Genomic DNA, 56755 nt, shown 5'->3' with positions numbered 1-56755 from the left:
AGCTGGTTGTGGAGTCGAAGAAGCGGCCCGGCGAGCTGACGTTCAGTTCCGGAGGCCACGGGTCGGCGGGCCACTTCGCATTCGAACTGCTCAGGCAGCAATCCGGCATCGACGCTCGCCACATCCCCTATCGCGGCGCTGCGCCGGCGCTGAATGCGGTGCTGGGAGGCGAGGTCCAGCTAGCGTTCCTCGTGCCGCCCTTGGCGCAGCAGTACATCAAGTCGGGCAAGCTCCGCGCCCTGGCGGTTTCCTCGCTGGAACGTTCGTCCGTGCTCCCCGACGTGCCGAGCCTGCATGAACTCGGCTACGCGAACTACGAGGCGCTGCAATGGCAAGGGTTTTTCGTTCCGGCGAAAACGCCTCCCGCCATCGTCGAGCGCCTGCATGGGGCGATAACCGACGCATTGGCGCAGCCGCAGGTGCGCGCGCTCCTCGCCAACGAAGGCGCGGAGATCGTCGGCTCCACGCCGCAAGCCTTTGCCGCGGCCTTCAAGGACGAGACGGCGAAGTGGACCGAGGTCGCCAAGCGCACCGGGATGAAGTTCGAATGAGTTTCAAGAACGTACTGATATTGATGTCGGACGAGCATGCCGGCCGCGTGCTCGGCTGCGCCGGGCATCCGCTGGTCAGGACGCCGAATATCGACCGGCTGGCGGCATCGGGCACGCGTTTCAGCGCGGCCTATACCAACTCGCCCATCTGCATTCCCGCACGCGCCGCGTTCGCCACCGGCCGCTACCCCTCGGACATCGATTGCTGGGACAACGCCACGCCGTATGGCGGGCACCCGCCGTCGTGGGGCCATGCGCTGCGCGAAGCCGGCATTCCTTCCTTCTCGATCGGCAAGCTCCACTACCGCAATGCCGAGGACGACACGGGATTCACCGAACAGATACTGCCCATGCACGTGGTCGACGGCGTCGGCGATGTCCTCGGGTCGGTGCGGGACCCCTTGCCCGTGCGCACCAAGAGCAAGGCGGTCGCGACCGAGATCGGTCCGGGAGAAAGCAGCTATACCGAATACGACCGGCGGGTCACCGACGCGGCGTGCGGCTGGCTGAAAAACCGGGGCCGGGGCGGCCCGTGGACGCTCTTCGTGGGGTGGGTCGCTCCGCATTTCCCGCTGATTGCGCCGCGCGCCTTCTACGACCTCTACGATCCCGCCTCGATCCCGCTGCCCAAGGCCAGCGCTCCGGAAGCGTGGCCGGCCCATCCTTGGCTCGATGCCCTGCGCGAGTGCTTCATTACGGATCGCTTCCACACCGACGAGACGCGGCGCATCGCGCTGGCCTCGTACCTGGGCCTGGTGTCGTTCATGGACGATCACGTGGGCAGGGTGCTTGCCGCGCTCGACCATAGCGGCGCAGCGGCCGATACCCTGGTGATCTATGCGAGCGACCATGGCGACAACATGGGCGCGCGGGGATTGTGGGGCAAATCGACGATGTACGAGGAGTCGGCCGGCATCCCCATGATCCTGAGCGGTGGCGGCATTCCGTCGGCAACCGCGACGACGCCGGTGTCGCTGGTCGATGTCTATCCGACTCTCCTGCATGCGTACGGGCTTGCGTCCAGGCCGGGCTTGCGCGGCGCATCGCTGATCGGGACGGCCCGCGACGCGCCTCGCGATACACGGCGCGCGGCGTTCGCCGAGTATCACGCGGCGGGAGCGGCCAGCGCTGCGTTCATGATTCGCCAGGACCGCTACAAGTACGTGCACTACGTCGGCATGCCGCCGCAGTTGTTCGATCTCGCCGCCGATCCCGAGGAGCTCGACGACCTTGCCGGCCGTCCCGAGCATGCCTCCGTCCTGCAAGCCTTGCATGGCGAACTGCTGCGGCAGGTCGATCCGGTCGAAGTGGACCGGCGCGCTCGTGCGCAACAGCAGGCGCTGGTGGCTCGCCATGGCGGACGCGACGCGGTCGTTGGCCGCGGCGGCTTCGGCGCGACCCCGCCTCCCGGCCATGCGCCGAAATATGCCTGATCCGCACCCCTGCAAGGAGATCCGGAATTGAATTCCCTCGGCGACCCCGGCGATGCATTGGCCATACGCGATTTCGAGATCCTGCTCTTCAGGGCGCCTGCCGTGCCGCCGGTGCAGACCTCTTTCGGCATCATGAACGATCGTCCCGCCGTGCTGGTCAAGCTGACCGACGCCGACGGCATCACCGGCTGGGGCGAGATCTGGTGCAACTTTCCGAGCGTGGGAGCGGAGCACCGCGCCCGCCTGGCGCTGGCCTACCTGAAGCCCCTGGTGCTTGCCGAGGCATGGCCCGACCCCGCGGCCTGCTGGCGGCAGCTGGCCGATCGCATGGCGGTGCTGGTCCTCCAGACCGGCGAGCCTGGCCCGATCCACAATGCGATCGCCGGCGTGGAGCAGGCCCTCTGGGACATCGCGGCCAAGCGCGCCGGAATGCCGCTGTGGCGCATGCTGGGCGGCCTGACGTCCGGGCCGGTGCCGGTATACGCCTCGGGAATCAATCCGACCGCGCCGGAAAAAATCGCACGCGCACGCTACGAAGAAGGCTACCGGGCCTTCAAGCTCAAGGTGGGTTTCGGCGCGGAACGGGACGACGCCAATCTGCGCGCCATGCGCGACGCGATCGGCCCGGCGTCCGCGCTGATGGTCGATGCCAACCAGGGGTGGGATTTCGATGAGGCGTGCAGGGCCGGCGAGCGCATGGCGCGGTACGACCTGCTCTGGCTGGAAGAGCCGTTGCGCGCGGATGCGCCGATCGAACGATGGACCGAGCTCGCTGCCCGCCAACCGCTGCGGCTCGCCGCCGGCGAAAACCTGGCCGGGCTGGAGGCCTTCGCCTCGCATGCGCAGTCCGGCGCCCTGGCGATTCTCCAGCCCGACATCGGCAAGTGGGGCGGACTGTCCGGCAGCCTGGCCGTGGCGCGCATCGCGGCCGAACACGGTCTGTGGTTCTGCCCTCATTGGCTGGGCGGGGGCATCGGCCTGTTGGCGGCATTGCACCTGAAGGCCGCCGTAGGCGGACCCGGCTATGTGGAGGTCGACGCGAATCCCAACCCCCTGCGCGACGGGCTGGCGCAGCCTGCGTTCGTGGTGGAGGAAGGCGCCGTGCGGCTATCCGACCGTCCCGGACTGGGAGCCGAGCCCGACCTGGCCGGATGCGCCGGATTTCTTACGGAGATTCCCTCGGCAGGAATGTGATCGGGGTTGCCGGCATGCCTCAGAGGCTTTTTGCGCGCGTGCGCGGCCGTACCGCCGGGGCCGCCGCGCCGCCCGCCTGCATCAGCGAACGATAGGCTTCCTGCAGTTCCTGCTTCTTGACCTTTCCCATCGGCGTGCGCGGCAGGCCGTCCACGAACATGAACTGGCGGGGCACCAGGCCGGGGGCCAGGTGGCTTTCGCAGAATCCGACGATGGCGCCTGGCGCGGGGGGAACGGCGCCGTCGGCCACCACGACCGCCAGCAGCGCCTCGCCGTCGTCGGCATCGGGCACGCCGATGACGGCGGCCTCGGCGACGCCGGGGCAGTGGTGCAGCACGTCTTCGACTGCCCGCGTGTAGACGCAGGCGCCACGGGCGGCGATCACCTCTTGCTTGCGGTCCAGGATGTAGAGGTAGCCGTCTTCGTCGAGGCGGCCCGCATCGCCGGTGTGGAAGACGCCGTCGCGGAACGCGCGCGCGTCCTCGCCAGGCAGGCCCAGGTAGCCCAGGCCCACCTGCGGCCCGGATACGACGATCTCTCCCGTGGCGCCCGGCGGCACTTCCCTGCCTTCGTCGTCGAGCAGGGCCAGGCGCGTCCCGGGCAGGACGCGGCCGGCCGCCTTGAACAGTTCCGGCCGGTCGGTCGCGGCGAGACGATGCGCGGTTTCGTCGAGGATGGCGATGAAGGGCGACGTCTCGGTCAGGCCGTAGCACTGGTGGAAGCCGACGTGGGAGAACGCCTTCATCGCCGCCCGCAGGCAGTCTTCGTCCAGCGGCGAGGTGCCGTAGCTGATCAGGCGCAGGCTGCGCAGGTCGTAGCGCTCGACCCGGGTTTCCGCGAGGATGCGCGCGATCAGGCTGGGCAGCAGGCTGGCGATGGTGACGCGGTGGCGTTCGATGGTTTCCAGCACTTCTTCGGGCGAGGCCTCTTTCATGTATACGTGCCCGCCGCCGAACATGCTGACCACCGTGGCTTTCAGGTCGGTGGAGTGGAACATCGGCGACACGTGGAGGTAGATGTCGTCGGCGCAGGGCGCCATGACCCGCGCCAGCTGGAGCGCGTTGGCGACGATGTTGCGATGGCTGAGCCGCACGCCCTTGCCGCGCCCGGTAGTGCCGCCGGTATAGAGGCACAGCGCGAGGTCGTCTTCGGCGGACGGATGCGGCGCGGCCGGCGGCGCGCCGTCCAGCAGGGCATCCGTGGCGGGAAGGCCGCAGGCGTCCGGCGCCGCGCCGACGCATACCGCGCGGCCGTGCCATGGCGCAAGATGCGCCTGGTCCAGCAGGTAGAGGAGGTCCGCATCGACGAACAGCGCGCGGCATGCCGCGTTGTCCAGCATCCACGCGATGTCGGCGCCGGTCAGGCGGAAGTTCATCGGAATCGGCACGATGCCGGCCCAATAGCCGCCTTGCAGCAACTGGGCATGGCGCACGGAGTTGCGGCACAGCGTGGCGAAGCGGTCGCCCGCGCGCAGCCCCAGCGCCTGCAGCATGTGCGCCGTGCGGGCCACGCTGTCGGCATATTGCGCCCAGTTCAGGCCGCTGCCGTCGCCGACGATGGCCGGACGGCGGCCGTGAGCCTGGACGGTGCTGCGCAGCAGGTCGGGAAGAGTCAGCAAGCGTGGGCTCCCGAGAAATGATGCAAACGGGCCGGGCTAGTCCCGGCACGTCTCGCGCCATGCACTGGGCGCGAGTGTCGATCTTACCGCTTCGAGGTCGAGCGTATTCCTGCCCGGCACGCCGATGCGCAGGAACTGCTCGGGCGGGGCATTGACGGGCTTGGTGGCGTCCATCCCCAGCTTCGACCCCACCCCGCCGCGCGAGGTGGGGTCCAGCCGCGAAGCCCGGCAGTTGTCCACCAGGACGAGGTCGCGGTCCGCCTGGAAGCGCGTGGCCACGGCCCATTCGACTTCCTGCGGGTTGTACAGGTCGATGTCCTCGTCCACCACGATGACCTGCTTGACGTCGTGATGCATGGCAAAGGCGCTGAAGATCACGTTCTTGGCGCTGCCTTCGTGCACCTTCTTCATCTGCACGTACAGGTGGTAGCGTCCGACGCCGCCGGGGGCCAGGTGCACGTTCGTCACGTTGGGGAAGGTGCGCTGCATGGTGGTGAGGAAACTGGCCTCGCGCGCGACGGCGCCCAGCAGGATGTGCTCGGTGCCGCCGCCGATGATGGTATGGAAGATGGGCGAGCGCCGGTGCGTGATGGCGTCGATCTCGATGACGAAGCGGTCGCCGCGCGGGCCGTAGTACTGGGTGAATTCGCCGAAGGGGCCTTCGGGTTCGCGCACGTTGGGCAGGATGCGGCCTTCCAGCACGATTTCGGCGTCGGCCGGCACGCGCAGGTCGTTGGTCAGGCATTTGACGACCCGCACCGCCTCGCCGCGCAGCGCGCCGGCCACCTCCAGCTCGTCCTGGTCCATGGCTACCAGGGCTTGCGAAGCCATCAGCGTCAAGGGGTCGACGCCGATGGCGATGGCGATCGGCAAGGGCTTGCCGGCCTTCTCGCACTGGTTGAGGAAGGTCCCGGTGTCGCGCGACGATACCGATACGCCCATGCGGTTGCCGCCCTTCAGGTGGCAGCGGTTGATCGATACGTTCTGCCGGCCGGTCTCCGGATTGGCGCTGACGAGCAGGCCGGCCGTCAGGTACGCGCCGCCGTCGTGTTCGTTGTGGACGGGCGCCGGCAGCAGCGCGCCGATGTCGATGGCGTCGCGGTGCACGACCTCTTGCACCGGCGCCTCGGCCACTTCCCGGCATGGCACGGGATTGCCGACCGCCTGTTGATAGCGGCCGAGCAGCTCGGCCTGCGGCACGCCCATGGCTTCGGCGATCCATTCTCGGCGCGACACGATGCCGGACAGGACGGGGATGCCGTGTCCTTCCGGCATGGGGAAGAAGGTGGCCTGCTGCCCGTCCAGCCGCGAGGCGATGGCCGCGATCTCGAAGCGCAGCGATTTGCGCGGCTCGATCAGTGCGAGGCGGCCGTCGCCGGCCAGGCGGTCCAGCCAGTCGCGAAGGGTGGTGATGGGTGCGGCGTGTGCCATGGAGACTCCTGACGGATGGATCAGAACTGCGAGGTCTGTACGACCAGGCGGGTGGTTTGATAGGCTTCGAGCCCTTCGGTGGCGCCTTCGCTGCCGTAGCCGCTTTCTTTCACCCCGCCCCACGGCGTCTCGGGGCCGTTGATGAAGAAGGTGTTGAGGCCCAGCATGCCGGTGTCCAGTTTTTCGGAAAGCCGCAACTGGCGTCCGGCGTCGCGGGTGAAGGCATAGGCGGCCAGTCCGTAGGGCAGGGCGTTGGCCTGCTCGATGACGGCCTCTTCGTCGCGAAAGGGTAGCAGCAGCGCGATCGGGCCGAAAGGTTCTTCGCGCATGGCGCGGGCCGTCGGCGGCACGTCGGCGAACACGGTGGGACTGAAGAAATTGCCGGCGCGGTCCAGGCGTTCGCCGCCCACGACCAGCCGCGCGCCGGCGTAGCGCAGGTCGGCCACGGTGTTCTCCACCGCGGCAAGCCTGCGCGTATTGGCGAGCGGGCCCATCTGCGTGCCGTCGTCCAGCCCGTTGCCGAGCTTCAGGCCGGATACGGCCTGGGCGAATGCCGAGACGAACCGGTCGTAGATGCGCTCGTGCACGTAGAAGCGGGTCGGCGAGACGCAGACCTGGCCGGCGTTGCGATACTTGCTGGCGATGCACAGCCGCACGACCTGCTCGACGTCGACGTCGTCGAACACCAGGACGGGCGCGTGCCCGCCCAGTTCCATGGTGATGGGCTTGACGGCTGCGGCAGCCAGCGCCGCCAGCTGCCGGCCGACCGCGGTCGAACCGGTGAACGACACCTTGCGCACCACCGGAGAGGCGATCAGGTGCGTGGAGATGTCGGCGGGCACGCCCCACACCAGGTTGATTACGCCCCGTGGCACGCCAGCCTCGACAAAGGAGCGGACCATTTCCATGGCGGTGAGCGGTGTTTCTTCGGGGGCTTTCAAGATGCAGCAGCATCCGGCCGCCAGCGAGGCGCTGAGCTTGCGGGCCGGCGTGGTTGCGGGGAAATTCCACGGCGCGAACGCCGCCGCCACGCCGAACGGCCGCTTCAGCACGGTCTGGCGGATACCCGCGGGGCCCGCGACGACGCGGCCGTAGCCGCGCCGGCCTTCTTCGGCCATCCACTCGATGTGGCCGGCGGCGCCATCGACCTCGACCAGCGCTTCGGACAACGGCTTGCCTTCCTCCTGCGTCAGCATCCGGGCAATGGATTCGCGGCGCGACCGGAAGTTCTCGGCGGCGCGGCGCAGCAGGCGGCCCCGTTCCACCGCGGGCGTGGCGCTCCACGTCGGCCAGGCCGAGGCCGCCGACTGCAATGCGCGATCCAGGTCCGCGGCCGTCGCGACGGGCAGGTCGCCGATGGCTTCGCCCGTGGCGGGGTCGATGACGGGAATGGTATCGCGGCCGTTGCCGCCTATCCATTGGCCGTCGATATAGAGTTTGGGATCGGTTCGTTCGGCAGGCATGCGTGCTCCGTGGAGGTTGCCGGATGCCTCAGAGCTTGCGCTCTTTGGCGTTCCAGTTTTTCTCGAGGTTGTTGATGAGGTCGTCGCTCAGGTGGCAGAAGGCCTGCTCCCGCGCGTAGGTGACCATGTACTGGCGCAGCGCTTCCATCGGTTCTGCCTGGGCGCGCAGCGCCTTGCGGTTGGCGCTGATGCTGACCATGCCGGCGCCCAGCGCATTGACCGCGCAGCGCTCCACGGCGGCGTCGATGTCGGCGCGGTCGGCCACTTCGCTGACGAGCGTGCGGCCTTCGGGGGATTCGACCTTGAACAGCTTGTCGAACATGATGGCCTGGCGGGCCAGCGCCTCGCCCGTGAAGCGCGGCAGCCGCAGGTTGGCCAGGCCCGGAATGATGCCTTCCTTGCGCGCCGGCAGGCTGAAGAACGAGCCGGCCTCCGCGATGACGTAGTCGGCCACCAGCAGCAGCTGGCACCCGCCGCCGATGGCGAAGGTCTCGATCACCGCCACCCAGGGTTTCTCGATGGTGGACTCGGGTTCGTCCAGCGGAACGTCCAGGCTGTCGGGCCCGGGTGGCTGGATGCCCCGGTGCACCTTGTTGAAGAAGCCCAGGTTCTTGGTCAGGAAGCCCAGGTAGGATTTCTTGCCGTGGTAGATGTGGGTCAGGTTGATGCCGGCCGAGAACACGCGTCGGCCCGCGTACTTGGGATGGTCGACCACGCCGCCGCGCATGACGCCCAGCCGCAGGTCGGGGTGCAGCAGAATGAGGTCGGTGGCCACTTCGAACGGCACCATGGTGGTGTCGTCCTCGGCGTTCAGGTAGCGTAGGTTCTGGAAGGTCAGGAAACCGGCCTGGCCGCGGGCCTCGAGCAGCGCCTTGTCGAGCTGCACGCGTCCGGTCTTGCGGAACTCGTCCAGGTATTCATACGACTGCGGGAGCGGCCGCAGCATCGTGCGCAGCAGGTGCGAGCCGATGGCGCGGTCGGTGAACAGGTGGCTGAAGAACAATCCCTGATTGATCTCCAGGCCGTCCTTGTCTCTTTGCAGCAGCTCGGCTTCCTCGCGCAGTTCCGCTTCGGTGGGCAGCACGCCGGGTACGCGCTCGGCCGCGCGCCACGCGAGCTCGTCCGCGCGCAGCGGCCGCCTGCCGTGGTCCGTCAAGTCCCGGTACAGGGCGTGGGCGTGGTAGCGGAAGAAGCGCCACGAGGCCTCGGCCATCAGATGGAACACCACATGGCCGGCATCTTTCTGGACGGCGTCGCGGGCGGATTTCAAGGGCAGCGCCGCCAGCAGCTGGCGGCCTTGCCGGCAGATGGCGCCGACCGCCTGCAGGTCGCTGTCCAGTCCGGAAGCCGCCGCGTGCTTTTCCCAGCCCGCGACGGCTTCCAGGAAGGCGGCGGTTTTCTCGCGCGGCAGCGCCGCGGCGTCCAGGCGGGGTTGCCGGTCGTTGGGTGGGATGTGCTCGATCATGATGGGGCTCCGTACAAGGAATGGGGGGATGGGCCTTACCGGCCCTGTTCGCTCTTGCGGCGCAGTGCCGACAGCGTGGTGCGCGGCGTGATGGCCTCGGGGTCGATGCGCAGTTCGATCAGCGCGCCGTGCGGCGCGGCCAGCGCGCGCTCGAAGCACGCCGCGAAATCGGCGGTGCGTTCGACGAGGTGGCCCTCGATGCCATAGGCGGCAGCCAGTGCCGGGAAGTCGGGGTTCTCCAGCGAGGTGCCGAACACCCGGCCGGGATAGTGGATCTCCTGGTGCATGCGGATGCTGCCGTACATGCCGTTGTTGACGACGATGAACACCACGCGCAGCCCGTACTGCCGCGCGGTGGCCAGCTCCTGACTGTTCATCAGGAAGCATCCGTCGCCGGCGAAGCAGACCACTGTCCGGTCCGGATGCAGCAGCGCCGCCGCGCACGCGGCCGGCGTTCCATAGCCCATGACGCCGCTGGCCGGCGCAAGCTGGGTGCGGAAACCCGGGTATTGGAAGAAGCGGTGGATCCAGCCCGTGTAGTTGCCGGCGCCGTTGGTGACGATGGCGTCGGCCGGCAGGCGCTCGCGCAGGTGCCGGACGACTTCGCCCAGGTTCAGCGTGCCCGGCATGGCGGGCGGCGCCAGGGTGGCGAGGTAGTCGGCGTTGGCCGACCGGGTCCAGTCGCTCCATACGGGATCGGCGGGCGGCGCCAGCCGGCTGGCGGCCGCAGCGAACGCCGCCATGCCGGCGTTGATGGCCAGGTCGGGCCGATAGACCTTGCCCAGCTCGTCGATGGCCGGGTGGACGTGCACGAAGCGCGCTTCCATGTCGGGTACGCCGAGCAGGGTGTAGCCGGCCGTGGTGGTCTCGCCCAGGCGGGCGCCGACGGCGATCACCAGGTCGGCCTGGCGGACCCGCTGCGCCAGGGTGTCTGCCACGCCGACGCCGATGTCTCCCGCATAGTTGGGATGGGTGTTGTCGAACAGGTCCTGGCGGCGGAAGGCGGTCCCCACGGGCAGCTGGAAGGCTTGGGCGAAGGCGCGCATGTCGTCGCAGGCGTCGGCGGACCAGCCGCCGCCCCCGAGCACCAGCAGCGGGCGGCGCGATCGTTCGATCAGGCCGCGCAATCGCTCCATGTCTTCCGTGCCGGGCTGCGGCTGCACCGGCACGAATGGCCGCGTATCGGCCACGTCCAGGTGCTGGTAGAGCACATCCTCGGGCAGCCCCACCACGACCGGCCCGGGCCGGCCCGATACGGCGGTCTGGAAGGCGCGGTTCATCATTTCGGGCAGGCGCTCCAGGTGATCGACCTGGGTGGCCCACTTGGCCAGCGAGCCGAACATGGCGCGTACGTCGATCTCCTGCCAGGCCTGCCGTTCGAGCAGGCCCGTGCCGACTTGTCCCACCAGCAGCACCATGGGCGTGGAGTCCTGGCTGGCGGTATGCACGCCTATGCTGGCGTTGGTGGCGCCCGGCCCGCGCGTGACCAGGCATACGCCGGGTTTGCCGGTCAGCTTGCCGTAGGCTTCCGCCATATGCGCCGCCGCGCCTTCCTGGCGGCAGACGACGGTGCGGATGCTGTCGCGGGCGGCATGCAGCGCGTCGAGCGCCGGCAGGAAACTTTCGCCGGGCACGCAGAACGCGTGATCGACGCCGTGGATTTTCAGCGCATCGACCAGGATCTGTCCGCCTGTGCGCAGGGAAGGGGTGGGAATCATCTGCTGGCTCCTAGTCGGCGGTGGCGCCGGATTCCTTGATGACCTTGGCCCACCGCTGCGCCTCGGCGCGGACGTGGGCGGCCATCTCCTCGGGCGTGCTGGGCGTGGCTTCCAGGCTGACTTCCTTGAGCTTCTCGACGAAGGCCGGATCGGTCAGCACGGTATTGAGCGCCTGGTTCATGCGCGCCACCACCGGCTTGGGCAGGCTGGCCTGCCCGACCATGCCGAACCACACGCTGGTGGCCAGGCTCGGGTAGCCGGCCTCGGCCACGGTGGGCACGTCGGGAAGCTGGAACCAGCGTTCGCGCGTGGTGACGGCGATGGGCCGCACCTTGCCGGCCTGGATCTGCGGCAGCAGCTGGGGCAGGTTGTCGGTGTTGAACTGGACTTCGCCGGCCAGCAGCGCCTGCATGGCCGGGCCGTTGCCGCGATAGGGAACGTGCAGGATGTCGATCTTGGTCAGGGTCTTGATCAGCTCGTTGAGCAGGTGGCCGGTGCTGCCGATGCCGGCGCTGGAGTAGGCCACCTTGCGCGGGTTGGCGCGTGCGTATTCGACCAGTTCGCCCAGCGACTTCACGTTGAGCGAGGGCGATACCACGATGGCGTTCGGGGTCTGGGTGGCCAGGCCGATCGCCACGAAGTCCTTGTCGGCGTCGTAGCCGAGGTCGGTCTTGTACAGGTAGGGGTTGATCGACAATTGCGACGGCGTGATCATCATGAAGAAGTGGTCGTCGGGCGATGCCTTGGCGAAATAGGCCGCGCCCACCGATCCGGCCGCGCCGGCGCGGTTCTCGACCACGACCGGCTGGCCCAGCGTCTGCGCCAGCCGCTGGGCGATCAACCGGCTGGCGATGTCGGTCGAGCCGCCGGCCGCGTAGGGCACCAGCAGGCGCACGGGGCGCTGCGGCCAGGCGGGCTCCGCGGCTTGCGCGAGCGGGGCCGATGCGGCGAGCGTGAGCAGGAGGGCGGCGAGGCGCCGGCCATGGCGGAATGCATGCATGATGGTCTCCTCGTTGTCTTGTCTCGTCTTGTGTGCGTGGGGGGCGGTCATGCCGGCCCGGAGGCCAGGTAGATGTCGCGCAGTTCGTGCTTGCGGATCTTGCCCAGCGGCGAGCGCGGGAACGCCTCCACGAACATGAACCGGCGCGGGATCTTGTATCCGCCCAGGTGGTCGCGGCAGAAGCGGATGATGTCTTCCGGCGCGGGCGGCGCGCCGGCGGGCACGATCGCGGCCAGCAGCGCCTCGCCGTATTTCGCGTCGGGCACGCCCAGCACCGCCGCGTCGGCGATGCCGGGAAAACGCTGCAGCACGGCTTCCACTTCGCGCGTGTAGACGTTCTCGCCGCCGGTGATGACCATGTCCTTCTTGCGGTCGAGAATGTGCAGGTAGCCGTCCTGGTCCAGGCGGCCGACGTCGCCGGTGTGCAGCCACCCGTCGCGGAAGGCCGTCGCGTTTTCCTGCGGGCGGTTGTGATAGCCGTCGGCCACCTGCGGGCCGCCGACGAGAATCTCGCCGGGCTCGCCAGGGGCGGCGTCGCGGCCTTCGTCGTCGACGAAGCGGACCATGGTGCCCGGCAGCAGCCTGCCGGCCGACCGCAGCAGATCGGGGCGCGCGTCCAGGCCGAGCCGGTGCCCGGCCTCGTCCAGGATGGCCAGATAGGGAGAGGTCTCGGTCAGTCCGTAGCATTGGTGGAAGCCGACGTGCCCGAAGCTGGCCATGGCCTTGCGCAGCCATTGCTCGTCCATGGGAGCCGTGCCATAGCTGATCAGCCGCAGCCGGGACAGGTCGTGGCTGCGCGGGTCGGCCTCTTTCAGGATGCCGACGATCATGGTGGGAACCAGGCTGGCGATCGTCACGCCGTTGCGCTCGATCGCTTCGAGCACGCTGCGCGGCGAGAATTCGTTCAGATAGACGTGGCCGCCGCCGAACATGGTCACCACCGTGGCCTTCAGGTCGGTGGAGTGGAACATGGGCGATACGTGCAGGTAGACGTCGTCCGGTCCGGGCGCCATGACCCGCGCCAGCTGCAGCGCATTGGCCACGATGTTGCGGTGGGTGAGCCGTACGCCCTTGCCGCGGCCGGTGGTTCCCCCGGTGTACAGCAGCAGCGCCACGTCGTTCTCGCGGCTTTCATGCGCCGCCAGGCGCGGACTCGCCTCCAGCAGGGCATCCATGGCGGGCAAGGCGCCCGAAGCGGGGGCAGCCGCGACCAGCACCACGCGATCGCGCCAGCGCGACAAGGGCGCGCGCTCGAACAGCGGCGCGAATTCCTCGTCGGCCATGATGGCGCCGCAGCCGGCGTCTTCGAGCATGGCGTCGAGTTCGGCCGGGGCCAGCCGGAAGTTCAGCGGGGCGGGAACGACGCCGGCCCAGAACCCCGCCAGCAGCAGCTGCGCATGGCGCACCGAGTTCCGGCACAGGGTGGCGAAACGGTGGCCGGGCGCGAGGCCCAGGCCGCGCAGCAGGCCGGCGGTGCGCGCGACGCGTTCGAGGTATTCGTTCCAGGACAGCTCGCCCGCCGGGTCGATGATCGCCCGGCGCCTGCCGTAGGCCTGGACTGTGTTCTGCAAGAGGTGGGGAAGGGTCAGCACGCCGCTATCTATGGTGTCGGAATCGATAGCGAAAATGATAGGGATGCATCCCCGCCGACACCCTACCGTCCAGTCCTGCGACCTACCCCAGAGTCGGATTTTTGTCCTAGAGCGCCAGGTTCAGCGACTTGATCAGTTGTCCGAACTTGCTTTGCTCCTGCTGGAGGAAGGCGGCCGGCGCGTCCGTGTCGGGAATGTCGATGCCTTCTTTCTCCATGGCGGCGCGGAACGCGGGTTCCTGCATCGTTTCGCGCACGGCCCGCGTCAGGCGGTCGAGCACCGCGGGCGGCGTGCCGCGCGGCGCGAACAGGCCGCTCCAGTTCGCCATGACGAAGTCGTCCAGGCCGGCCTCCTTGAAAGTGGGCACGGCCGCCAGCACGGGCGACCGCTTCTCGCTGGTCACCGCGTAGGCCTTGATCTCGCCGGCGTCGATCAGGGCCTTGGACGGCAGGATGCCCGAGAAGTACAGGTCCAGGTGTCCGCCCGCCACGTCGTTGGCCGCCTGGGCCCCGCCTTTGTACGGGACGTGCCGGATGTCCAGGGAGGTGGACCGCTTGAGCCATTCCCCGGCCAGGTGCGCGGGACTGCCGACCGCGCCGCCGAAGCTGTAGTTGCCCGGCTGCAGGGCGATCTCCCGGCGCAGGCCGGCGAAATCGTTGGACTTGAAGTTCTTGCGGCCGATCAGGACCAGCGCGGTGGAACCCACCATCGCGATGGGCTCGAAATCATCCAGCGTGTACGAGACCTTGCGTATCTGCGGGATGATGACCATCTCGGTATTCAGGCCCAGCAGCAGGGTATGGCCGTCGGCTTCGGCGCGCGCTACCGACATGACGCCTATGGTGCCGCTGGCGCCGGGGCGGTTGACCACCACCACCGTCTGGCCCAGCCTGCGCTCCAGCCCCACCGCGAGATTGCGGGCGGCGAAATCGGTCGAACCGCCGGGCGCATAGGGCACGACGATCTGGATCGGCTTGGAAGGATAGGCCGCGGCCGGCCAGGCCGGCGAAGCCCATGCGGCCAGGATGCCCAGCGTGGCCAGGATGGTCGTCTTGCGCCGATTCTGCGTATGCATGGTGGTCTCCTCGTTTTGTCGTTTCAGATTCTGGTGACGTTGACGTGCAGGACGGCCGAGCGTCCCGCCTCGACCTGCTCGATGCAGCGGTCGAGCGCCGCGCCGACCTGGCTGGGGTCGTCGAGGCGTTCTCCATAGGCGCCGAACGCCTCGCCCAGCTTGGCGAAGTCGGCCTGCGCCGGCAGTTCGGCCTCGTAGGCGTCGAGCCGCCTGGCGCTGCCGTCCGGGTAGACCCGCAAGGTCGATTCCTTCACCGCCGACCAGCCGCCGTTGTCGACCACGACGACCAGTATCGGCAGCCCCTGGCTGGCCGACACCGCGAGCACCGAACTGGGGTTGTTGAAGTACATGCTGCCGTCGCCGACCACCTGCACGGCCATGATGTGGGGAGCGGCCAGGCGCGCGCCCAGCGCCATGCCGCCCGATGCCCCCAGGCCGCCGCCGCCGACCCGCACCAGCGTGCCGGGCAGCGGACGGCGCAACTGCATATTCAGGGCCGGCGAGTTGCGGATGGCCTCGTTGAAGACGATGTCTTCGGGCGCGAGCCTGCGGCCGAGCTCGGCGAACAGGAAGTGCGGATTGATTCGGCCGGCGCTGCCGGGGTCGGCCGCCAGGCCGAGCGCCTTGTCGCGCCGGCGTTCGATTTCTTCGGCGATCTTCGCGTTGCGCGATGCCACGCGCGCCGAGAACGACGGATCCGCGCGTGCTTCGACGGCGTCGGCAAGCTGTTCGAGGATGCGGGCGCTGTCGCCCGGGAAGCGGGCGTTGGCGGGAAAGCTCCACATCGGCGAGGCGGACTTGAGCACGTCCACGTCGATCTGCGCCCAGAAGGTCTCGGGGTCGGGGCGGACATCGCGCGAGAACCAGGGCACGTCGGTATCGACCAGCAGGCCGACGTCTGCCGATTCGACCGCGCCGCCGGGCTGGAAACCGCAGAAGTTCGGCCCTTCGTGCGAAATGTTGTTGACCGGATTCGACTCGAAGACGCGAATGCCGGCCAGCCGGGCGAGCCGTTCGATGGCGGCCGAGGTGGCGCGGTTGCGCCCGCCGAACGAGGTGACCAGCACCGGCCGTTCCGCGGCCAGCAGGCGCGTTGCCGTTTTCTCCAGCTGCACGGGGTCCGCGCCCGTGGATGCCAGCGGACCGTACTGGGATTCCGGATAGGAGCGGGCGCTGTCCGCCGGCCAGGACTCGGCCAGCGTTTCGCGCGGCAGCATCAGGTAGACCGGCCCCTGCGGCTCGCTGTGCATGAAGGTGTGCGCGCGCCGCAGCGCTTCTTTCGCCACTACGCCGGACGGCAGCGTCCACTCCCACTTCACGAAGGGGCGCACCAGGCTGCCCTGGTCGAACGGTTCCTGGATGTAGTGCACGTAGTTGTCGCGCGAGCCCGGCAATTCGCCGGCCGCGGTGAACGGCGCCTTGCCTGCCATCAGCAGCACGGGCAGCCGGCTGCGGAACAGGTTGTGCATCGCCATCGCGCAGTTGGCCGTGCCCACGTCGACGTGCACCAGCACGCCCTGGCCGCGCCCGGTTACCAGCGCATAGCCGGCCGCCATGTGCGCCGCCGTATTCTCGTGGGGACAGCGTATGACGGCGGGCGACTTCGAGCCGCGTTCCCGCCGGCGCGCCAGCTCTTCGATGATGGGGGCATGGTCGGTGCCCATGTTGCAGAACAGGTAGTCGACGCCGATCTCGGCCAGGCCTTCCAGCAGGAAGCCGGCCGTTATCTGGGTCTGGTCGCTGGGGGAGTGTTGCATGGATGTCTTCGCCGCCTCGCTGATGAGTTCGCCGCGGAACCGGGCTGGCGCGATGATAGGAATCCATTGCGCGTTCTCGCCATACCCTCCAGTCTGAATCTCGCGGATGGCGCGAACAGGGGCGGGATACTCCCAGTGCGACCGGGCGCCGGCGCTGCCCGGCGATAAGAAAAATCACCGGCTGCCCCCTCCTCGTGAAAAAAACTGACGCGGGCCGGCCGGGCTCGCGGACGTGGCTGGATCGGGGCCGCGTTTATGGATATTCTCGAAACCCTCACGCATGACGCCGGCCTTTCCGCGGCGGAAAAGAATTCGCGAAAACGCATCTCGAACAGCGGAGACAGGAATGACCAAGGCCGTGAGGCTTTATCAGGGTGCGTTCGGACGGGCATCCCTGCTCGATTCCGATCATGACCTGGTAACCCATGCTCATCCGCAGTGCCACGTGCTGGTCAAGGCCGGCGGCGCCGACGCGTCGTATACGGTACGTGGCCGCACCGTGCGGCTGACGTCGGATTCCCTGGTGCTCGTCAATGCCTGGGAGCCGCATGCCAAGCTGCAGCCGCTGCCCGGCGAGCGTACGGTGGTGCTCGTGCTCTGTATGGAGCCGGCCTGGCTGGCCGAGCACGATCCGCTGCTGTCGGGCAGCGGCATGCCCGATTTCTTTCCGGCAGCGCAGGTCGCCCAGCCGCTTTCCCTGCGCAGGCTGGTGGACCGGCTCATCATGGAAGTGCTGGGCGCGGCGCCCACCGGCCTGCCGAACCGCGCAGTGGAGGCCGCGCTGTCCGATTTCATGCTCGCCGTCACCCACTTGTTCGCGCTGCGACGCAACTGGATCGATACCTACCGCATCAAGATGGGCAACCGGCCGGACGCGCGCATCGCACGGGCGATCCGCTATATCGGCGACCACCTGGACCAGGCGATCACCTGTGAGGAACTGGCGAGCATGCACAGCCTGTCGCGGCAGCATTTCTTTTCGCTGTTCCGCCAATGCACCAGCATGTCGCCCATTCTCTATATGAATACGCTGCGCATGGAAAGCGCGTTCAAGTCGCTGGTCGAATGCTCGACCTCGGTGAACGCGCTGGCCGACAACCTGGGCTTTTCCGAGCCCCATCACTTCACGCGCTTCTTCCGCCGCAACCTGGGCATTCCTCCCAGCCAGTACCGGCGCGGCGTGTCCCTGCTCGCCTGAAAATAAACCGACGCCGGGGTAGGTTTCCGCACTGGGGGGTAGGGCGCCGCCGGGCGCGGCTGCCTATATTTCGTCGAGGCCAAAGAGCCGAGACGGCCGCGCATCGGCGCCGGCCGGCACATACCCTATATGGAGACGACGGAAATGCATGCGATACGTACGTTCATGATGGCGGCGCTGCTGGCGGCGCTTGGCGCCCCGGCCGCCGCGGCCGATTTTCCGAGCAGGCCGATACGGCTGGTCGTGCCTTTCGAGGCGGGCGGCACCATCGACACGCTTGGCCGCGTGGTGGCGGCCCAGATCGACAGGCAGTCGGAATGGGGCATCGTGGTCGACAACAAGGCCGGCGCCAATGCGCTGATCGGCACTGCCGACGCGGCCAAGGCGGCGCCCGACGGACACACCATTCTTCATACGTCGCCGTCCTTCGTCATCAATTCCTTCATCCACAAGAAGATTCCGTACGACCTGGAAAAAACCTTCGTGCCGATTACCAACCTCGCGGTCGGCACGGGCTACCTGCTGGTGGTGCGCCAGGGCCTGCCGGTGCGCAACGTTTCCGAGCTGCTCGCGCTGGCAAGGACCAAGGAGCTGACCTATGGCTCGCCGGGCATCGGCAATGCCCTGCACCTGGCGGCGGCCGGCTTCGCCAAGAAGGCCAAGATCGACATGCTGCACATCCCGTTCAAGGGCAGCGCCAGTTCCCTCAATGCCATCGCCGCGGGGCAAGTCGACGTGATGATGCTGTCGCCGCCCACGGTCACGCCCTATGTGCAGTCCGGCAAGATCCGGCCGATCGCCTTTACCGGCGAGGGCCGCTCCAAGGAGTTCCCCGACGTGCCCACGATGAAGGAAGCGGGTATCGACGACTTCGTCGTGATGGGCACCTGGGCGGGCTGGTTCGCGCCGGCCGGCACGCCGCCCCAGGTGGTGGACCGCATCGCGGCGGAAGTGGCGAAGGCGCTCAAGGCGCCGGAAGTGGTGGACGTGCTCGTGAAGGGCGGCTTCGAGCCGGACGGACGTCCGCCCGCCGAGTTCGCCGAATTCGTGCGGCAAGAGGTGCGGCGCTATGGCCAGATCGTCAAGGACGCCGGCGTCGAGCCGCAGTAGCCGGCGTTTGCCGTCGCTATAGCGTCCAGCCTTCGCTTGCCGCCCAGGCCGTGATCGATTGTTCGGTATCGCGGCCCTCCCGCTGCAGCCAGTCGCAGAAGTCGCTGGTCAGCGTATGGGCCTTGGAGGTGGGCGCGCTGTTGGCGTAATACGTGCGGCGCTGGACGCCCAGCGGGCCGAAGGGCACGCACAGGCGTCCCGCCAGGATTTCGTCGATGGCCAGGAACAGCGGCACCATCGCCAGGCCCAGCCCTTCGGAGGCCGCCTGGAAGGCGAAGTACATCTGTTCGAAGCTCAGCGTGTTGGCCGGTTTCAGGCCGGGCACGCCGACCGCCTCCAGCCACGCGCTCCATTCGTAGGGCTCGGTGGCATAGCTGATGAGCGTATGCGCCTCGAGGTCTTGCGGCCGGTCGAGCCGCAGCGTCTCGCGCAGGTCGACGTGGCAGACCGGCGCGATGATCTCGGTCATGAAGGGAATCGAACGACAGTCGTCCAGCGGGCCGTATTGTCCGCGTATGGCCATGTCGTAGGAGTTCTCCTGGAAATTGGGCGGCGTCAGCGAGGTCGTGAGCCGCACCTCGACGTCCGGCCGCTTGCGCTGGAACACCGACAGGCGGGCGATCAGCCAGCGCATCGTGAAGGTGGGCGGCGCGTTGACGCGCAGCACGATCGGGGCCGCCTGCTGCATTACGTACATCGAAGCCGTGACCAGGCGGTCGAACACCGCCGATACCTCGTTCAGGTAGCCGCGTCCCGCTTCGGTCAGCGTGAGCTGGGATGGTGCTCGGTGGAACAGCGACACGCCCAGCCATTCCTCCAGCAGAGCGACCTGGCGGCTGACCGCGCCATGGGTGACGTTCAACTCCGCCGCCGCCTTGGTGAAGCTGACGTGACGCGCGGCCACCTCGAACGCGCGCACCGCGTTGAGGGGGGGCAGCTTTCTCATGTCGTCTCCTGTTGCTGCTCGGGCGAGCGTGACTATAACTCACGCCACGTGAAGATTATTGCTTTGCCGCGCATATCCGGCGCGCTCACACTGCAAGCCCATGCGGAAGAGCTTCCGCAACGCAGGCGCGGCGCGCTTGCGCCAACCTCGCCGGGCGCCAGCTTTTCTCTCGCTCGGCCACATTCTGCATACTATCGTGAAAGCCGCTCCATTCGATTATGTGCGTGCCGAGGGCCTGGACCACGCGCTGGAATTGCTCCACCAGCACGGCTACGACGCCAAGCTGCTGGCCGGCGGGCAAAGCCTGGTGCCGATGATGGCCATGCGCCTGGCGCGTCCCGCCCTGCTGGTGGACATCCACCGCGTCTCCGCGCTGCAGTCGCTGTCCGTCATGGACGACCGGGTCGAGACCGGCGCGGCCGTGCGCCAGCGCACCCTGGAATACGACCTCGCCCTGCACGAGAAACTGCCGCTGGTGGCCAAGGCCTTGCGCTGGGTCGGCCATGACCAGACGCGCAATCGCGGCACGGTGGGGGGCAGCCTGGTGCATGCCGATCCCTCGGCGGAATTGCCGCTGGCGGCGCTGGTGCTGCAGGCGCGGCTGCACCTGTGCAGCCGCGACGAGGGACGCCGCAGCGTCGAGGCGGCCGATTTCTTCCTCGGGCCCATGTTCACCGAAACGCGCGACACCGAATGCCTGGCTGCGATCGAGTGGCCGGTCTGGGGCGCCCGCGGCACCGGCTGTGCCTTCGACGAAATCGCGATCCGCCATGGCGACTTCGCGATGGCGTCCGCCGCCGCGCAATTGACCGTCGATGCGGCCGGCGTCTGTCGCCGCGCCGCATTCGGCCTGGGAGGCGTGGACGGCGTGCCGCGCAGTTTCCCCGAACTGGCGCGCCGGCTGGAAGGCCAGCGGCTGGACGATGCGCTGCTGCGCGACGTGGCCTCCGAGGCCGCGGCGGACTGCGATCCCGGCAGCGACCTGCACGCCAGCGCCGAATACCGGCGCGACCTCGCGCGCGTGCTGGCGGCGCGCGTACTGCGCCAGGCCGCGGATGCCGCGCAATCATCGATATCGAGGAACTGATCCATGGCCAATCCCGAACCCATGAACGTCGCCATTACCGTCAACGGCGTGGTGCGGCAGGCGCGCGTCGAGCCGCGCACGACACTGGTGGATTTCCTGCGCGACACGCTGAAGCTGACCGGCACCCACATCGGGTGCGAGCACGGCGTGTGCGGCGCGTGTTCCGTGCTGCTCGACGGCCTGCCGGTGCGGTCCTGCTGCATGTTCGCCGTACAGGCCGACGGGCTGTCGGTTACCACGGTCGAAGGGCTGGCTCCGGAGCGCGGCCAATTGTCCGCCATCCAGGACGCTTTCTGCGAGAAGCATGCGATGCAGTGCGGCTACTGTACCCCCGGCATGCTGGTCGCCTGCCATGCGCTGGTCGAGCGCCATCCCCACCCCGACGAGAAGCAGATACGCGTGGCCATCAGCGGCAACCTGTGCCGCTGCACCGGCTACCAGCAGATCGTCGATGCCGTCCTGCACGCGACGGCGCAGGAGACCTCCCATGGCTGAAGCAGGCAAGTTCCGCTATATCGGCAAGCACCGGCGCGCGGTCGAGCATCGCCGCTTCGTGTCGGGCCGGGGCCGCTACGCGGCCGACATCCAACTGCCCGACGTGCTGCACGTGGCCATCGTCGCCAGCCCCCATGCGCATGCCAGGATCCGCGCCATCGACGCATCGGAGGCCCTGGCGATGCCGGGCGTGCATGCGGTGTTGACCGGCGAGGAGCTGTGCGCCAATACCGATGCGATGCTACCGGGCGTGGACGCTCCCGAGGTCAAGCGCTATGCGCTGGCCGACGGCGTGGCGCGCTATTCCGGCGAATGGGTGGCCGCCGTGGTGGCCGAGTCGCGCGCGCTGGCCGAGGATGCGGCCGAAGCGGTAGCGGTCGATTACGAGCCCATGCCCCACGTGGTGGACCCGCTCGCCGCCATGGAGGACAGCGCGCCGCAGGTGCATCCCCGCCACGGCTCGAACGTGATCTTCCGGCGCGTCTTCGATTGGGGCGAGGTCGACGACCATTTCGCGCAGGCGCCGCACAAACTCTCGTACCGCGTGCGCTGGGCGCGCAGCTCGACCGTGCCGATCGAGACCTTCGCAGTCAGCTGCTGGTGGAACGACGCCACCGGCATCCTCGACGTCTGGGCCTCGATCCAGATGCCCAAGTATCCCGACCAGCTCGCCAAGGCGCTGAGGCTGCCCGGCAACGCGGTGCGCGTGCACTACGACGTGGACGTGGGCGGCAGCTACGGCGTCAAGCGCGGTATCAAGCACACCGTGCTGGTGGGCTACCTGGCCAGGAAGCTCGGCCGCCCGGTGCGCTTCATCGAAGACCGCCTCGAGAACATGCGCGGCGGCGACATGCAGGGGCCGGACCGCATCTTCGACGTCACGCTGGCCTTCGATGCCGAGGGCATCATCAAGTCGATGCGCATGCGCGCGGTGGACGACATCGGCGCCTACTCGGGCCGTTCGCCCCTGCAGCTGGGCAAGCCGGTCGGCGCCATCGTCGGTCCTTACCGCATCGCGAGCGTGCAGTACGACGCGGTGTCGGTCATGACCAACAAGACGCCCCAGGAAGCCGTGCGCGGCTTCGGCCAGGCGCCCACCAACTACGCCATCGAGACGGGCATCGACAAGGTGGCGCGCTTCCTGAAGATGGACCGGGTCGAACTGCGCCTGCGCAACCTGATCGGCAAGGACGAGTTCCCGTATCTCATACCCAGCGGCACCCACTACGATTCCGGCGACTACGCCGCCGTGCTCGGCAAGGCGATGGATGCCGCGCCCTTCGACGATCTGCTGCGCCAGCGCGAGGAACTGCGGCGGCGCGGGCTGCTGGCGGGCATCGGTATATCGACCTGCCTGGAGCCTTCGGGCGGCAACTCGGCGTTCGAGCCTTTGTTCAACGCCAAGAATCCCACGACGACGTGGATGGATTCCTGCCTGGTGCGCATCGACTTGTCGGGATCGATCACCGCGCTGATGGGCACGTCGACCTCGGGCCAGGCGCACGAGACCCTGGTGTCGACCGTGGTGGGCGAGATCCTGCACCGCGAACCGGACGGCATCCGCGTGCTGCACGCCGATTCGCTCAACGCCCTGCCGTCGAACAGCCCGGTCGGCAGCCGCATGGCCATCATGCTGGGCGGCGCGGCCGCGGGCGCGGCCAAGAAGCTGCGCGCCAAGCTGTTGCGCATCGCGGCCCACAACCTCGGCGTGGCCGAAGACCAACTGGCCTACGAGGGCGGGAACGTCGCGGTCGCGGCCGAACCCGGGCGCAGCATGTCCTGGGACAGCCTGGTCGAGATCGCGCATCGCATGTACCACAAGCTGCCCGAGGGCATGGAGCCCGGCCTGCAGGAAAAATTCGTCTGGGAGGTGCCGACCGGCGGCAAGCTGCCTACCGAAGACGGCAGGGTGCAGATGTACCCCTGCCATTCCTTCGAGTCCCACGTGGTGCTGGTCAGCATCGACCCCGAGACGGGCAAGACGGCTTTCCACCGCTACGTGTGCGGCCACGACTGCGGCGTGATGATCAGTCCCGACGTGGTGCACGGCATGACCTACGGCGGCATCGCGCACGGGCTGGGCGCCTCGATGATGGAGAAGTTCGCGTTCTCGGAAGAAGGGCAGCTGCTGGCCGGCACCTTCATGGACTACCTGCTGCCCAGCGCGCTGGAAGTCCCATCGGTAACCATCGTCGACCACTGCACGCCGTCTCCGCTGACCGAGTTCGGCCAGAAAGGATCGGGCGAGGCGGGCTATCTCGGCAGCCCGGCCGCGATCGCGAGCGCGATCAACGATGCGCTCGCCCCGGCCGGCGCGAGCATCGACGAACTGCCGATGACGCCGCAGGCGATCTGGAGCGCGCTGCGCAAGGCCAGGCAGGAGGCGCGCACGCAGTCTTTCAGCCGGACGCAGGAAGTGGAGCCGGTCTAATTTTCCCCAGGAGGCAATTCATGAGTGAACAGCTGTCTATCGAACAAGACGGGCGCGTCCTGCGCATCACCTTCAACCGTCCGCAGGACAACGGCGTGACCGATGCGATGGCGGAGGCGTTCTCCGACGCGATCCTGAACGCGCACAAGACCTCGGACTGCGTCGTGCTGCGCAGCACCGGGCCCGACTTCTGCACCGGCCGGGCGCGCGATCCCGGCTCGCCCGCGCCCAACCCCGAGGCCTATGCCCGGCGGCCCGAGTACGACGCCATCTTCAACAGCTACAAGGCCATCCGCAATGCCCAGGTGCCGGTCATCGCCGCCATCGAAGGGCGGGCCATGGGCTTCGGCACGGCCATCGCCGCGCTGTGCGACGTCTCGTTCGCCAGCGACGCCGCGACCTTCAACATTCCCGAGATCGCGCACAACGTCATGCCCACCATGGTCATGTCGGCCTTGTACGACCGCGTCAACCGCAATGCCATCCTGTGGATGGCCTACTCGACCGATTTCATCGACGCCGAGCGCGCCATGGCCTACGGACTGGTCAGTCACGTGGTGCCGGCGGACAAGCTGGATGCCGAGCTGGAGCGTTTCTGCGAACTGCTGCTGAGCCGGCCGCGTCCCGCCATCCTCGGCCTGAAGGAGTATCTGCACGTCGCGCCGCGCATGGACGAACTGGGCGCGATCGACTACGCGCGCGCCCTGCACTCCATGGTCAATACCGCCGCGGCCATGAAGCGCAAGCACTGAGTTCGGGGCCGTCATGGAAATCACTGGCACTCAGCTCATCGCCGCGCCGCGCGCGGACGTCTGGAAGGCGTTGAACGACCCCGATACGCTCAAGCGCTGCCTGCCCGGCTGCGAGTCGGTCGAACAGGACGGCCCCGACGCGTTCAAGATCATCATCACGGCGGCGGTAGGGCCTTTGCGCCCGCGTTTCAACGGATCGCTGCGCCTGACCGAAGCGGTGCCGCCGGCGTCTTGCGTGATGGTGTTCGAAGGCCAGGGCGGTGCCCTGGGCTTCGGCAAGGGTTCGGCCTCGGTCGAACTGAAGGATGCCGACGGCGGCACCGAGCTGAGCTACGCGGCGCAGGCGCAGGTGGGCGGCAAGCTGGCGCAGGTGGGGGCGCGCCTGATCGACAGCGTGGCCAAGAAAATATCCGACGATTTCTTCAAGGCCTTCCGCAAGCAGTTCGCGCCGGAAGCGGAAAAGCCGGCTCCGCCCGCGCTGTCCAAGGCGCCGGCACCATCTGAGGCGTCGGCACCATCTGAGGCGTCGGCACCATCTGCGCCGCCTGAAGCTCCGCCGGTGGCGAGCCAGACGCGGACGGCGCCGGTTGTCGTCCCGTCCGCTCCGGTTGCTGGTCCGCCCGCGTCGCCGTTGACCGGGACTGCGCCGCCGGAAGCCACCGCCCGGGTGCCGGCCTGGTGGCTGCTCGTGGCGTTCGCGCTGGGCGCGGCGGCCACGGTGGCCGGCGTGGTGGCGGGAGGGTAGAGTCCCGCGCCGCCCGCCAGCGGCGCGGCGCCCAGCGGATCAGACAAGCGACGTGCGTATCCAGTCCAACACGGATCCATGGCGCGGCGACCAACCCAGTTCCCGCGTCCGCTTGCTTCTGACCCGGCTATTGGACCCGAGTGCGAAGACGGCCATTTCGCGTCCCCATCTCGCCTCGGCCTCCTCGCTGGACAAGCTCTTGGCCTCGCCCAACTTGAGAGCATCCGCGATCGCCTGCGCCATATCCCCGAAACTGGCCTCGCCGCTTTCGACGAAGGCGAACAGTTTTTCCGGCGCCTTCTGCAGCGCCAAAAGATAGAGTTCGGCGACATCGGCGATGTGAACCGTTGACCAGCGGTTCGATCCGCGCCCGATGTAGCGCGCCGTTCCGCTTTCCCGGGCCAGGTCGATCAGTCGGGGAAGCTGGACGCTGCGGGCGTCGGGCCCCAGCGCGTCGCCATAGATGAGGGAATTGCAGAGCACGATCGAACGCACGCCCGGAGCATCGAGGACGGCGCGATCCAGTGCGACCCGGGCTGCCTTGTCCGGCTCCGGCGCGGGTAGCGTGTCTTCGTCGTAGACCGCATCGGAAGGGTCGCCCCGCGCCTCGTCCGCGACGATGCTCGAACCGCTGGTATGGATAAAGGTCTTGCCGCTGCCGGCCAGTGCGGCGATCAACGCATCGACGGCGGGCCGATTATCGCTGCTCGCCGCGTTGACCACGGCATCCGCGCGGCGCGCTTCTGTCGTCAGCAACGCCAGATCCGCCAATGTTCCCACCACTGGCTCGATGCCGAAGGCGCGTAGCGCATCGGCCTTGTCGGCATTGCGGATGAGCCCGCGCACCCGATGCCCCGCAGTGACGAATTTCTGGGCTACTGCCCCGCCGATGAAACCGCTCGCGCCAGTAATAAAGACGTTCATTTCAAACTCCTTGCATTTCGTGCAACGATAGCGGCTATCTGGCGGGGAATCAGCCCCCTTTTCGGCAAGGTATGTTGCACAGGAGGCAACGATGAACGATCTTGGCGGCCGGAGCGGTGAGCTGCTCGTATTCGTCTCCATTGTTGAAGCAGGCGGCGTCTCGGCCGGAGCACGCGCGCTCGGACTCGTCCCTTCGACGGCATCCCGGATGCTCAAGCGCTTCGAAGAGCGCGTAGGCGCAAGGCTGATCGTGCGCGAAGGGCGCGTGTTCCGGCTGACTCGGGAGGGACAGTCCTGTTACAGCGGCGCCAGGCGCATCCTGGTTGCCGCGCCGGCCTATCTCAAGCGGCCGGGCGCGCCGAAGCATCCGAGCGAGCTGGAAGCGCATTCGTGCCTGCGGCTACGCACGTCCGACAGGAATGCGCCGTGGTTGTTTCTCGACGGCCATGCGCCGCTGGAGATTTCCCCGCACGGCTCGATCGTCGTGGATAACGGCGAGGCTCTCGTGCAGCTGGCGATCGCGGGGTTCGGCATCGCTCAGGTCGGCCGGTTCCATGTCGCGGACCAGCTCGCGTCCGGTGCGCTGGTTTCCGTTCTCGACGACTACCGATCATCCGAAAGCGAAATCATCCAGGCCGTGTTCGCCGGCCGCCCCTCGGTCCCCGGCAGGGTGCGGGCCTTTATCGACTTCTTCACAGAGAACATCGGCGCAAGGCGCCGGTAGCTCGACGAGAACCGGCGGCGGGATCGGGGCGCTGGTGCCGCATCCTCGAACAGCCCCAGCCCGGTACCGCCGTCCTCGAACAACTCCGCCCGGCGCTACCCCTGGCTGGCGCTCGCTGCCGCATCCGGCCAGCTTCCAGTCGTAGTCCAAACCCATCCGCGGCGGCAATCCCAACACTTCTCGTCCTTCCATGGCAGCCGCACGGCTGCTCGGAGTCCTATCGGTGTTTTCGCAGTTCTCGGTCCTGAAGAACTCAGGGGCCGGTTGAAGCCGATTCCCATGTCGGAATTCACGCGGTTGCGGGGTCAAGAGAGATTCTTGCAGCAACCGCTTGCTCTGGACCGCACGGTCTATGTCGGCGAGCCAATTGCGATCGTGCTCGCAGAGTCGAGATACCTGGCCGAGGATGCGGCCGGTCTCGTGGAGGTCGACTACGAGTATCAGGATCCGGTCGTGGACGCAGCCACGGCTCTGAAGGGAGAGCGCTTGGTCCATCCGGGCGTCGGAACGAACGTGGCCAGCCAGGACGTTGTACGGAAGGGTGACGTCGAGGCTGCGTTCGCTCGCGCGGCCTACACGCGCAGGGAGACCTTCTACGTGCATCGTCACACGGCGGCGCCGATGGAAACCCGGGGGCTGGTCGCGGAGTGGGAAGAGCAGTCCGGCCGGATGCGGGTCTGGGGGGCCACCAAGCTGACCTTCAGAAATCGCGAGGTTCTCGCCGGAATGCTCGACATGCCGGAAACCGACGTCGAAATGATCGAAGTCGATGTCGGCGGCGGGTTCGGCGTCCGGGGGGAGTTTTACCCGGAAGACTTCCTGGTCCCGTTCGCCGCGAGATGGTGCGGCCGTCCGGTGAAGTGGATCGAAGATCGCGCCGAACATCTGGTCGCGACCAATCATTCCCGGGAGATGCAATGCAGCCTGGAGATCGCGGTCGACAAGGACGGCTTCATTCTTGCGTTGCGCGGTGACGTAATGGTGGATCTTGGCGCATATGCCCGGCCCAATGGAGGCGTTGCGCCAGGCAAGGGCCTGCAGTTCATGTGCGGTCCCTATCAAATCGAGAACGCCGAGTTCGAGCTTCGGACCTTGGTGACGAACAAGACCCCGTTCGGGTCGTACCGGGGGCCGGGGCGCTATGAGTCCAGCTATTTCCGCGAGCGCATTGTGGATCTGGCCGCCAGCGATCTGGGTATCGATCCGGCGGCGTTCAGAATGCGCAATCTCATCCGGCCAGACCAGATGCCGTGGAATGCCGGGGCCATGGTTCCCGGTGGTCCTGTTGCCCACTATGACACCGGCGACTATCCCCGCGTCATGCAGCAGTCTCTCGACGAGTTTGCATATGACTCGCTGATGCCGGTGCGCGGCAAGAAGGTCGATGGTCGGCTCCATGGCGTGGGCATCGGCTGCTTTGTCGAATCCAGTGGCGGCGGCCCGAGCGAGTCGGCCCGGCTGGTCGTGACCGGGAATGGCCGAGTGCATTTGTACACGGGAACGTCGTCCATGGGGCAAGGGCACGAGACGGTTTACGCCCAGATTCTGGCAGACGAACTTGGCGTGCCGATGGATGCCATCGACGTCTTCCACGGATCCACCACCTACGTAAAGAAGGGTTGGGGAACCTATCACAGCCGGTCGGCGGTCATGGGGGGAAGCGCCATCGTCCTTGCGAGCCGCACGCTGCGCGATCAGGTGGCCGGTCTGATTTCTCGCCGGCAGGGTCTCGATCCGGAGTCTCTCAGGTGGAAGGCGGGTGCGCTTGTCGAGGCGAACGAAGGTGGCAAGCAGATCCTTGCGTCGCTGCTGGACCTCGGCGTTTCCGCGGTCTCGGATCCGGAGATGCAACTGGCGCTCGAGGCGGATTCGATCTATTCCAGTAATGAGCTGACTTACACGTTCGGCGTTCAGCTCGCTCACGTGGCGGTGGATCCCGAGACCGCCGTTGTCGAGGTGCTTCGATTCCTGACGGTAGAAGATGTCGGCCGAGTGCTCAACCCGTCGGTGGTGCATGGGCAGACAATCGGGGCGGCGGTCCAGGGCTTGGGCGGTACCTTGCTGGATCATCTGGTTTATGACGAGAACGGGCAACTTCTGACAGGAAGTTTCGCCGATTACCTCCTGCCGACCGCCACCGATTTTCCGTGTGTGGAAGCCATCAGCCTGGAACAGTCGCCCGCATTGAACAATCCGCTGGGTGTGAAAGGGGCTGGCGAGGGGGGTATCGCCGCCGTGGCGGGGGCCGTTGCGAACGCTGTCGAAGACGCACTGCGGTCCTTGGGTGTATGCATCCGGGATCTGCCGCTGTCGCCCGACAAGGTATCCGCCCTCATTCGGGAAGCATCTTCCCGTCACATGCATTGATTCTTGCTGCTCAGGCGTCTTCGTGTCCCAAGACTGCGGCAGGCACAACGATTTCAGGAGGTGAATGGTGTCGGATTTGAGCGTGGATGCCGAGGCTCTGGCCATATTCGAAGAGCAGATGCGCTTGTGCAAGGTCAAGCCGGGCGAAACAGTGGTGATACTGAATGCGCCCGGCGAATTGGTCGGCCATGTCAATGCGCTCATGCTGGCGGTCACCCGGCTTGGGGCAAAGGCGATGCACCTGAGCGTGCCGCGCGCGCATGCGGTGGCCACGGCGGTGATGGGGCGCCACCCCTTGGTGGGGCACGAATTGGCCATCGATACCTGCAAGCAGGCCGATATGGTCGTCGATCTGATGGGACTCCTGTTCTCCGCCGAGCAACTCGACATCCAGGCGGCGGGGACGCGGATTCTCCGCATCGCGGAGCCCCTGCACATCCTCAAGCAGATGGCGCCGACGACCGATCTACGCCGGCGGTGCGAACTGGCGCGCGATCTCATGTTGAGGTCGAAGCGCATGCGTATTACGTCGAAGCACGGGACGGACGTCAGCTATGGGCTTTCGCAACACACCGTGATCGCCGAGTACGGCTATACCGACGAGCCGGGCAGGTGGGACCACTTCCCGTCGGGTTTCGTCTTCACCCAGGGAAACGATGGCCAAGTCAACGGCAAGGTGGTGCTGGCTCCGGGAGACATCATCTGCGCGTTCAAGCGGTACGTCGAATCGCCGGTGACTTTCACTATCGAGAACGGCTACATCACGCGCATCAGCGGAGAGGGGAGCGGCGCCGAGCTGATCCGCGGCTATATCGAAAGCTTCGATGATCCAAGGGGGTTCGCCATTGCGCACATAGGTTTCGGCCTGAATGAGCGCGCCAGGTGGGATCAGTTCGCGGCATCGAAGGATCTTAGCAAGGAGTACATCATGAATGCACTTTCCTTCTATGGAAACGTGCTGTTCTCCACGGGACCGAATTCCGAGTTCGGGGGCGACAACGATACGCCCTGCCATATGGATTTGCCGATGCGCGGCTGCAGCCTGTGGCTCGATGACACCCAGATCCTGGATGAAGGGCGTGTAGTCCTGCCCGGGCTGCGGGCGCCGGCCGACCAGGCCATGCACGGGAGCAAATCATGAGCCGGCCTTGGAGCGGACTGCTCTCGGAAGCGGATCTTGAGATCTACGAGGCCGCCGGGTTCGGCCGGACGACGGGGCTGGGAAAACGTCCCGCGCTGCTTGTCATCGATGTCCAGTATCGCACCAGCGGCTCGGCCGACGTGCCCATCCTGGAAGCAATGAAGGAATATCGCACAGCGTGCGGCACGCACGCCTGGGCGGCCATTCCTCACATCGCCGAACTGGTCCGGGCGTTCCGCGCCAGGTCGTTTCCCGTGATCTATCCGCACGTCGCCAGGAAGACTGGGCACGACGTGGGGGGGCTGGCCTCGAAAATGCCAGCGCTGCTCGAGGTCGATGCGCGGGGTTACGAAATCGTTCAGGAAGTTGCCCCCGAACCAGGAGAGCTGCTGCTCTCCAAGGTCCACGCGAGCGCGTTTGCCGGTACGCCGCTGGCTGGCTACCTCGTGCATCTGGGGGTCGACTCGCTGGTCGTGACCGGATGCTCGACCAGCGGTTGCGTGCGTGCGACCGTGGTCGACGCCTCCTTTTTGAACTATCGGGTCGCCGTCCCGCATGACGCTGTCTTCGACCGGATCCAGGTATCGCATGCGATGAACCTGTTCGACATGGCAAGCAAATACGCCGACGTCCTGGCTACGCGAGATTTGATCGCCGGGCTCGATGCGGCCGACTGAAGGAACACCGCCGGATTCCGTTCGGAACAAGGCGGCAATACAGGGAGAAGCGAAGTGCAGATGGTTGGGGAGAGGCAGCTGCCCGTGCCGCGTGAAGTGGTCTGGGCCGCGTTGAACGATGTCGACGTGCTCAAGGCATGCGTGCCGGGATGCGAGAGTATCAATGAAGTCGGCGAAAGGAAATACGAGGTCGTGATGCAGGCCGCGATCGGCCCGATCAAGGCCAGGTTCAAGGGCACGATGCAAATTTCCGATGCGGTGGCCCCGAAGGGTTACTCGTTGGCGTTCGAGGGAGCGGGGGGCGCGGCGGGCTTCGCGCGTGGCGGGGCGCACGTCGATCTGGCGGAGATCGATACGAACAACACCTTGCTGCAGTACCGCAGCGAAGCGACCGTCGGCGGCAAGCTCGCTCAGATCGGCGCGCGTCTCGTCGACTCGGCTGCCCGCGTGATGGCCGACCGGTTCTTCGACGCATTTGTCAAAGCGCTTCAAGATGCAGGGGCTTCGGAAGAGGGGGTGGATTCGTCCAATGACGATCGATCGACAAAGGCCCAAGTCTCCGGCTTTCGAGGAATGCTTCGGCGGCTGAAAGGAGGCGATCCATCCTGAGCGAGATGGCGTTCGGCGTAGAACAGTGCAGCGATGAAAGGCAGGAGTCTTCTTTAGCGCACACGCGCTGTTGGTTTTGACAGTTGATCGTTGCTGGGTGGCGGGAGAATTTGAATGGAGCATGCGATGTTCGAAGAATATGTGGCGGAAGGCGCGACGCGGACGCGCCTGGCGAGCAGGCTTATGGGGGGGCTTTTGGTGCTAGGCTGCTTGCTGGCCCCCGCCAGTGCTGGTGCGCAGAACTATCCGAATCGAGCCTTGAAGTTGATCGTGACCAGCAGCCCCGGCGGCCCGACCGACGTGCTGGCTCGCCCCATCGCGGAAAAAGTGAGTGAGATCCTCGGCCAGCAGGTCGTGGTCGACAACGTGCCGGGGGCGAACACCATGATCGCGGCAGCGCGCACCGCGCGATCGGATCCGGACGGATATACGTTGTTCCTGGTATCGGCGTCCACCGTTTCGCTGAATCCCGCGACGCGCAAGAATCTGTCCTACAGCATGAAGGATTTCGCCCCGGTCGTGCTGGTCGCATCCAGCCGCTATGTGCTGGCCGCGCGCACCTCCTTGGGTGTGAGCAATGTTTCGGAGCTCAAGGAGCTGGCGAGGAAAAACCCCGGAAGAATCAAGTACGGGATGAGTGTCGGATCGCCGTCTCATTTCGCCGGGCTCATGCTCGGATCGGCAGCCGGGGTCGAGTTCATGCCTATCCCGTACAAAGACGTCGCGCAGGCAACCAAGGACATCCTCGTGGGCGAAGTCGACTTCGTTTTCACGCCTTTGTCGACGGTCGAGCACCTAATTGGGCAGAAGCAGGGCGTGGTCATCCTGGGCGTGACGGACGACGAGCGTATTCCGCAGCTACCTAACATTCCAACCTTGATCGAGCAGGGATACAAAGGGGTTTGGGGCGGATCCTGGTATGGAATCGTGCTGAGGTCGGGATCTCCTGCGTATGCGGTCAAGCGGCTCAATGAAGCCTTCAACCAGGCGCTCGAAGACCAGTCCGTCCGGGAACGGCTGCTGCGCGCCGGTTTCAAGGTCTATGGCGGCACGCCCGAGCAATTGGCCAAGCACATCGAGAACGAAGCGCCTGTGTACAAGAAGATTGCCCAGGAAGCCAACATCCAGCTCGACTAGGTTTCGTGCGAACCGATCGAGTGCCGATGCCGACAGATAAAAACAGGTAATGTCATGAAGAGATATCCCCCTATCGCCCCGGAGGACATGTCCTGGGAGCAGCGGCGCGTCATGCGCGCCGTATCGGAGCGCCGCAAGCCCTCCGTGTCCTCGCAAGGAGGCGTTTCCGGGCCGTTCGTTCCGCTGGTCTATGTGCCGGGGATCCTGGATCGTCTCCAGTACCTGGGCGAGTACTGCCGTTTCAATACGTCGTTCTCGCCAAAGCTGCGTGAACTGGCCATCATCATCACGGCCAGGCACGTGGCGGCGCAGCTCGAGTTCCATGTGCATGCGATGGAAGCCAGGGAGTTCGGGCTTGCGCAAGAGGTTATCGACGCAGTGGCTGAACGTCGCGTACCGGCAGGCATGGATGACGAGGAAACGTTGGTCTATCGGTTTTGCACCGCCTTGTATGCCGAAGGCAGAGTTTCGGACGAGCTTTTCAAGCAATTCGAAGAAGCATTCGGCAAGGCCGAAGCGATCGATCTCATCGTCACCTGCGGGTATTACGCCACGCTGGGAATGGTGCTGAACGTCTCCAAAGCGTCCGCCCCTGCGTTTCTCGAGGGTTTCGAGCCGGCCTTTTCTGTTCCCAACGATTGAGAAACATCATGCGCTATCCGAATTTGACAGCCCGGGACATGACCTCCCGCCAACGCGAGGTCGCCCAGGCCATCGAGCAACGCAGTCCTGGCGGACTCGCCGGCCCTTATCAGGCGATGCTGTATTCCCCGGAAATGGCCGATCGAACTCATAGCCTGGGTGAGTTCGTCCGTTGCGGGTTGCGAATTCCCGAGCGCTTGCGGGTGCTGGCGGTTCTTGTGGCGGCGGGCAGGCATCGCGGCAGCGATGTGGAAGCATTTCTGCCGCTCAGAACAGTCAGCGAGTCGGGGCTGGAAACGGGCAAGGTCCAGGCGCTGGCGCGGCGCGAGCGGCCGCAGGGTATGCGAGACGATGAAGCGGCGGTTTATGCGTTCAGTGTAGAGCTTGCGCGCTCTGGGCGTGCCAGCGAGGAAACCTACCGCGTTCTGGTCGATCGATTGGGGCGGGAAGCTGCCCTCGAGCTTGTCGCGGTTGCCGGCTTTACCGCATTGTTCACGAACGTCCTGAACATGACGCAGACCTCGATTCCGCGGGATGGCGTCGCCGATCTCTTGTAGAAGGAGCAGGCCGAATCGAACGCAGGAAGGCTGTTGCAGTTCTCCCCGCCGTGGTGGGCGAGGCCTGCGGGGCACCTCGTTCGTCGGTGATCAATATGTCAAGTTTTCTGTATGGCGCGCATGTGCGAGCCAATGGCATCCGCCAGCACTACCTGCGTTTCGGCGGGATGGGCGCGCCGCTGATCGTGATTCCAGGAGTGGTGACCCCGGCGGCGCTGTGGCAACACGTTGCCGAGAACCTCGGACGGTTTTTCGACACCTACGTACTCGACGTACGCGGGCGTGGGCTGTCCGAGAGCGGAACGCACCTCGACTATGGCCTGGATACGCGCGCCGACGATCTGGCCGCGTTCATCGAGGCCATGAAGCTCGATGGCGTCACGCTCGTGGGCCACTCCATGGGCGCGCGCATAGCCTTGCGCCTGACGCGGCGTCCCAGCCTGGCGGTACGGCGGGTGCTCCTGCTGGATCCGCCAGCGAGCGGGCCGGGAAGACGGCCGTATCCGATACCGATGGAGCGCTCGATCCGCCTAGTCGAAGCGTCGAAACGGGGCGAAGGTGTCGCCTATCTGAGAGCTCCCGGTGTCGCGCCCTGGCCGGAGCCGTTGTTGCTTCAGCGCGCAGAATGGGTGGCGACCTGCGATACGCGGGCCGTGGAAGCGGCCTATCGTGATTTCTACGAGCACGACCCTTTCGACGATCTGCGGCGCACGAGCGCGGACGTAACGCTGCTCGTGGCCGGCGGGAGCGGGGTGGTCTCGGCAGAGGATATCCAGGAGTTCCTCCGGATGAACCCGCGATTGGCTACCCATGTGATAGCGGGTGCCGCGCATCAGTTCCAAGCGGAGAACTATGGCGAATTCATGGACGCGCTTGGCGGCATGCTGGGTGTCGCGCTGATCTAGAGAAGAGCACTTCGGGGCGGTGGGTACCGCGTCCGACGGCGGTGTACTCCACGTCGCTTGTCCCCTACGGACCGAAGATACGTAATGCAGCAGTCGGTTTGACCGGCGAGCTGAAGATCGGCCCCGGCTCGGCGCGCGATCTGGAACCGGGACGTACCGGTTTTTTCGTGACTGCCGAAGATGACAAGACGGTTCCTCCGGACCGGGCCGAGGAAACCGCCGAGGCGATGGGGGTGCCGGTTGTCTTCCTCGGCCGGGATTGGGGCCTGCCGGGACACGGGCACATGTTTGTCAGCGAGCGGGAAACCGGAGAGATCGCTGCAAGGGCCGAAGTCTGGCTGGCTCGGCATTCGACGCGATAAGTTCGATGGAGAAGTTTCGCCTACTTCTTCGTCATGGTGATTTGAACGGCCATCGCGGTACTTGCACACGTCTCCATGTGCTCGCGGCAGAGATCTTGACGAAGGCGCTCGAGAAAAGCAGTGACGCTATCGCTACGGCAATCGGCCGGAACGGCCGTTATCCAACGCCTCCGCCTGCGACAAATACTGTCTGGCCGGTGATATAGCTTGACTCGTCGGCGGCCAGGTAGCAGATAGCCGAAGCTTGCTCGTCTGGGGTTCCGTACCTCTTCAAGGGAGTGCTGCTCAGGGTCTGAGCGGTCACCTCTGCTTTCCAGGTCTGCTCTTGTGCCGACAGCGGCATCGGGTTGCGTGGTGTGGCCCGTGGGCCAACATCGACGCCGCCCGGGGCTACGCAGTTGATGCGAATGCCGTGGGGCGCGAGTTCGAGAGCCAGGGACGATGTCAAAGCATGCACACCGCCTTTTGATGCGGAATAGGGCACCCGGTAGATTCCCCGCGAGGCGAACGATCCGACGTTGACGATAGCGCCGGAATTCTGCTTGAGCATCTGGGGAATGACCGCTCGGCACGACCATATCGTAGGCCATAACGAGCGGGCCACCTCCTGTTCGATTTCGTCGTCGGCGTATTCCCAGAAGGGCTTCATCCAGATCGTGCCCCCGACATTGTGCACAGAGACGTCGATCCTGTCCGTCATTTCAAGTGCCCGAGAGACCATTTCGCGCGCACCATCGGCAGTCTGAAGATCGGTGCAGATTGCACCGGCCTTCTGCCCAAACGACTCAATTTCGGCCTGGACGGATTCGCAACCTTCTCGCGCCCTGTCTACCACGATGACAAACGCGCCTTCACGCGCCAGCCGCAGGGCGACGGCGCGCCCGATACCTTGTGCGCCGCCGGTGATAATGGCTGCCTTGTTTGCAAAACGCATGTCGAATTTCCCTATTCTGCTGGAATGCCGGCCTCGCGTACGCGTTGACCCCAACTAAGCAATTGTTCGTCGACATACTTGGCAAATTGGTTGGGTGTATTCGGCGAATGTTGCATGCCGAGCGTCTGTAGCCGCGCGGTGACTTCGGGTTTGACAAGAATGCGGCTCAAGGCGTCCGACAGCTTCGATGTGATCTCGGGGGGCAACCCCGCTGGCCCGGATACGCCGATCCAGGCTGCCAGGTCATAGCCCTTCACGCCGCCTTCGAGCATCGTGGGGACCTGGGGCAAGAGAGGCGAACGTTTGTCGGAAAAGACAGTGAGAACGCGCAGCGTCCCCGCGTGCACATACGGCACCAGCACCGGCAGATCCGCCATGATGAAATCGACTTGGCCACCGATCAGATCGGTCAGGGCGGGAGGCTGCCCTTTGTACGGTACTCCCAAGGCGTCGAACCCCTCGCTTGCTGCGAAAGCTACGGACGCGACTTGCGCCGACGGCGATCCATAAGCGTAGGCGAATCGGCCTTTGGACTGTTGTGCCTGCTTGACGAATTCCGCCAGCGTCTTGATGTTCGATTTTTCGCGAACGGCCAGGGCATAGGGCATGGTGGCGATGCGAATGATCGGGGTGAAATCCTTGACGGGGTCGTAGCCAAGCTTTTTGAACAGGCTGGGATTGGCCGAATGGGTCGAATTCCCGCTGATGAATAGCGTGTAGCCATCCTTGGCAGCCCGCGCCACATACTCGGCGCCAATTCGGCCGGACGCGCCTGGACGATTTTCTACGAGGAAGCTCGCTTTCAGTTCTTCTTGCAGATTTTGAGCCACCAGGCGGGCGAGAATATCCATGGTGCTGCCGGGCGGATACGCGACAACGATGGATACGGGCCTGGACGGCCAGGCCTCGGTAGCTTGGGCCGATAGCGCAAGGCTTGCCGCGCCAACTGCCGCGAGAAGCGAAAAAGTGCGTCGTGAGATCATTGCTTTAAGTCTCCGATTTTTACTTGTCGTCAGCTTGGGGTGGTGGCTGCTCAGAGCGGATAGACCAGGTAATGCGGAAGAACGCTTGCATCCATCACGGCCTTCTTGGAAAGAAACCGGGCAGTGTTGCCCGTGACCTCGACCAGGTCATCGTAGTAGCCCGATGCCAGGATTCCGCTCTGGCCGGTCTCCTCGGGGGTATACGACGCGATGAAATTGCTGCGGACGCTGATAAGGCTTCCTTCCGCCATCGCTTTGACCCGCTGGACTATGTGGCGCGTCTGGTAATCCTGGAAGGTCCCAGCCCACACCTTCGTCACGAACGTCACCCGGTCTTCTAGTCGCGCATGGCAATCATCGAGCATCATTGCGAGTAACTGGCCCGATGTTTCCGCTTCAAGGCTCGTGCATATGTAGCTTGCCGTTGGGGTTTGCGAAAAGGTGGCCAGCCAGGCGGCCATGTCTTTTTCATCCAACGCGGCTGCGTAGCGTAGCTGGAGCTCGTCTATCGCACCGAGAATGTCGGCCGTCATTGCTCACCCTCCCGAGCAAAGCCCATGATGCGGCGGTAGTAGTCCCACTTCACTAAATTCGAGGCTTCGTCGTTCTGCTTATAGTCAAACGAAATTTCATCCTCGTCCGTAACGCCCCGCTGGAATGCCGCGACCCCGGGGGTTTGGTTGCCGATGTGAATGCGTTGGAAGACTGAGGCATCTTCCATGGATACGAAACCCGAGGGGCCGGTGAAATTGGAAGCTTGCCGTATGCGATGTCTGACCATGGCCTCGTCGTCGTCCACATGGGCGAAATAGGCGTAGTGAACTTCGGTCTTGTCGACCGAGATGGGCGTTGCGAATCGCAGATTGATGACGTCCAGGTGCTTGACGGCAACGAAGAGGGGGAACATCTTGACGACGCGCGAGCCGACCTTGGGGTCTTCGTCCCGGAACTCCAGCAACGAGGGGTCTTTCAGCAGGCTGCTTCCGCCGTCTTTGGGAATGCTGAGTTCCGATGTGGCGCCTATGTGGCCACGCAGTTTGCTGACGACCTGCGTGCCTTTGCCGCCCTGCCAGTTCAAGGCCCGAAACGCGCCGTGCAACAGCGCCGCGTGGTAGCTGTCGCTGTCGTTGTAGCCTTTCCAGTTCGAGTCGAAAACTATTTTCTGGTAGCCGAGTAATCGAAGCCGACCATCGTTTGCCATGATGGCGGCGAGCGTGTCAGAGATCTCTCCCAGATAGTCCTCCAGCGCTGGCGCTGCTTCGCTGAACGACACGAAGATCAGTCCCTTGAAGTTTGCAACGCGTGGCCGACCAAGACTGTAGCGGTTCATCGAAAAGCTGGGCGCGTAGCCTTCTGCTCGCTTGGGGCAACTGATAAGTTCTCCCGAACCATTGAATACCCAGCGGTGGTACGGGCACTCGAACAGTTTCTTGTTTCCCTTGCGCGAGGGTTCGAGCTGCGTGCCTCGATGCGTGCACGAATTGAAGAAGACCTGGATCTGGTCTGAATCGTCGCGTGTGATCAGCAAAGGAATACGCGCCAATACCACCGTCTTGAAGTCCCGACGGTTGGGGAGTTCCGATTCGTGTGCAACAGGATGCCATTCAGGCCCCTTGAAGATCTTTTCCATCTCCTGTTCGAAGAGGTCTTCTCGCACAAAAACTTCTTTGGGGATTTCGTTGACCTTTCGCGGCCAACGCACTGGGGCTTCTACCACCATGTCTTCCTCATTTGGGTATGGCGCTCTTCTGTTGCCTCGGAGTTTGAAGGGCAGTCGCAAGGAGCGTTGCGGCAAAGCTGGAGATGGACGGCTACCCGCCGGGCCACCCCCGCTACCTGCAAATTCTATGGCCAAAAAAATTTTTGTCAATAAAATTTCGATATTATTAGTCTTTGTCGTTTGTCATGGTATATTTCGACAAGCCTGGAGGGACGCTATGTCGACAAGCATCGCCAACACATTGACCGAACAACTGCGCGAAGCCATTCTCAGTGGGGCATTCGTGCCCAACAGCAAGATCCGATTGGAAGAGTTGAGCGCCAGCTATGGCGTCAGCATGAGCCCGATCCGCGAGGCGCTGCTTCGCCTCTCAGGGGAAGGCTTTGTGGTCAGCGAGGCCCAGCGGGGCTTTCGCGTGGCTGACGCCACGCCCAAGAATTTGGAAGAAGTCACCGCGCTTCGCGCTCATCTCGAGCCTTTCGCGCTCAGGCTGGCGATTGGTAATGGCGACCAGAAGTGGGAAGAGAACCTGGTCGTGACGTTTCATCGCCTGACCCGCATTGAGGAAAAAGAAGGTTACGTCCCATTCCTCGATGAATGGGAAAAGACTCATCGCGACTTTCATCTCGCGCTTCTTTCGGGGTGCGGGATGCCCATGCTGATTCAGTTCTGCAGCATGCTGCATGACCAGTCCGATCGATACCGCCGCCTGTTTCTCAAGCAGCGTCCGCCCCAGAGGAATGTTGCCCACGAACACGCATCGATCATCCAGGCAGTCATCGCACGTGACGCCGATAAAGCATGTGATTTGCTGCTCGACCATATCCGGACGACCGGTTCGACAGTGGAAACGTTCATGAGCGAAGCAGCAGGACAGCCCTGATGCGACCGCCCGAAAGACTCGGATTGCACTTTCACGTCTATCAATAGCTGGAGATCCCGATGATTGGTTTTGGACTCGCGTCTTCCCACGCGCCAGGAATGTTCTGCCCCCCAGAACTTTGGCCGAAGGTGTACGCAGCAATTCCCGATTACATGAAAGCGTCGCAGCCTCATACCGCGCAGTTGGAAACGATGGATGTCATTCGCGGTTACGTGAGTCGAATCGACGCAGCGTTCGAGGTTCTTCGCGGAAAACTGGAAGCCTATCGCCCGGACGCCGTCATTTTTGTGGGTGACGACCAGGAAGACATGTTCGATGCCCGCTGCAATCCCGCGATGTGTCTATTCACCGGGGAGGAGGTATGGGGGTCATCGGCGCCGTTTTATGTCGATCAGCCCTCGTCGGACTCTCGAATCCGCATGAAAGTCCACAGCGATCTCTCGAAATTTCTGCTGGAACGCTTGCTCGACGCCGGGTTCGACATGGCCAATACGTCCGTCATGAACCCCATGGGACCGCACCCCGAACGAGGGACTTCCCACATGATCGTCTACCCAGCCAGGCGCCTGCTTCCAAAGCTGGATGTGCCGATCATCCCGCTTTTCCTGAACTGCTATTTCCCGCCTTTGCCGAGCGCGAAACGCTGTTGGCAGCTAGGCCAGGCGCTGGCTCAAATACTTGCCGACCGACCAGAGCGCATCGCCATCTACGCCTCCGGTGGCTTGTCGCACGATCCGGTCGGCCCCCGGGCTGGGTGGATCGACGAACCGCTCGACAGATGGGTCCTGGACACTATCGCCTCGAACCGTGGCGAGCGCCTCCAGCATCTTTTCACCATGGACTCGGCTTCGATGCGCGGCGGAACGGGTGAAACACGCGCGTGGATCGTAGCTGCCGGCGCATGCGCCTGGAACGCCGAAATCGTGGAATACATTCCGGCTCACCATACGAAAACAGGGCTTGGGTTTGCTTATTGGCCCGAACGAAAAGGAGCTTTGTGATGCTGCCTCAACGAGTCAATGTCGATCTGGTGAAAGGGGCGATGGGAGAGTACGCGGACGACAGTATGTCGTTCGATGAGCGAACCAAAATATATGACGATCTCGTGGGGTTCTTGCCTCCCCGCATCGAGGCTCGCCTGCAGGTCACAGGTGCATTGGATCCAAAGACGCTGGCCATGCAGGAGGCCATACGCGAGTGGGCGATGTACCCCAGCTGCTTCGATGTCAAGACAGTTCAATTGATGCTGTTCGGGATGTTGCTTATCGAGCTGAGCGATGCGGCACTCTTGCATGGCATTGCCGCTCGCCGCGCCGGAGCCAGTTGGGAAGAAATGCAGGCCGTGGTGAATCTGACCTATCTGTTCAGAGGGCTTTCGGCAGCTAACCGAGGCGCGGAGCTTCTGGCGAATATCGCAGAACGTGAAGCAAAGGAGACGCAACAGTGAGCATAGAGAATCCGGAAATCGGTCGGCGCATCGATGTAGGCGGTATACAGACCAACTATCACGATCAAGGAAGCGGATTTCCAGTTCTGATGATTCACGGCTCGGGGCCGGGAGTGACCGGCTGGGCTAACTGGCGGCTCAGCATTCCGGCGTTTGCACAGCGCGGCAGAGTGGTCGTGCCCGATCTCGTCGGATTCGGCTATACCGATCGCGGGCCAGTTGGAAAAAGATTGGACCTTGATAGCTGGGTGGAACATCTGGTGGGTCTGCTGGATGCGCTGGACATCGAGCAGGCCGACTTGGTCGGCAACTCCTTTGGCGGCGCCTTGGCGCTTGCTGTCGCCATCCGGCACCCCGGCCGGGTGAGGAAATTGGTGCTGATGGGCAGCGTAGGGACCAGCTTTCCGATCACTCCCGGTCTGGACGCAGTCTGGGGCTATACCCCCAGCTTGGAGAACATGCGCGCCATCCTGGATATTTTTGCCTACGATCGAAGTCTCGTCAGTGACGAACTGGCAGAGCTGCGTTATCGGGCCAGTATCCGACCCGGGGTGCAAGAAGCCTATGCCGACGCATTCGGGCACGCTCCACGCCAGCGGCATCTGGAGGCGCTTGCAAGCGACGAAGCGGATATCGCAAGAATCCCCCACGAAACCTTGATCATCCATGGCCGAGAAGACAGGGTGATCCCCGTCTCGAATTCGATCAAGCTGTCGGGACTGATTCCCGATTCCCAGCTTCATCTCTATCCCCACTGCGGCCATTGGACCCAAATCGAAAAGAGGGACGATTTCAACAGGCTAGTATGCGATTTCCTTTTTAGGAGCAGAGAGGCCGGAGGCTAAGACGTTCGGACCTGTTGCTGACCTGTCGAACCAAGCATGGAAACCCTGACGATATCGCAGGCAGCCTGATCTTTCGCGTAGGCAACCGCACCGCCTCAGGCCAGCTTCCAGTCGTAGTCCACCGTCAGCGGCGCATGGTCGGAGAAGCGTTCTTCCTTGTAGACGGCTGCCCCATGCGCGGTGGCCGCGATGCCCGGCGTGGCGATCTGGTAATCGATGCGCCAGCCGACGTTCTTGGCCCAGGCCTGGCCGCGGTTGCTCCACCAGGTATAGGCCTCCTCGGTGGTCTCGGGATGCAGGCGGCGGTAGACATCCACCCAGCCGATCTCGTCGAACACCTTGCTGAGCCAGGCGCGTTCCTCGGGCAGGAAGCCGCTGTTCTTCCGGTTGCCCTTCCAGTTCTTCAGGTCGATCTCTTTGTGGGCGATGTTCCAGTCGCCGCAGACGACGAACTCGCGGCCAGTAGCGCGATGTTCGTCCATCATGCCGGCGAGCCAGGGCGCGAAGCGGTCGAGGAAGCGGTACTTGGCCTGCTGGCGTTCGTCACCGCTACTGCCGGAAGGGAGGTAGGCGCTGACCACGGTCAGGCCGGGCCAGTCGATGCGCAGGATGCGCCCTTCGGCATCGAATTCTTCCTTGTCGAAACCGCAGACCACGGCTTCGCAGGCGCGCTTCACGTAGGCGCCGACACCGCTGTAGCCTTTTTTCTGCGCCGGGAAGAAATGGCCTTCGTAGCCGGCCGGGCGGCGCATTTCCTCGGTGATGTCGGTGTCCTGGGCCTTGAGTTCCTGCAGGCAGACGACGTCGGCTTGCGAGGCTGCCAGCCAGGGGTAGAAGCCCTTGCGGGCCGCCGAACGGATGCCGTTCAGGTTGAGGGAAACGATGCGCAGCAAAACCGGGCTCCTTGCGTGAGGGGGATTGGCCGCATTTTAGGGTACCCCTGGCCCGCTGCCTTGGCGTGGCTGGCGGGGCAATCCCGAGCCGCGCTGTTCACTACCACGATCACCCGCGGAGAATTGTTCTATGGCGCTTGTCTGTTGCCGGAGGGCCAGCGCAAAACGATGTTGCTGGAAGCCATTCGGACAATTCTCGTTTTCGATTTGGCGGGGCAAGTACTTGGATTCGATGACGAGGCCGCCGATGCTTATGCGGAGATCGCTGCGTCGCGCAAAGTGGCCGGGAGGCCGATCAGCCAGTTCGATGCCATGATCGCCGCGATCGCCAAATCACGCGGAGCTAGTCTGGCAACGCGCAATGTGAAGGATTTCGCCGGCTGCGGCATCCAGGTGATCGATCCGTGGAATTGCTGACGAAGCCGTATTCGGAATGAACGGGAGCGCTGCCCCTGCCGCTCGTCAAGGCCTGCACGCATCCGGAAGCCTACGCAGCGCGGGCCCTATCCTTCTTCGTCGCGGCAGGCGCGGCGCAGCTTGTGCAGGGTGCGGAACAGCACGCGCCTTTCCTCGTCGTCCAGGACGCGGATCATGTCGGCCTGGGCGCGCTGCGCGACCGGCATGGCCCGGTCGTAGAGGGCCTGCCCCTGCCTGGAGAGCCGGCAGGTCAGGCCGCGCTTGAGCGAGGCGGCATCCACGGCGTCGAGCACCACCAGGCCGCGCGCTTCCAGTTGGCGCATCGCCCGGCTCACCAGCGACTTGTCCGTTTCGGAACGCCTGACCAGTTCGGAGAATGGCAGCGATTGCGCCTCGGCGACTACCGAGAGCATGCGCCATTCGGCCATGGTGAGCCCGAATTGGTCCGAATAAGGCAGGGTGACCACTCGCCTGAGCGAGTTGGCGGCGCGCACGACCAGCGTGGTGATGAAGTCGTCCACAGACAGGCCGGTGCCGTTCTCGTCGAGGCCGATCCATGGGCAATCGTCTGCGGAGGGATCGGGCAAGGGGATTTTCTTCTTCGTGGACATGGCGGGCGGGCGCATAGGGCCAGGGTCGGACGGCGTCTGGAGGATTATTCCACATAGGAATATTTCGAAAAAACGACGTGTTTCGACTTCTGTTTGTCAATCCGTACAATTTTACTGTTGATGCATCAACAGTAAAAGCAGAAGATCGCATTTCCTCACAGCCCTGCCCAACGGCCATCCTTCCGGAGCCACTGATGACATTCAACCGCCGCCAGATCCTCGCCGCCGCCGCGGCGCTCGCCTGCTGTGCCGGCGTGGGCGCCGCCCACGCCGCAGGCGCCTACCCGTCCAAGCCGATTATGGTCATCGTGTCCTATCCGCCCGGCGGAGAGACGGACGCCATCGCCCGCCTGTTCGCCGACAAACTCGGCGAACGGCTCAAGAGCACCGTGATCGTCGAGAACAAGGGCGGCGCGGGCGGCACGGTGGGCAACGCCTATGTGGGCCGCGCGGCGCCGGACGGCTATACGCTGCTGTTCACGCCCAATCCTTTCACCACCGCTCCCATGGTGCTGGGCCTCGCGCCGGCCCAGAGCTACGACGTGCTCAACGGCTTCGAGCCCGTTATCGAGACCGCCACGCAGCCGCTGGTCCTGGTGGCCAATCCCAAGACCGGCTTCAAGTCCATCAAGGACATGATCGACGCGGTGCGTGCCGGCAAGACGGTCTCCTACGCCAGCCCCGGCGCTGGCTCGCCCATGCACGTGATCGCCGAGTGGCTCAACCGCGAGGCCAAGGTGTCCATCCAGCACGTGCCGTACCGGGGCGTCGGCCCGTCGGTGACCGACGTGGTCGCCGGCCACGTCGATACGGCCTGGGTCACGCTGGGGCCGGTGACGCAATATTTCGCGGCCGGCCGCCTGGTGCCGCTGGCCATCGGCGACGCCAAGCGCTCGCCGCTGACGCCCAAGGTTCCCACCCTGGTCGAGGCCGGTTACAAGGACATCGTGGTCGGCGCCTGGAATGGCTTCTTCGCGCCCAAGGGCACGCCCGCCGAGGTGGTCAAGCTGCTCAACACCCACCTCAATGCCATCCTGAAGGATGCCGAGGTCGTGGAAAAACTCGCGACCTACGGCGCCTTCCCGCATGGCGGCGCCCCCTCTGAACTGGCCGACGCCAACGCCCGCGAATACGAAGTGGTCGGCGGCATCATCCAGTCTCTCGGCATCAAGGCGCAATGACCGCCGGGAAGCGAGAGCCAGGCAAGGAATCGGCATGAACGCATCGACTCTGGGCACGGCCGTGCCCCAAGTGACCGCGCGCGCCAAGGTGCTGGGCCGCGCCCGGTACGCGGGCGACGTCAAGGTCGCCGGCATGCTGCACGGCAAAGTGCTGCGCAGCCCCTATCCACACGCGCGCATCGTCCGCATCGACACCGCGGCGGCGCGCGCGCTGCCGGGCGTCAAGGCCGTGCTGACGGGCGCCGATGCGCCGCGCGCGATGTGGGGCGTCCACCACAAGGAGCGCCGCATCCTGGCCGAGGGCGTGGTGCGCTTCGCGGGAGAGGAAGTCGCGGCCGTAGCGGCCGCGACCGAAGAGATCGCGCGCGACGCGCTCGACCTGATCGAAGTCGAGTACGAAGAGCTGCCCGCCATCCTGACGGTGGAGGAGGCGCTCGACGAAGAAGCGCCCGGCGTCCATCCCGGGCGCGGCAACGTCTCGCACCGGATCGACTTCCACATCGGCGACGTGGCCGCCGGCTTCGCCCGGGCCGACCTGGTCTACGAGGCCACCTACAGCACCCATGCGCAGTATCCCGGCTACCTGGAGCCCATGGGCACGGTGGCGGCCATCGACGCCGACGGCCGACTGCAGGTATGGACCTCGACCCAGTCGGTATTCCAGGCGCGCATGCGCCTGGCGGCCGCGCTGGAGATGCCGGTGTCTCGCATACGCGTGATGCAGGCCACCACGGGAGGCGGCTTCGGCGGCAAGATCGTTGAGGATGCCAATAGCCTGATCGCCGGCCTGCTGGCGATCAAGACCGGCAAGCCGGTGCGCCTGGTCAACAACCGGCTCGAGGACTTCCTGGCCTGCTGCTCCAGCGTGCCCGAGCGCATCACGCTCAAGCTGGGCATGACCCGGGACGGCATCATCGTCGCCAAGGACGTGCGCATCGTTGCCGAGTGCGGCGCCTACAGCGGCCTGTCGGCCGAAGTGATGCACGTGACCGCGATGCGCAGCGACAACATGCACCGCCTGGAGAACGTGCGCTCGAACGCCATGCTGGTCTACACCAACAATCCCCCGCACGGCGCGTTCCGCGGCTTCGGCGGCTCGCAGATGCAGTTCGCGCTCAACAGCCACATCCACATGATGGCCGAGACGCTCGGCCTGGATCCGGCGGACATCCACAAGCGCAATGCGCACGAAGCGGGCGACACCTCCGTCCATGGCTGGAAGATAGGCAGCACGGGTTTGCGCGAATGCATAGACCAGGCCACCGAGGCGCTGGCATGGAAGGAGAAGCGCGCGCGCAGGCAGGCCGGCGCCGCGCGGTCCGGCGTCAAGGCTCGCGGCGTGGGCATGGCCGCCGCCATGCACGTCAGCGGCAACCGCACCATCGGCAATTGGGACGGCTCCACCGTGGTGCTCAAGGTCAACGAAGACGGCCGCGTGATCGTCCACAGCGGCGAATGCGACATGGGCCAGGGCGCCATGACCATGCTGGCGCAGATCGTGGCCCACGAACTGAACATCCCGCTGGCCCACGTGCACGTGGCGCCGCCGGATACCGACGTGTCGCCCTATGCCATCGGCACGCTGGCTTCGCGCGTAACCATCGCCGCCGGCAACGCCGCCATCCTTGCCGGCCGCAAGGCGCGCGAGGCCCTGATCGGCCTGGCCGCGCAGAAACTGGAGCTGCCGGCCGAGGATCTGGAGATCGCCGACGGCTTCATCCGCAGCAAGCTCCATCCCGATAAACAGGCCGGCATCGCCGACATCGCCAAGCTGCACATCTGGCGCCACGACGGCGAAGGCTTGCAGGTCAGCGCGACGTGGGACGCCAAGACCGTCATGCACGGCGACGTGCACGGCAACATCGCGCCCGCGCATTCGTACGCGGCCCAGGCGGTCGAGGTCGAAGTCGATACCGAGACCGGCCAGGTCGAGATTCTCGACAGCTATGTCTCGGACGACTGCGGCAAGGCGTTCAACCTGCTCGCCGTGCACGGCCAGAGCAACGGCGCCGCGGTGCAGGCCATGGGCTGGGTCTTGTACGAGCAGTTGCAATTGGAGAACGGCCGCTTGGCCAACGGCAACTTCGCCGACTACACCATGCCCACGGCGGACGCGGTGCCGATGCTGCGCTCGGGCATCGTCGAATCCATCGATCCCAACGGTCCCTACGGCGCCAAGGGCGCGAGCGAGTGCGCGATCCTGCCGGGCGCGCCGGCCATCGCCAATGCCGTCTACGACGCCGTCGGCGTGCGCATCGCCGAACTGCCCATCACACCCGAGAAGGTGCTGGCGGGCCTGCGCGCCCTGCGCGAGCGAGGAGGCTCCCATGCGTGATTTCGATTTCCTCGAGCCCGCCTCGGTGGCCGAGGCCAGCCGCATGCTGGCAGACCTGGGCGAGGACTGCCGCGTCATGGCCGGCGGCACCGCCTTGATGCTGGCCATGCGCCAGCGCATGCTGGTGCCCACCCATATCGTCTCGGTGGCGCGCATCGAGGCGCTGCGCGGCATCGGCTTCGATCCGCGCGATGGCCTGCGCATCGGCGCGCTGGCGCGCCACGTGGACGTGGCCGAATCCCCGGCGGTCAAGCAGCACTACCCCATGCTGGCCTCGATGGCCGCGCGCGTGGCCAATCCGCAGGTGCGCCACCAGGGCACGCTGGGCGGGAACCTCTGCTATGCGGACCCCTCCACGGATCCTCCGACCTGCCTGCTGTCTCTGAACGCGCAAGTAGTGCTGGGCAGCTCGCGCGGCGAGCGCGTGCTGTCCATCGAGGAGTTCCTGGTGGACTACTACGTGACCGCCATCGAACCCGACGAGGTGGTGATCGAGATCCGCGTGCCCGCGCCGGCCGGCGATTTCTCGGGCCGCTACACGCGCTTCCTGCGCACCGCTGCCGAGCACCGTCCGCTGGTCAGCGTTTCGCTGGCCACGCGCCGCAGCGGCGGCCAGTGCCGCGAGGCCATCCTGGCGGTCGGCGCTTCGACGCCCATCCCGTGCCGCGTGCAGGCCGCCGAGAACTTCCTGGCCGGCAAGACCATCACCGCCGAGATCGCCGCCGAGGCCGCCGACATCGTCGCGGCCGGCATCGAGCCGGTCTCGGACCACCGCGGCTCGGCCGAATTCCGCCGCGACATGGTGCGCGCGGTCGCCCGGCGCACCATCGCCGGCCTGTACGGCGTGGACGTGAACTGAGGCAAGCATCATGAGCAAACACCTGATCGAAGTGACCGTCAACGGCGAGCGGCACAGCGTCGAAGTGCCGGCGCGCCGGATGCTGTCGGACTTCCTGCGCGACGACTTGTGCCTGACCGGCACCAAGCGCGGCTGCGAGACCGGCATCTGCGGCGCCTGCTCGGTGCTGGTGGACGGCGAGGTGGTCAAGTCCTGCCTGTCGCTGGCGGTACAGGCTCACGGCCGCAGCATCACCACGGTCGAGGGCCTGGCCACGAACGACGAACTGCACCCGCTGCAGCAGAGCTTCATGGAATGCGGCGGCCTGCAGTGCGGCTACTGCACCCCCGGCATGCTGATGACCGCCTGCCACATGCTGGCCAGGAATCCCAACCCCACCGAGCACGAGGTCCGCGAGGGCCTGAACGGCAACCTGTGCCGCTGCACCGGATACACCCAGATCGTCGAGTCCATCCTCGACGCTTCGGAGAAAATGCGTGGAAATTGAAAAAGTTCTGACAGCGGCGGCCCCGGTCGCCAAAGTATGGGAGATGCTGCTGGATCCCACGGTGATGGGAAGCTGCGTACCCGGCATGAAATCCATCGAAGTGGTCAGCGACACCGAGTACAACGCCGTCATCCACGTCAAGATCAGCTTCATCAGCGCCAAGTTCAGGCTCAAGACCCGGATCGTCGAGCAGCGCGCGCCCGATTATCTGCGCGTCGAGGGTACCGGCGAGGACGCCTCGGTGGCCAGCTCGCTCAAGCAGCAGAGCGAGATCTTCCTGACCGGACTGCCCGATGGCCGGACCGAACTGCGCACCAAGGTCACGGTGGACGTGCTGGGCCGCCTGGGAACCTTCGGCCTGAGCATCATGAAGACCAAGGCCGACCGCATGTGGGACGAGTTCAGCCAGAACCTGGCGACCCGCCTGAACGGCGGCGAGGTGCCGGGCGCGGCGGGCATCGTCATTACGCAGGAGGGCGAGGCGGCGGGCGAGCGGCCCGGATCCGGCGCGGCCGCCAGGCCGGCCGTGGCTGCCGGTCCGGCCAGTCCCGCCGCGGCTCCCGCTACCACCGCTGCGCCGCCAGTCGCCCCCGCCCAGGCTGCCGCGGCGCCGCCTCGCCAGGCCAGCATCAATGGCGTCGACGCCACCTCTGCCCCGGTATCCGGCGGCGGCTGGTGGTCGCGCCTGGCCAGGCGCGCCGGTCCGGCCCGCAACATCCACATCGAGTTGCGCCGGGGCGATGTCTCGATGGTCGTGGACTGGCCCGTGGAGGGGTCGGCCGAATGCGCGGCGTGGCTGAAAACCCTATTGCCTCCCTCGACGCCTTGACGCGGGCCAGCGGGGTTCCCGCCAAGACATTTTTTCCGCCGTTGGCTCTGGGAGCCTCAGCCGTTTTACAATCACCCCGGCCGACCGTGCCGCCGCGGGAAACCCTTCCCGCGCGCCGTTGTGATTTCGTACCGTGACCGCCGTGCCCCAGACCTCTACCGCTCCCCGCTCCGCCGACCTCGATCCCGCGTCCGATGCGAACCGTTTCCGCACCGAATTCGTCCGCTTCGCCACTGAGCAGGGCGTGTTGCGGTTCGGCGCGTTCACGACCAAGGCGGGCCGCCTGAGCCCTTATTTCTTCAACGCCGGCCTGTTCAACAGCGGCGCGGCGGTGGGCCGCCTGGCGGATTTCTACGCCCAGGCGCTGCTGGCCTCGGGCGTCGAGTTCGACATGCTGTACGGCCCGGCCTACAAGGGCATCCCGCTGGTCACGGCCACCTCGGTGGCGCTGGCCGTGCGCGGGCGCGACGTGCCCTTCGCGTTCAACCGCAAGGAAGCCAAGGACCACGGCGAAGGAGGTTCGCTGGTGGGCGCGCCGCTGCGCGGCCGCGTGGTCATCATCGACGACGTGATCTCGGCCGGCACCTCGGTGCGCGAATCCGTCCGCATGATCCAGGCCGCCCAGGCCCGCCCCGCCGCCGTGCTGATCGCGCTCGACCGCATGGAGCGCGTCGGTCCGGACGACGCCTTGTCCGCCCACTCGGCCGTGCAGGACGTCGAGCGCACCAACGGCTGTCCGGTGGTCAGCATCGCCTCGCTGGACGACATCCTGAACATGATCCGGCAGGGCGGGGGCGGCGGCGAGTTCGAGCAGCACCGCGAGGCCGTGCTGGCATATCGGGCGCGCTACGGGGTGAGTTGATTCCGGCGGGAACGGCCACCCGGCGGGCGCAAGCTACACCCGCCGCGTCCCCGGCAGCACCACGCGCCGCTCCACCCAGCGCGCCGCGATCACGATGACGGACACCATCGCCAGGTACACCAGCCCGGCCGTCACATAGGCCTTGAAGAACTGGAAGTTGCGGATCGCGAGATCCTGCATCTGCGCGAAGAACTCGGTGTATTGGATCAGGAAGGCCACCGAGCTGTCCTTGAGGTTCAGGATCACCTGGTTGGACAGGGCCGGCACCGACAGGCGCAGCACCTGCGGCAGCGTGATAAGCCGGAATATCTGCGGCTCCGTGAAGCCTTGCGCCCGCGCGGCCTGCAATTCGTCCTGATCCAGGCCCCGATAGGCGGTGGCGAGGTAGCGCGCGTTGTAGGCGGCCACGTTCATCGTGAAGCCGATCACCGCGACGGCGAGCGGCGTCAGCTTGAGGCCCCATTGCGGCAGCCCGTAGTACATCAGGAACAGCAGCGCGATCAGCGGCGTGCCGATGAAGAACGAGATGTAGCCTTCGGTCAGGCGCCGGCACAGCCGGCTGGGGCTGAGCGTCAGGTAGAACACCAGGATCCCGCCGAGCAGCCCCGTCACCGTGATGATCGAGGCCAGCAGCACGGTGTGGCCCAGGCCCGACAGGATCTGCGGGCCGAAATCCAGCAACTGTCGCAGGAAGGTTTCCAGCCCGTTCATGCGGCGCCCGCCGCGCCGCCGTGGGCGTCCTGGCTGAAGAACGCCCGGATGCGCGGGTCGGCATGCTCGCCGAACAACTCGTCGGCTTCGCCTTCGGCGCGGATCACGCCCTGGTCCAGGAACATCACCCGGCCGCGCACCGAACGAGCGAGGAACAGATCGTGCGTGACGCACAGCATGGTGACGTTGTCGCGGCGCAGCTGTGTGATGACGCTGATGATCTCGCGCGCCATCAACGGATCGAGCGCCGAGGTCGGCTCGTCGAAGAACAGCACTGCCGGATCCATCGCCAGTGCGCGGGCGATGGCCACGCGCTGCTTCTGCCCGCCGGAGAGTTGGGCGGGATACTTGTGCGCATGCTCGGCCAGGTCCATGCGCGCCAGTTCGTGCAGGCCGCGCTCGTTGGCGGCGGCGGTCGGCATGCCGCGCAGCTTGCGCAGGCCCAGCGTCACGTTCTCGAGCGCCGTCAGGTGGCGATACAGCGCGAAATTCTGGAACACGAAGCCGATGCGTTGCCGCAGCGCGCGCACGTCGGTATCGGGGCGGGTAACGTCTTCGCCGCGGAACAGGATCTGCCCCGAGGTCGGCGTGACGAGGCGGTTCAGGCAGCGCAGCAGGGTGGACTTGCCGCAGCCCGAGGGGCCCATCACCACCTTGAGTTCACCTTCCTCCAGGTCCAGGTCGATGCCGTTCAGGACGGTCCTGCCGTCGTAGCTCATCGTCAGCTTGCGTACCGTCAGCAGCGCCATGCCTTCCTCAATGCCCCGTCAGGCCCGGCACGCGGTAGCGCTTTTCCAGCGCCCAGATCCCCGTCACCAGTACTTTGTAGATCGCGAAATACAGCAGTCCCACGGCGCAGTAGATTTCCACGCCGCGCAGCGTGGTGGCCGACAGCGCCATCGCCTGCTTCATCACTTCCGGAATGCCCACCGTATAGCCGAAGGGCGAATACTTCAGAATGGTGGTGAACTCGTTGATCATGCCCGGCACCGAAAAGCGCAGCATCTGCGGCAGTTCGATATACGCGAACACCTGCAGGCGGCTCATGCCCATCGCCTCGGCCGCCAGGATCTCGCCGGCATCGACCGAATCCAACGCGCCGCGGAACACCTCGCCCAGGTAGGCGCCGGCGATCAGTCCCAGGCTCAGCATCATCGATACCAGCGGCGGCACGCCCACGCCGATGCCCGGCAGCCCGAAGAATACGATGAACAGCAGCACCAGCACCGGGATCCCACGGAACACATAGGTGAACACCGCCAGCGCGGCATCCACCGTCCGCCAACCGAGCCGTCCCAGCACCGCGATCGCCAGCCCCACCGCGATCCCCGTCGCGCTGCACGCCAGCGTCACCAGCACCGTATAGCCGGCCCCGGTCGCCAGCAAACTCAGAATCTGCCCCATACGCCGCTAGCCGATACGCAGGGTCAAACCAAGGGCGCCGCGGATCCGGCTTTGCCGGTCCGCCAGCGCCGCCCTCTGGGCCCGGCGCCGGGCCGCCCCAAGGCGGGCCCAGGCCCCCTCGGGGGGCTGCCGCGCCGCGGCTGGGGGTCCACCATGCTGGGCGCGCGTCAGCGCGTAGGGGGGGCTTATTGCATCCATTTGTCGATGACGGCTTTCAGGCCTTCCGGCTTCAGGTCTTCATCCAGATAGCGATTGAAGTCGTCGCGCATTTCCGACCCCTTGGGGAAGGCGAAGCCGAAGCGGTCGAAGCCGGTGAAGACGTAGGCATCCTGGATGGGCTGAGTCTTGCGGTAGACCGAAGCCACCGTGCCGTCCAGGAAGGCGAGATCCAGGTTGCCGTTCTTCAGATCGGCCATGACCTCGTTGTAGGTGGGATACATCTTGACCTGCGAGAGCTTGTAGACGCCCTTGGGTTCCAGCTCGTTCTTGATGAAATCGCTGTAGGCCATGCCGCGCGGATAACCGATGGTGTACTTCTTCATCTGGGCCAGGTCGGAGAACTGGATGTTGCGGCTCTTCAGGCTGACCAGGTTCCAGGTGTTCTCCATGTAGGGCTTGGAGAAATCCATCACTTCCTCGCGCTGCTTGGTGATGGAAATGCCAGAGAACGCCACGTCGGCCTGCTTGCTCACGACGGCGCCCAGCATGCCCTGCCAGTCGTAGGCGGTGATCTTCAGCTTGCAGCCCCGGGCCTTGCAATAGCCCTCCATGATGTCCAGATCCAGACCCTTGGTCGTGCCGTTCTCTTCGAACAGGTTGGGCGGCGAGGCGGGCGATACCGCGACCTTGATTTCCTTCTGGGAGTCTTTGGCGGAACATGCCGCCAGGACGAGGACGACGCTCAACAGGCCTATGAGCTTGCGCATGGGAGCTCCTGCGGGGAGGATGGGTGGGATGGCTGGACGGTGCGGCGGAAAATCCGCTGAATGTTATCAGACCGAGGCTCGTCGGCGCTCTAGGGAGCCGCCCCTACGCGCTCTGCGCGGCCCCGGAAGCGACGGCCGAGGCTGCTGCCGCATTGCGCCCGGGATGCGCCGCGCCTGCGCAAAAAAAGCGCTGCCCGAAGGCAGCGCCGAAGTTACAACCACTCCAAACAATCAGTTGGAGGCTGGCTGGAGGTCGTAGCCGAAGGTCCAGGTCTGGGCGCTGGAATTGTCGCGCGGGTCGGCGTAGGTAATGCTGTTCAGGTGCACGCGCGCGTAGCTGTTGCCTTCGCCGCCGCGGATCAGCGAGCCGTTGGCCGGATTGGCGGCGATGATGTGGGGCACGTCTGGCAGGCCGGCCTTCACGGCCAGTTCCGCGGTGGAGTAGTACTTGAACCAGCCGTAGTCCAGCGGATCTACACCGTAAGTGCCGCGATAGGCAGGGTTCAGCACCGAGGCAAGCTTGTCCTTGACCCAGGCCGACGCCGAGGCGGGGGTGGCGATGTCGCCCGCCGTCAGATCGGGCAAGGTATCGCTGACGTTGGTCGTGACGTTGAACTTGCTGGTGATGGGAGTGCCGTCGGTGTTGTAGAAGCCCGCCGGGGTCTTGCCCACGTAGCCGGCGACGGTGCCCGATCCCGACCCGCCGCCGTTGAGCTTGACCGTATAGCGGTTGAAAGCGATCTGCCATGCGCCGGTCTCGGCGACTTCCTTGTTGTTGACCAGGTCATAGTAGACCCAGCCGGCGCTGGCGTTGACCTGGGCGGTCTTGACGACCGCGCCACTGGTGCGCTCGATCCAGCGGAACGAGGGATAGCCGGACGTGGTACCGCCACCGCCGCCGTAATAGCCCGTGACCTGCAGCGCGAATACGCCGGCGCCGGTGGCCGCGGCGTTGGCGCTGTTGCTGGTGATCAGGAATACGCGGAAGTTGGGCGACAGGCGGTGGTCGCCGTTGAGGTCGTATTCGAAAGCAGCCGATTGAATGTCATTAGTGCCGCTGAATGCGCCGGACGCGGCATCGGCCGTGTAGACGGCCGCCGGCAGCGCGGAGCCGCTGGCCGGATCGACCGTGGCGTCCTTGTACGTCTGCAGTTCGGTCCAGGTGTGGTCGAACGGGCCGCCGAAGGCGCCGCCCTTGCCGGTGTCGCTGGGGCTGCTGCTGGTGCCGCTGTTGGTCCACAGCGTGGCGGTGCGCGAGGCGGAAGTGACCTTCAGGTCCCAGGCCGTGCCGGTGCAGCCGGCCACTTCCTTCTTGGTGTCGAAGTCGTAGCAGACGGAGACGCCGGCGGCCGGCAGCTGGAACGTCCAGGTGCCGTTCTTCTGGGTGAATTTGTCGGTGGGCGCGGGGGCGGGGTCGCTGCCACCGTCGCCGCCTCCGCAGGCGGCCAGCGCCGCGCACAGGGCGGTGAGTGCGAATAGGTTCTTGGTTTGCATGGCGGTTTCCCTCTCCTTGGGTGCTTGTGTTATTGGGTGGAGCCGAAGGCGTAGCGCGCCCCGACGTAGACGAAGCGGCCGCGCAGCGGTCCGAAATCGGTGGGGTTGGAAAAGTCCCGCTGGCGGTCGAGCAGGTTGTTGATGCCGGCGAACAGGGTGAGCTGGCGTCCGACCTTCTGGTTGACCATCAGGTCCACCGTGGTCCAGCCGGGCGAGCGGCCGCCGCTGGAAGAGCCCCCGTTCGATTGCGCGACGTCGTCGGACGACACCAGTTCGTCGCTCTGCATGCGCACGCGCGCGGTGAGCTGGGTGTCGGGCAGCACGCGCCAATCGGCGCCCAGGCGGCCGATGTGGCGCGGCCGGCGGGTCAGTTCGCTGCTGGTGTCCAGGTTCTTCGCGTTGGTGAAGGTATAGCCGGCGGTGAGCGCCAGCGCCGGAGTGGCCTGCCAGCGCAGGCCGGTCTCGATGCCCTAGGTGCGCGCCCGCGCGATGTTGCGGTAGGTGTAGGCCGTCACGCCGTTGACGACGGTGGTGTTGCTCATGTCGGTCTGGATCAGGTCCTTGACCCGGTTCAGGAAGGCGTTGACTTCGAGCGTGAGGTTCTGGCGGAAGGTCAGCGTGCCGCCCAGCTGGAAGCTGTTGGACGATTCGGGCTTGAGGTTGGGATTGCCCAGCACCATGTAGCCCAGCGCGCTGTGGTCGAACAGGTAGTAACGTTCCTTCAGGTTGGGAACGCGGTAGCCCTGGCCGACGCTGGCGCGCAGCACGCCGCTCCAGTCGCGCGTCTCGAGCAATTTGCCGCGCAGGCTGGCCTTGGGAGCGAAGTGGCCGCCGAAGTCGGAGTCGTCCTGGTAGCGCGCGCCGAGCAGCAGCTCCCAGGTGTCGTTGAAGATGATGTCGTTCTGCGCGAAGACTTCCTTGCTGGAACGGTCGACGGTGCCCTTGTTCAGGAATTCGGAGACGCCGTTGTTGTCCTGCTTGAGCTCTTCGTAGTGATAGTCGGCGCCGAATTGCCAGAGCTGGTTGCGCCAGGCGGGCAGGTCCACCTGCGCCGTCAGGTGGCCCATCTGCTGCTTGGCGGTGCGGTGAGTGGTGGGGAATTCGTTGGAATAGGCCTGCGAGGTGCTGTCGTAGCGCTCGCCCACGCCCTTGAGCTGGAGCCGGGTGCCGTTGGAGAGGTCCCACTGGCCGCCGCCGGCGAGGCGGTCGCGCGTGATGTTCTCGGTCTTGCGCTGGGGCAGCAGGTTGGGCGGCACGAAGGTGGTGTAGCGCTGCGTGTCGTCTTCGCGATAGACGCTGCCGTCCAGCCAGTAGCTCTGCGCGGCGCTGGGCAGCCAGTCGACCCGCGCGGTGTACTGCTGGCGGCTCCAGGAGTCCGGATCGACGGCAAAGCCGTCGTCGTCGATGATGTCGGCGGCGATGCGTGCTCGCAGCCGTTCGTTGCCGCCCTGCAGCGTGAGCTGGCCGTGGCGGTTGGCCGGCCGCCACGAGCCGCCCTTGGCGTTCTGGTCGCCGTAGCTGCCGGCATCCAGCGTGGCGGTGCCCGACAGGCCGGGCTGCGCCTTGCGGGTGATGACGTTGATCACGCCGCCCATGGCCGAACTGCCGTACTGTGCGGACGTTGCACCCTTGACCACCTCGATGTGGTCGATGTCGGTCAGCAGGTACTGGCTCAGGTCCACCGTGGAGCCGGTGCTGGCGGAGATGGGCAGGCCGTCGATCAATACCAGGACCTGATCGCTGCTCAGGCCCTGCAGCGACAGTTCGTAGCCCGATTTGCCGTGGATTTCCCGCAATTGCAGGCCCGGGATGTTCTCGAGCGCCTGGG

Annotated in this window: 53 protein-coding genes and 1 pseudogene (2 of these 54 cut by a window edge); 31 read left to right on the top strand and 23 right to left on the bottom strand. The window is 65.7% G+C overall.

Going from position 1 to position 56755, the window contains the following annotated elements; all coding sequences use genetic code 11:
• The 3 genes in view from PIGHUM_RS04990 to PIGHUM_RS04980 are tightly spaced (at most 27 nt apart) and all read left to right on the top strand, a layout consistent with a single transcriptional unit that may run on beyond the window.
• Window positions 1–551, top strand: partial view of a Bug family tripartite tricarboxylate transporter substrate binding protein gene (locus PIGHUM_RS04990; protein WP_160142171.1) — the 3' portion only. Its footprint begins 445 nt before the window's first position; 551 of the gene's 996 nt are visible here — the last part of the coding sequence; the start codon falls outside the window, past its left edge; its stop codon occupies window positions 549–551.
• A complete protein-coding gene (locus PIGHUM_RS04985; protein WP_124078244.1) occupies window positions 548–1984 on the top strand; it encodes a sulfatase family protein in 1437 nt (478 codons plus the stop codon). Before PIGHUM_RS04990 ends, PIGHUM_RS04985 begins: the two co-directional genes overlap by 4 nt.
• A gap of 27 nt (window positions 1985–2011) precedes the next feature.
• Window positions 2012–3178, top strand: a complete 1167-nt coding sequence (locus PIGHUM_RS04980) for a mandelate racemase/muconate lactonizing enzyme family protein (RefSeq protein WP_246012902.1) — start codon at window positions 2012–2014, stop codon at window positions 3176–3178.
• 19 nt (window positions 3179–3197) lie between these two features.
• Here the strand turns inward: PIGHUM_RS04980 and PIGHUM_RS04975 are convergent, their stop codons facing one another.
• The 9 genes from PIGHUM_RS04975 to PIGHUM_RS04935 form a co-directional block, all read right to left on the bottom strand.
• The gene (locus PIGHUM_RS04975; RefSeq protein WP_124078242.1) at window positions 3198–4796 is read right to left on the bottom strand and encodes a class I adenylate-forming enzyme family protein; all 1599 of its coding nucleotides are present in this window, start codon (window positions 4794–4796) and stop codon (window positions 3198–3200) included.
• A gap of 36 nt (window positions 4797–4832) precedes the next feature.
• Entirely contained in the window at window positions 4833–6227 is a 1395-nt protein-coding gene (locus PIGHUM_RS04970; RefSeq protein WP_124078240.1) for a UbiD family decarboxylase, read from the bottom strand.
• Window positions 6228–6247: 20 nt separating this feature from the next.
• Entirely contained in the window at window positions 6248–7690 is a 1443-nt protein-coding gene (locus PIGHUM_RS04965; RefSeq protein ID WP_124078238.1) for an NAD-dependent succinate-semialdehyde dehydrogenase, read from the bottom strand.
• 28 nt (window positions 7691–7718) lie between these two features.
• Window positions 7719–9155, bottom strand: coding sequence for an enoyl-CoA hydratase/isomerase family protein (locus PIGHUM_RS04960; RefSeq protein WP_124078237.1), 1437 nt, complete (start codon window positions 9153–9155; stop codon window positions 7719–7721).
• Between the two features lie 35 nt (window positions 9156–9190).
• Complete coding sequence (locus PIGHUM_RS04955) at window positions 9191–10873, bottom strand: thiamine pyrophosphate-binding protein (protein ID WP_124078235.1); 1683 nt, start codon at window positions 10871–10873, stop codon at window positions 9191–9193.
• Between the two features lie 10 nt (window positions 10874–10883).
• Window positions 10884–11873 carry a Bug family tripartite tricarboxylate transporter substrate binding protein gene (locus PIGHUM_RS04950; RefSeq protein ID WP_160142170.1) on the bottom strand — a complete coding sequence of 330 codons (990 nt, stop codon included), beginning with the start codon at window positions 11871–11873 and terminating at the stop codon, window positions 10884–10886.
• Between the two features lie 47 nt (window positions 11874–11920).
• Window positions 11921–13465, bottom strand: a complete 1545-nt coding sequence (locus tag PIGHUM_RS04945; protein WP_124078232.1) for a class I adenylate-forming enzyme family protein — start codon at window positions 13463–13465, stop codon at window positions 11921–11923.
• Between the two features lie 106 nt (window positions 13466–13571).
• Window positions 13572–14540, bottom strand: coding sequence for a tripartite tricarboxylate transporter substrate binding protein (locus tag PIGHUM_RS04940; protein ID WP_124078230.1), 969 nt, complete (start codon window positions 14538–14540; stop codon window positions 13572–13574).
• A 23-nt stretch (window positions 14541–14563) separates the two neighbouring features.
• A complete protein-coding gene (locus PIGHUM_RS04935) occupies window positions 14564–16297 on the bottom strand; it encodes a thiamine pyrophosphate-requiring protein (RefSeq protein WP_124078228.1) in 1734 nt (577 codons plus the stop codon).
• A gap of 346 nt (window positions 16298–16643) precedes the next feature.
• On the opposite strand from PIGHUM_RS04935, the gene PIGHUM_RS04930 reads away from it, so the two are divergent.
• Together PIGHUM_RS04930 and PIGHUM_RS04925 are read left to right on the top strand one after the other, a co-directional pair.
• A complete protein-coding gene (locus tag PIGHUM_RS04930) occupies window positions 16644–17495 on the top strand; it encodes a helix-turn-helix domain-containing protein (RefSeq protein WP_124078227.1) in 852 nt (283 codons plus the stop codon).
• Window positions 17496–17639: 144 nt separating this feature from the next.
• Entirely contained in the window at window positions 17640–18605 is a 966-nt protein-coding gene (locus tag PIGHUM_RS04925) for a Bug family tripartite tricarboxylate transporter substrate binding protein (RefSeq protein ID WP_160142169.1), read from the top strand.
• A 16-nt stretch (window positions 18606–18621) separates the two neighbouring features.
• Here the strand turns inward: PIGHUM_RS04925 and PIGHUM_RS04920 are convergent, their stop codons facing one another.
• Window positions 18622–19551 carry a LysR substrate-binding domain-containing protein gene (locus tag PIGHUM_RS04920; protein ID WP_124078223.1) on the bottom strand — a complete coding sequence of 310 codons (930 nt, stop codon included), beginning with the start codon at window positions 19549–19551 and terminating at the stop codon, window positions 18622–18624.
• Between the two features lie 196 nt (window positions 19552–19747).
• Between PIGHUM_RS04920 and PIGHUM_RS04915 the strand changes: the two genes are divergently transcribed.
• Genes PIGHUM_RS04915 through PIGHUM_RS04895 form a run of 5 tightly spaced genes read left to right on the top strand, consistent with a single transcriptional unit; the run spans window position 19748 to window position 25061 of the window.
• Window positions 19748–20638, top strand: coding sequence for an FAD binding domain-containing protein (locus tag PIGHUM_RS04915; protein WP_124078221.1), 891 nt, complete (start codon window positions 19748–19750; stop codon window positions 20636–20638).
• 3 nt (window positions 20639–20641) lie between these two features.
• A complete protein-coding gene (locus PIGHUM_RS04910) occupies window positions 20642–21133 on the top strand; it encodes a (2Fe-2S)-binding protein (RefSeq protein WP_124078219.1) in 492 nt (163 codons plus the stop codon).
• Window positions 21126–23564, top strand: coding sequence for a xanthine dehydrogenase family protein molybdopterin-binding subunit (locus tag PIGHUM_RS04905; RefSeq protein WP_222929219.1), 2439 nt, complete (start codon window positions 21126–21128; stop codon window positions 23562–23564). The genes PIGHUM_RS04910 and PIGHUM_RS04905 overlap by 8 nt, the downstream gene beginning before the upstream one ends.
• A gap of 20 nt (window positions 23565–23584) precedes the next feature.
• The gene (locus PIGHUM_RS04900; RefSeq protein ID WP_124078215.1) at window positions 23585–24316 is read left to right on the top strand and encodes an enoyl-CoA hydratase/isomerase family protein; all 732 of its coding nucleotides are present in this window, start codon (window positions 23585–23587) and stop codon (window positions 24314–24316) included.
• A gap of 13 nt (window positions 24317–24329) precedes the next feature.
• The gene (locus PIGHUM_RS04895; RefSeq protein ID WP_124078213.1) at window positions 24330–25061 is read left to right on the top strand and encodes an SRPBCC family protein; all 732 of its coding nucleotides are present in this window, start codon (window positions 24330–24332) and stop codon (window positions 25059–25061) included.
• 39 nt (window positions 25062–25100) lie between these two features.
• Here the strand turns inward: PIGHUM_RS04895 and PIGHUM_RS04890 are convergent, their stop codons facing one another.
• Window positions 25101–25985, bottom strand: coding sequence for an NAD-dependent epimerase/dehydratase family protein (locus tag PIGHUM_RS04890; protein ID WP_124078212.1), 885 nt, complete (start codon window positions 25983–25985; stop codon window positions 25101–25103).
• 91 nt (window positions 25986–26076) lie between these two features.
• Here PIGHUM_RS04890 and PIGHUM_RS04885 point away from each other — a divergent pair, with 91 nt between their 5' ends.
• The 10 genes from PIGHUM_RS04885 (at window position 26077) to PIGHUM_RS04840 (ending at window position 35106) form a co-directional block, all read left to right on the top strand.
• Window positions 26077–26709, top strand: a complete 633-nt coding sequence (locus tag PIGHUM_RS04885; RefSeq protein WP_124078210.1) for a LysR family transcriptional regulator — start codon at window positions 26077–26079, stop codon at window positions 26707–26709.
• A 105-nt stretch (window positions 26710–26814) separates the two neighbouring features.
• Complete coding sequence (locus PIGHUM_RS04880; RefSeq protein ID WP_281279051.1) at window positions 26815–29076, top strand: xanthine dehydrogenase family protein molybdopterin-binding subunit; 2262 nt, start codon at window positions 26815–26817, stop codon at window positions 29074–29076.
• Window positions 29077–29140: 64 nt separating this feature from the next.
• Window positions 29141–30217, top strand: a complete 1077-nt coding sequence (locus PIGHUM_RS04875) for a 2,5-dihydroxypyridine 5,6-dioxygenase NicX family protein (RefSeq protein ID WP_124078207.1) — start codon at window positions 29141–29143, stop codon at window positions 30215–30217.
• On the top strand, window positions 30214–30894 hold the full coding sequence (locus tag PIGHUM_RS04870; RefSeq protein ID WP_124078204.1) for an isochorismatase family protein: 681 nt from the start codon (window positions 30214–30216) through the stop codon (window positions 30892–30894). Before PIGHUM_RS04875 ends, PIGHUM_RS04870 begins: the two co-directional genes overlap by 4 nt.
• 60 nt (window positions 30895–30954) lie before the next feature.
• Window positions 30955–31503 (top strand): SRPBCC family protein, encoded by a 549-nt coding sequence (locus PIGHUM_RS04865; protein ID WP_281279050.1) that lies wholly within the window; start codon window positions 30955–30957, stop codon window positions 31501–31503.
• A gap of 114 nt (window positions 31504–31617) precedes the next feature.
• Complete coding sequence (locus PIGHUM_RS04860) at window positions 31618–32640, top strand: Bug family tripartite tricarboxylate transporter substrate binding protein (RefSeq protein WP_124078200.1); 1023 nt, start codon at window positions 31618–31620, stop codon at window positions 32638–32640.
• An 87-nt stretch (window positions 32641–32727) separates the two neighbouring features.
• Window positions 32728–33282, top strand: coding sequence for a carboxymuconolactone decarboxylase family protein (locus PIGHUM_RS04855; protein WP_160142167.1), 555 nt, complete (start codon window positions 32728–32730; stop codon window positions 33280–33282).
• A gap of 8 nt (window positions 33283–33290) precedes the next feature.
• Window positions 33291–33839 (top strand): carboxymuconolactone decarboxylase family protein, encoded by a 549-nt coding sequence (locus PIGHUM_RS04850; RefSeq protein WP_124078196.1) that lies wholly within the window; start codon window positions 33291–33293, stop codon window positions 33837–33839.
• A gap of 95 nt (window positions 33840–33934) precedes the next feature.
• The gene (locus tag PIGHUM_RS04845; protein WP_124078193.1) at window positions 33935–34744 is read left to right on the top strand and encodes an alpha/beta fold hydrolase; all 810 of its coding nucleotides are present in this window, start codon (window positions 33935–33937) and stop codon (window positions 34742–34744) included.
• 98 nt (window positions 34745–34842) lie between these two features.
• Window positions 34843–35106: an alpha/beta hydrolase gene (locus PIGHUM_RS04840; protein ID WP_124078191.1), complete on the top strand. Its 264-nt coding sequence runs from the start codon at window positions 34843–34845 to the stop codon at window positions 35104–35106.
• Window positions 35107–35263: 157 nt separating this feature from the next.
• Here the strand turns inward: PIGHUM_RS04840 and PIGHUM_RS04835 are convergent, their stop codons facing one another.
• Genes PIGHUM_RS04835 through PIGHUM_RS04820 form a run of 4 tightly spaced genes read right to left on the bottom strand, consistent with a single transcriptional unit; the run spans window position 35264 to window position 38743 of the window.
• Complete coding sequence (locus tag PIGHUM_RS04835; RefSeq protein ID WP_124078189.1) at window positions 35264–36040, bottom strand: 1,6-dihydroxycyclohexa-2,4-diene-1-carboxylate dehydrogenase; 777 nt, start codon at window positions 36038–36040, stop codon at window positions 35264–35266.
• An 11-nt stretch (window positions 36041–36051) separates the two neighbouring features.
• On the bottom strand, window positions 36052–37023 hold the full coding sequence (locus tag PIGHUM_RS04830) for a Bug family tripartite tricarboxylate transporter substrate binding protein (protein WP_124078187.1): 972 nt from the start codon (window positions 37021–37023) through the stop codon (window positions 36052–36054).
• Window positions 37024–37073: 50 nt separating this feature from the next.
• Window positions 37074–37556, bottom strand: coding sequence for an aromatic-ring-hydroxylating dioxygenase subunit beta (locus PIGHUM_RS04825; protein ID WP_124078185.1), 483 nt, complete (start codon window positions 37554–37556; stop codon window positions 37074–37076).
• Complete coding sequence (locus PIGHUM_RS04820; protein ID WP_222929218.1) at window positions 37553–38743, bottom strand: aromatic ring-hydroxylating oxygenase subunit alpha; 1191 nt, start codon at window positions 38741–38743, stop codon at window positions 37553–37555. The genes PIGHUM_RS04825 and PIGHUM_RS04820 overlap by 4 nt, the downstream gene beginning before the upstream one ends.
• A gap of 217 nt (window positions 38744–38960) precedes the next feature.
• Between PIGHUM_RS04820 and PIGHUM_RS04815 the strand changes: the two genes are divergently transcribed.
• The 4 genes from PIGHUM_RS04815 (at window position 38961) to PIGHUM_RS04800 (ending at window position 41918) form a co-directional block, all read left to right on the top strand.
• Window positions 38961–39626 (top strand): GntR family transcriptional regulator, encoded by a 666-nt coding sequence (locus PIGHUM_RS04815; RefSeq protein ID WP_160142166.1) that lies wholly within the window; start codon window positions 38961–38963, stop codon window positions 39624–39626.
• Window positions 39627–39778: 152 nt separating this feature from the next.
• Window positions 39779–40627: a DODA-type extradiol aromatic ring-opening family dioxygenase gene (locus PIGHUM_RS04810; protein ID WP_160142165.1), complete on the top strand. Its 849-nt coding sequence runs from the start codon at window positions 39779–39781 to the stop codon at window positions 40625–40627.
• Window positions 40627–41073, top strand: coding sequence for a carboxymuconolactone decarboxylase family protein (locus tag PIGHUM_RS04805; RefSeq protein ID WP_124078179.1), 447 nt, complete (start codon window positions 40627–40629; stop codon window positions 41071–41073). The genes PIGHUM_RS04810 and PIGHUM_RS04805 overlap by 1 nt, the downstream gene beginning before the upstream one ends.
• On the top strand, window positions 41070–41918 hold the full coding sequence (locus PIGHUM_RS04800; RefSeq protein ID WP_124078177.1) for an alpha/beta fold hydrolase: 849 nt from the start codon (window positions 41070–41072) through the stop codon (window positions 41916–41918). The genes PIGHUM_RS04805 and PIGHUM_RS04800 overlap by 4 nt, the downstream gene beginning before the upstream one ends.
• 95 nt (window positions 41919–42013) lie before the next feature.
• Here PIGHUM_RS04800 and PIGHUM_RS04795 read toward each other — a convergent pair whose 3' ends face one another.
• The gene (locus PIGHUM_RS04795; RefSeq protein ID WP_124078175.1) at window positions 42014–42811 is read right to left on the bottom strand and encodes an exodeoxyribonuclease III; all 798 of its coding nucleotides are present in this window, start codon (window positions 42809–42811) and stop codon (window positions 42014–42016) included.
• Between the two features lie 60 nt (window positions 42812–42871).
• Here PIGHUM_RS04795 and PIGHUM_RS04790 point away from each other — a divergent pair, with 60 nt between their 5' ends.
• On the top strand, window positions 42872–43228 hold the full coding sequence (locus PIGHUM_RS04790; RefSeq protein ID WP_246012901.1) for a type II toxin-antitoxin system VapC family toxin: 357 nt from the start codon (window positions 42872–42874) through the stop codon (window positions 43226–43228).
• 86 nt (window positions 43229–43314) lie between these two features.
• Here the strand turns inward: PIGHUM_RS04790 and PIGHUM_RS04785 are convergent, their stop codons facing one another.
• Window positions 43315–43815: a MarR family winged helix-turn-helix transcriptional regulator gene (locus PIGHUM_RS04785; RefSeq protein ID WP_246012900.1), complete on the bottom strand. Its 501-nt coding sequence runs from the start codon at window positions 43813–43815 to the stop codon at window positions 43315–43317.
• 218 nt (window positions 43816–44033) lie between these two features.
• Between PIGHUM_RS04785 and PIGHUM_RS04780 the strand changes: the two genes are divergently transcribed.
• The 6 genes from PIGHUM_RS04780 (at window position 44034) to pyrE (ending at window position 50392) form a co-directional block, all read left to right on the top strand.
• Entirely contained in the window at window positions 44034–45020 is a 987-nt protein-coding gene (locus PIGHUM_RS04780) for a Bug family tripartite tricarboxylate transporter substrate binding protein (RefSeq protein WP_124078169.1), read from the top strand.
• A gap of 34 nt (window positions 45021–45054) precedes the next feature.
• Window positions 45055–47355 carry a xanthine dehydrogenase family protein molybdopterin-binding subunit gene (locus tag PIGHUM_RS04775; RefSeq protein ID WP_124078166.1) on the top strand — a complete coding sequence of 767 codons (2301 nt, stop codon included), beginning with the start codon at window positions 45055–45057 and terminating at the stop codon, window positions 47353–47355.
• Complete coding sequence (locus PIGHUM_RS04770) at window positions 47348–48214, top strand: FAD binding domain-containing protein (protein WP_124078164.1); 867 nt, start codon at window positions 47348–47350, stop codon at window positions 48212–48214. The genes PIGHUM_RS04775 and PIGHUM_RS04770 overlap by 8 nt, the downstream gene beginning before the upstream one ends.
• Window positions 48215–48224: 10 nt before the next feature.
• A complete protein-coding gene (locus tag PIGHUM_RS04765) occupies window positions 48225–48701 on the top strand; it encodes a (2Fe-2S)-binding protein (RefSeq protein WP_124078162.1) in 477 nt (158 codons plus the stop codon).
• Entirely contained in the window at window positions 48691–49530 is an 840-nt protein-coding gene (locus PIGHUM_RS04760) for an SRPBCC family protein (RefSeq protein WP_124078160.1), read from the top strand. The genes PIGHUM_RS04765 and PIGHUM_RS04760 overlap by 11 nt, the downstream gene beginning before the upstream one ends.
• A 142-nt stretch (window positions 49531–49672) precedes the next feature.
• On the top strand, window positions 49673–50392 hold the full coding sequence (gene pyrE / locus PIGHUM_RS04755) for an orotate phosphoribosyltransferase (RefSeq protein ID WP_124078158.1): 720 nt from the start codon (window positions 49673–49675) through the stop codon (window positions 50390–50392).
• Window positions 50393–50425: 33 nt separating this feature from the next.
• On the opposite strand, the gene PIGHUM_RS04750 is transcribed toward pyrE, so the two are convergent.
• The 6 genes and pseudogenes from PIGHUM_RS04750 to PIGHUM_RS04725 form a co-directional block, all read right to left on the bottom strand.
• Window positions 50426–51103, bottom strand: coding sequence for an amino acid ABC transporter permease (locus tag PIGHUM_RS04750; protein WP_124078157.1), 678 nt, complete (start codon window positions 51101–51103; stop codon window positions 50426–50428).
• The gene (locus PIGHUM_RS04745) at window positions 51100–51852 is read right to left on the bottom strand and encodes an amino acid ABC transporter ATP-binding protein (protein ID WP_124078155.1); all 753 of its coding nucleotides are present in this window, start codon (window positions 51850–51852) and stop codon (window positions 51100–51102) included. The genes PIGHUM_RS04750 and PIGHUM_RS04745 overlap by 4 nt, the downstream gene beginning before the upstream one ends.
• A 7-nt stretch (window positions 51853–51859) precedes the next feature.
• Complete coding sequence (locus tag PIGHUM_RS04740; RefSeq protein ID WP_124078153.1) at window positions 51860–52507, bottom strand: amino acid ABC transporter permease; 648 nt, start codon at window positions 52505–52507, stop codon at window positions 51860–51862.
• Window positions 52508–52692: 185 nt separating this feature from the next.
• Window positions 52693–53433 (bottom strand): transporter substrate-binding domain-containing protein, encoded by a 741-nt coding sequence (locus PIGHUM_RS04735; protein ID WP_124078151.1) that lies wholly within the window; start codon window positions 53431–53433, stop codon window positions 52693–52695.
• Between the two features lie 231 nt (window positions 53434–53664).
• Window positions 53665–54927: an HmuY family protein gene (locus PIGHUM_RS04730; RefSeq protein ID WP_124078149.1), complete on the bottom strand. Its 1263-nt coding sequence runs from the start codon at window positions 54925–54927 to the stop codon at window positions 53665–53667.
• Window positions 54928–54956: 29 nt separating this feature from the next.
• A pseudogene (locus tag PIGHUM_RS04725) lies at window positions 54957–56755 on the bottom strand (TonB-dependent receptor plug domain-containing protein) (it continues 220 nt past the right edge of the window).

This window comes from Pigmentiphaga humi (assembly GCF_900606115.1).
GTDB classification, from domain to species: Bacteria; Pseudomonadota; Gammaproteobacteria; order Burkholderiales; family Burkholderiaceae_B; genus Pigmentiphaga; species Pigmentiphaga humi.
Note: the sequence above shows the minus strand (reverse complement) of the source record. Positions and strands in the feature narration are given on the sequence as shown.

Coding starts and splice junctions, on each gene's coding strand:
- PIGHUM_RS04985 (WP_124078244.1), top strand. CDS start 548: ATGAGTTTCAAGAACGTACTGATATTGATGTCGGACGAGCATGCCGGC.
- PIGHUM_RS04970 (WP_124078240.1), bottom strand. CDS start 6,227: ATGGCACACGCCGCACCCATCACCACCCTTCGCGACTGGCTGGACCGC.
- PIGHUM_RS04965 (WP_124078238.1), bottom strand. CDS start 7,690: ATGCCTGCCGAACGAACCGATCCCAAACTCTATATCGACGGCCAATGG.
- PIGHUM_RS04960 (WP_124078237.1), bottom strand. CDS start 9,155: ATGATCGAGCACATCCCACCCAACGACCGGCAACCCCGCCTGGACGCC.
- PIGHUM_RS04955 (WP_124078235.1), bottom strand. CDS start 10,873: ATGATTCCCACCCCTTCCCTGCGCACAGGCGGACAGATCCTGGTCGAT.
- PIGHUM_RS04950 (WP_160142170.1), bottom strand. CDS start 11,873: ATGCATGCATTCCGCCATGGCCGGCGCCTCGCCGCCCTCCTGCTCACG.
- PIGHUM_RS04940 (WP_124078230.1), bottom strand. CDS start 14,540: ATGCATACGCAGAATCGGCGCAAGACGACCATCCTGGCCACGCTGGGC.
- PIGHUM_RS04935 (WP_124078228.1), bottom strand. CDS start 16,297: ATGCAACACTCCCCCAGCGACCAGACCCAGATAACGGCCGGCTTCCTG.
- PIGHUM_RS04930 (WP_124078227.1), top strand. CDS start 16,644: ATGACCAAGGCCGTGAGGCTTTATCAGGGTGCGTTCGGACGGGCATCC.
- PIGHUM_RS04925 (WP_160142169.1), top strand. CDS start 17,640: ATGCATGCGATACGTACGTTCATGATGGCGGCGCTGCTGGCGGCGCTT.
- PIGHUM_RS04920 (WP_124078223.1), bottom strand. CDS start 19,551: ATGAGAAAGCTGCCCCCCCTCAACGCGGTGCGCGCGTTCGAGGTGGCC.
- PIGHUM_RS04910 (WP_124078219.1), top strand. CDS start 20,642: ATGGCCAATCCCGAACCCATGAACGTCGCCATTACCGTCAACGGCGTG.
- PIGHUM_RS04905 (WP_222929219.1), top strand. CDS start 21,126: ATGGCTGAAGCAGGCAAGTTCCGCTATATCGGCAAGCACCGGCGCGCG.
- PIGHUM_RS04900 (WP_124078215.1), top strand. CDS start 23,585: ATGAGTGAACAGCTGTCTATCGAACAAGACGGGCGCGTCCTGCGCATC.
- PIGHUM_RS04895 (WP_124078213.1), top strand. CDS start 24,330: ATGGAAATCACTGGCACTCAGCTCATCGCCGCGCCGCGCGCGGACGTC.
- PIGHUM_RS04890 (WP_124078212.1), bottom strand. CDS start 25,985: ATGAACGTCTTTATTACTGGCGCGAGCGGTTTCATCGGCGGGGCAGTA.
- PIGHUM_RS04885 (WP_124078210.1), top strand. CDS start 26,077: ATGAACGATCTTGGCGGCCGGAGCGGTGAGCTGCTCGTATTCGTCTCC.
- PIGHUM_RS04875 (WP_124078207.1), top strand. CDS start 29,141: ATGGTGTCGGATTTGAGCGTGGATGCCGAGGCTCTGGCCATATTCGAA.
- PIGHUM_RS04870 (WP_124078204.1), top strand. CDS start 30,214: ATGAGCCGGCCTTGGAGCGGACTGCTCTCGGAAGCGGATCTTGAGATC.
- PIGHUM_RS04865 (WP_281279050.1), top strand. CDS start 30,955: ATGGTTGGGGAGAGGCAGCTGCCCGTGCCGCGTGAAGTGGTCTGGGCC.
- PIGHUM_RS04860 (WP_124078200.1), top strand. CDS start 31,618: ATGGAGCATGCGATGTTCGAAGAATATGTGGCGGAAGGCGCGACGCGG.
- PIGHUM_RS04855 (WP_160142167.1), top strand. CDS start 32,728: ATGTCCTGGGAGCAGCGGCGCGTCATGCGCGCCGTATCGGAGCGCCGC.
- PIGHUM_RS04850 (WP_124078196.1), top strand. CDS start 33,291: ATGCGCTATCCGAATTTGACAGCCCGGGACATGACCTCCCGCCAACGC.
- PIGHUM_RS04845 (WP_124078193.1), top strand. CDS start 33,935: ATGTCAAGTTTTCTGTATGGCGCGCATGTGCGAGCCAATGGCATCCGC.
- PIGHUM_RS04835 (WP_124078189.1), bottom strand. CDS start 36,040: ATGCGTTTTGCAAACAAGGCAGCCATTATCACCGGCGGCGCACAAGGT.
- PIGHUM_RS04830 (WP_124078187.1), bottom strand. CDS start 37,023: ATGATCTCACGACGCACTTTTTCGCTTCTCGCGGCAGTTGGCGCGGCA.
- PIGHUM_RS04825 (WP_124078185.1), bottom strand. CDS start 37,556: ATGACGGCCGACATTCTCGGTGCGATAGACGAGCTCCAGCTACGCTAC.
- PIGHUM_RS04820 (WP_222929218.1), bottom strand. CDS start 38,743: ATGGTGGTAGAAGCCCCAGTGCGTTGGCCGCGAAAGGTCAACGAAATC.
- PIGHUM_RS04815 (WP_160142166.1), top strand. CDS start 38,961: ATGTCGACAAGCATCGCCAACACATTGACCGAACAACTGCGCGAAGCC.
- PIGHUM_RS04810 (WP_160142165.1), top strand. CDS start 39,779: ATGAAAGCGTCGCAGCCTCATACCGCGCAGTTGGAAACGATGGATGTC.
- PIGHUM_RS04805 (WP_124078179.1), top strand. CDS start 40,627: ATGCTGCCTCAACGAGTCAATGTCGATCTGGTGAAAGGGGCGATGGGA.
- PIGHUM_RS04780 (WP_124078169.1), top strand. CDS start 44,034: ATGACATTCAACCGCCGCCAGATCCTCGCCGCCGCCGCGGCGCTCGCC.
- PIGHUM_RS04775 (WP_124078166.1), top strand. CDS start 45,055: ATGAACGCATCGACTCTGGGCACGGCCGTGCCCCAAGTGACCGCGCGC.
- PIGHUM_RS04770 (WP_124078164.1), top strand. CDS start 47,348: ATGCGTGATTTCGATTTCCTCGAGCCCGCCTCGGTGGCCGAGGCCAGC.
- PIGHUM_RS04765 (WP_124078162.1), top strand. CDS start 48,225: ATGAGCAAACACCTGATCGAAGTGACCGTCAACGGCGAGCGGCACAGC.
- PIGHUM_RS04750 (WP_124078157.1), bottom strand. CDS start 51,103: ATGAACGGGCTGGAAACCTTCCTGCGACAGTTGCTGGATTTCGGCCCG.
- PIGHUM_RS04745 (WP_124078155.1), bottom strand. CDS start 51,852: ATGGCGCTGCTGACGGTACGCAAGCTGACGATGAGCTACGACGGCAGG.
- PIGHUM_RS04740 (WP_124078153.1), bottom strand. CDS start 52,507: ATGGGGCAGATTCTGAGTTTGCTGGCGACCGGGGCCGGCTATACGGTG.
- PIGHUM_RS04735 (WP_124078151.1), bottom strand. CDS start 53,433: ATGCGCAAGCTCATAGGCCTGTTGAGCGTCGTCCTCGTCCTGGCGGCA.
- PIGHUM_RS04730 (WP_124078149.1), bottom strand. CDS start 54,927: ATGCAAACCAAGAACCTATTCGCACTCACCGCCCTGTGCGCGGCGCTG.